Origin of the sequence: Paenibacillus sp. GM2, assembly GCF_900069005.2 — a bacterium.
GTDB lineage: Bacteria > Bacillota > Bacilli > Paenibacillales > Paenibacillaceae > Fontibacillus.
Map to the genome: position 1 here is coordinate 2,078,357 of NZ_LN831279.1, position 57,671 is coordinate 2,136,027.

General features: G+C 47.1%; 51 protein-coding genes and 1 pseudogene (2 of these 52 running past the window's edge). 10 read left to right on the top strand and 42 right to left on the bottom strand.

Annotated elements, in window-relative coordinates:
• The 6 genes from BN1360_RS26030 to BN1360_RS19100 form a co-directional block, all read right to left on the bottom strand.
• Positions 1 to 175: the 5' portion of a hypothetical protein gene (locus BN1360_RS26030; RefSeq protein WP_229521049.1), read on the bottom strand. The gene continues 110 nt to the left of window position 1, outside the view; 175 of the gene's 285 nt are visible here — the first part of the coding sequence; the start codon lies at positions 173 to 175; its stop codon lies off the left edge, out of view.
• A gap of 67 nt (positions 176 to 242) precedes the next feature.
• Positions 243 to 866, bottom strand: a complete 624-nt coding sequence (locus tag BN1360_RS26035) for a GNAT family N-acetyltransferase (RefSeq protein WP_229521050.1) — start codon at positions 864 to 866, stop codon at positions 243 to 245.
• An 80-nt stretch (positions 867 to 946) separates the two neighbouring features.
• A complete protein-coding gene (locus BN1360_RS19085; protein WP_068781405.1) occupies positions 947 to 1,396 on the bottom strand; it encodes a RidA family protein in 450 nt (149 codons plus the stop codon).
• Positions 1,384 to 2,190: an aminoglycoside adenylyltransferase domain-containing protein gene (locus BN1360_RS19090; RefSeq protein WP_068781406.1), complete on the bottom strand. Its 807-nt coding sequence runs from the start codon at positions 2,188 to 2,190 to the stop codon at positions 1,384 to 1,386. Before BN1360_RS19090 ends, BN1360_RS19085 begins: the two co-directional genes overlap by 13 nt.
• A 245-nt stretch (positions 2,191 to 2,435) precedes the next feature.
• Positions 2,436 to 2,612, bottom strand: a complete 177-nt coding sequence (locus BN1360_RS19095; RefSeq protein WP_157259356.1) for a hypothetical protein — start codon at positions 2,610 to 2,612, stop codon at positions 2,436 to 2,438.
• A 21-nt stretch (positions 2,613 to 2,633) separates the two neighbouring features.
• Positions 2,634 to 3,182, bottom strand: coding sequence for a nucleotidyltransferase family protein (locus tag BN1360_RS19100; protein ID WP_068781407.1), 549 nt, complete (start codon positions 3,180 to 3,182; stop codon positions 2,634 to 2,636).
• Positions 3,183 to 3,359: 177 nt separating this feature from the next.
• Between BN1360_RS19100 and BN1360_RS19105 the strand changes: the two are divergent.
• A pseudogene (locus tag BN1360_RS19105) lies at positions 3,360 to 5,139 on the top strand (sulfatase family protein).
• A 66-nt stretch (positions 5,140 to 5,205) separates the two neighbouring features.
• On the opposite strand, the gene BN1360_RS19110 reads toward BN1360_RS19105, so the two are convergent.
• From BN1360_RS19110 to BN1360_RS19135, 6 genes are all read right to left on the bottom strand, one after another.
• On the bottom strand, positions 5,206 to 6,330 hold the full coding sequence (locus tag BN1360_RS19110) for a glycoside hydrolase family 88 protein (protein ID WP_068781408.1): 1,125 nt from the start codon (positions 6,328 to 6,330) through the stop codon (positions 5,206 to 5,208).
• A gap of 25 nt (positions 6,331 to 6,355) precedes the next feature.
• Positions 6,356 to 7,960, bottom strand: a complete 1,605-nt coding sequence (locus BN1360_RS19115) for a response regulator transcription factor (protein WP_068781409.1) — start codon at positions 7,958 to 7,960, stop codon at positions 6,356 to 6,358.
• A gap of 5 nt (positions 7,961 to 7,965) precedes the next feature.
• Positions 7,966 to 9,759 (bottom strand): sensor histidine kinase, encoded by a 1,794-nt coding sequence (locus BN1360_RS19120; protein ID WP_068781410.1) that lies wholly within the window; start codon positions 9,757 to 9,759, stop codon positions 7,966 to 7,968.
• A gap of 155 nt (positions 9,760 to 9,914) precedes the next feature.
• Positions 9,915 to 11,264 carry an ABC transporter substrate-binding protein gene (locus BN1360_RS19125; protein ID WP_229521051.1) on the bottom strand — a complete coding sequence of 450 codons (1,350 nt, stop codon included), beginning with the start codon at positions 11,262 to 11,264 and terminating at the stop codon, positions 9,915 to 9,917.
• Positions 11,265 to 11,477: 213 nt separating this feature from the next.
• Entirely contained in the window at positions 11,478 to 12,287 is an 810-nt protein-coding gene (locus BN1360_RS19130; protein WP_068781521.1) for a carbohydrate ABC transporter permease, read from the bottom strand.
• 38 nt (positions 12,288 to 12,325) lie between these two features.
• Positions 12,326 to 13,234: a carbohydrate ABC transporter permease gene (locus tag BN1360_RS19135; RefSeq protein ID WP_068781412.1), complete on the bottom strand. Its 909-nt coding sequence runs from the start codon at positions 13,232 to 13,234 to the stop codon at positions 12,326 to 12,328.
• A 270-nt stretch (positions 13,235 to 13,504) separates the two neighbouring features.
• On the opposite strand from BN1360_RS19135, the gene BN1360_RS19140 reads away from it, so the two are divergent.
• Positions 13,505 to 15,331, top strand: coding sequence for an APC family permease (locus BN1360_RS19140; protein WP_068781413.1), 1,827 nt, complete (start codon positions 13,505 to 13,507; stop codon positions 15,329 to 15,331).
• 64 nt (positions 15,332 to 15,395) lie between these two features.
• Here BN1360_RS19140 and BN1360_RS19145 read toward each other — a convergent pair whose 3' ends face one another.
• From BN1360_RS19145 to BN1360_RS19155, 3 genes are all read right to left on the bottom strand, one after another.
• Positions 15,396 to 16,034: an NAD(P)-dependent oxidoreductase gene (locus tag BN1360_RS19145; RefSeq protein WP_420707911.1), complete on the bottom strand. Its 639-nt coding sequence runs from the start codon at positions 16,032 to 16,034 to the stop codon at positions 15,396 to 15,398.
• A gap of 56 nt (positions 16,035 to 16,090) precedes the next feature.
• Positions 16,091 to 16,957: a VOC family protein gene (locus tag BN1360_RS19150; protein WP_068781415.1), complete on the bottom strand. Its 867-nt coding sequence runs from the start codon at positions 16,955 to 16,957 to the stop codon at positions 16,091 to 16,093.
• 187 nt (positions 16,958 to 17,144) lie between these two features.
• Entirely contained in the window at positions 17,145 to 17,774 is a 630-nt protein-coding gene (locus tag BN1360_RS19155) for a sugar O-acetyltransferase (RefSeq protein WP_229521052.1), read from the bottom strand.
• 114 nt (positions 17,775 to 17,888) lie between these two features.
• On the opposite strand from BN1360_RS19155, the gene BN1360_RS19160 reads away from it, so the two are divergent.
• Complete coding sequence (locus tag BN1360_RS19160; protein WP_068781416.1) at positions 17,889 to 18,773, top strand: helix-turn-helix transcriptional regulator; 885 nt, start codon at positions 17,889 to 17,891, stop codon at positions 18,771 to 18,773.
• A 172-nt stretch (positions 18,774 to 18,945) separates the two neighbouring features.
• Here BN1360_RS19160 and BN1360_RS19165 read toward each other — a convergent pair whose 3' ends face one another.
• The 5 genes from BN1360_RS19165 to BN1360_RS19185 form a co-directional block, all read right to left on the bottom strand.
• A complete protein-coding gene (locus tag BN1360_RS19165) occupies positions 18,946 to 19,389 on the bottom strand; it encodes an Rrf2 family transcriptional regulator (RefSeq protein WP_068781417.1) in 444 nt (147 codons plus the stop codon).
• Positions 19,390 to 19,499: 110 nt separating this feature from the next.
• On the bottom strand, positions 19,500 to 20,012 hold the full coding sequence (locus BN1360_RS19170) for a hypothetical protein (protein ID WP_148466611.1): 513 nt from the start codon (positions 20,010 to 20,012) through the stop codon (positions 19,500 to 19,502).
• Positions 20,013 to 20,199: 187 nt separating this feature from the next.
• Entirely contained in the window at positions 20,200 to 20,718 is a 519-nt protein-coding gene (locus tag BN1360_RS19175) for a hypothetical protein (RefSeq protein WP_229521053.1), read from the bottom strand.
• Between the two features lie 102 nt (positions 20,719 to 20,820).
• Positions 20,821 to 21,885, bottom strand: a complete 1,065-nt coding sequence (locus BN1360_RS19180; RefSeq protein WP_068781419.1) for an AI-2E family transporter — start codon at positions 21,883 to 21,885, stop codon at positions 20,821 to 20,823.
• A 36-nt stretch (positions 21,886 to 21,921) separates the two neighbouring features.
• Positions 21,922 to 22,194: a hypothetical protein gene (locus BN1360_RS19185; RefSeq protein ID WP_068781420.1), complete on the bottom strand. Its 273-nt coding sequence runs from the start codon at positions 22,192 to 22,194 to the stop codon at positions 21,922 to 21,924.
• 146 nt (positions 22,195 to 22,340) lie between these two features.
• Between BN1360_RS19185 and BN1360_RS19190 the strand changes: the two genes are divergently transcribed.
• Together BN1360_RS19190 and BN1360_RS19195 are read left to right on the top strand one after the other, a co-directional pair.
• Positions 22,341 to 23,693 (top strand): TrkH family potassium uptake protein, encoded by a 1,353-nt coding sequence (locus BN1360_RS19190; protein WP_068781421.1) that lies wholly within the window; start codon positions 22,341 to 22,343, stop codon positions 23,691 to 23,693.
• An 87-nt stretch (positions 23,694 to 23,780) separates the two neighbouring features.
• Entirely contained in the window at positions 23,781 to 25,013 is a 1,233-nt protein-coding gene (locus tag BN1360_RS19195; protein WP_068781524.1) for an aminopeptidase, read from the top strand.
• A 2,160-nt stretch (positions 25,014 to 27,173) separates the two neighbouring features.
• Here the strand turns inward: BN1360_RS19195 and BN1360_RS19200 are convergent.
• The 9 genes from BN1360_RS19200 to BN1360_RS19240 form a co-directional block, all read right to left on the bottom strand.
• Positions 27,174 to 28,139 carry an ABC transporter ATP-binding protein gene (locus BN1360_RS19200; RefSeq protein ID WP_068781422.1) on the bottom strand — a complete coding sequence of 322 codons (966 nt, stop codon included), beginning with the start codon at positions 28,137 to 28,139 and terminating at the stop codon, positions 27,174 to 27,176.
• Positions 28,132 to 29,121, bottom strand: a complete 990-nt coding sequence (locus BN1360_RS19205; protein WP_068781423.1) for an ABC transporter ATP-binding protein — start codon at positions 29,119 to 29,121, stop codon at positions 28,132 to 28,134. Before BN1360_RS19205 ends, BN1360_RS19200 begins: the two co-directional genes overlap by 8 nt.
• A gap of 12 nt (positions 29,122 to 29,133) precedes the next feature.
• The gene (gene opp4C, locus BN1360_RS19210; RefSeq protein WP_068781424.1) at positions 29,134 to 30,069 is read right to left on the bottom strand and encodes an oligopeptide ABC transporter permease; all 936 of its coding nucleotides are present in this window, start codon (positions 30,067 to 30,069) and stop codon (positions 29,134 to 29,136) included.
• A 16-nt stretch (positions 30,070 to 30,085) separates the two neighbouring features.
• On the bottom strand, positions 30,086 to 31,039 hold the full coding sequence (locus BN1360_RS19215; RefSeq protein WP_068781525.1) for an ABC transporter permease: 954 nt from the start codon (positions 31,037 to 31,039) through the stop codon (positions 30,086 to 30,088).
• Between the two features lie 65 nt (positions 31,040 to 31,104).
• The gene (locus BN1360_RS19220; RefSeq protein WP_068781425.1) at positions 31,105 to 32,835 is read right to left on the bottom strand and encodes an ABC transporter substrate-binding protein; all 1,731 of its coding nucleotides are present in this window, start codon (positions 32,833 to 32,835) and stop codon (positions 31,105 to 31,107) included.
• Between the two features lie 241 nt (positions 32,836 to 33,076).
• A complete protein-coding gene (locus tag BN1360_RS19225; protein WP_229521054.1) occupies positions 33,077 to 33,832 on the bottom strand; it encodes an ArsR/SmtB family transcription factor in 756 nt (251 codons plus the stop codon).
• A 389-nt stretch (positions 33,833 to 34,221) separates the two neighbouring features.
• Positions 34,222 to 35,502, bottom strand: a complete 1,281-nt coding sequence (locus tag BN1360_RS19230) for a hemolysin family protein (RefSeq protein ID WP_179016275.1) — start codon at positions 35,500 to 35,502, stop codon at positions 34,222 to 34,224.
• 996 nt (positions 35,503 to 36,498) lie between these two features.
• The gene (gerQ, locus tag BN1360_RS19235) at positions 36,499 to 36,966 is read right to left on the bottom strand and encodes a spore coat protein GerQ (protein WP_068781428.1); all 468 of its coding nucleotides are present in this window, start codon (positions 36,964 to 36,966) and stop codon (positions 36,499 to 36,501) included.
• 39 nt (positions 36,967 to 37,005) lie between these two features.
• Positions 37,006 to 37,428 (bottom strand): cell wall hydrolase, encoded by a 423-nt coding sequence (locus BN1360_RS19240; RefSeq protein WP_068781429.1) that lies wholly within the window; start codon positions 37,426 to 37,428, stop codon positions 37,006 to 37,008.
• 275 nt (positions 37,429 to 37,703) lie between these two features.
• On the opposite strand from BN1360_RS19240, the gene BN1360_RS19245 reads away from it, so the two are divergent.
• On the top strand, positions 37,704 to 39,020 hold the full coding sequence (locus tag BN1360_RS19245; RefSeq protein WP_068781430.1) for an FAD-dependent oxidoreductase: 1,317 nt from the start codon (positions 37,704 to 37,706) through the stop codon (positions 39,018 to 39,020).
• An 82-nt stretch (positions 39,021 to 39,102) separates the two neighbouring features.
• Here BN1360_RS19245 and BN1360_RS19250 read toward each other — a convergent pair whose 3' ends face one another.
• From BN1360_RS19250 to BN1360_RS19265, 4 genes are all read right to left on the bottom strand, one after another.
• Positions 39,103 to 39,498, bottom strand: a complete 396-nt coding sequence (locus BN1360_RS19250) for a DUF2500 domain-containing protein (RefSeq protein WP_068781431.1) — start codon at positions 39,496 to 39,498, stop codon at positions 39,103 to 39,105.
• 202 nt (positions 39,499 to 39,700) lie between these two features.
• Positions 39,701 to 39,886: a hypothetical protein gene (locus BN1360_RS19255; RefSeq protein ID WP_068781432.1), complete on the bottom strand. Its 186-nt coding sequence runs from the start codon at positions 39,884 to 39,886 to the stop codon at positions 39,701 to 39,703.
• 188 nt (positions 39,887 to 40,074) lie between these two features.
• Complete coding sequence (locus BN1360_RS19260) at positions 40,075 to 41,364, bottom strand: WD40/YVTN/BNR-like repeat-containing protein (RefSeq protein WP_148466612.1); 1,290 nt, start codon at positions 41,362 to 41,364, stop codon at positions 40,075 to 40,077.
• Between the two features lie 121 nt (positions 41,365 to 41,485).
• Positions 41,486 to 42,556 (bottom strand): polysaccharide deacetylase family protein, encoded by a 1,071-nt coding sequence (locus tag BN1360_RS19265; protein WP_069188385.1) that lies wholly within the window; start codon positions 42,554 to 42,556, stop codon positions 41,486 to 41,488.
• Between the two features lie 389 nt (positions 42,557 to 42,945).
• Between BN1360_RS19265 and BN1360_RS19270 the strand changes: the two genes are divergently transcribed.
• On the top strand, positions 42,946 to 43,872 hold the full coding sequence (locus BN1360_RS19270; RefSeq protein ID WP_068781435.1) for an L-lactate dehydrogenase: 927 nt from the start codon (positions 42,946 to 42,948) through the stop codon (positions 43,870 to 43,872).
• 68 nt (positions 43,873 to 43,940) lie between these two features.
• Here the strand turns inward: BN1360_RS19270 and BN1360_RS19275 are convergent, their stop codons facing one another.
• The 7 genes from BN1360_RS19275 to BN1360_RS19305 all read right to left on the bottom strand — a co-directional run bounded on the left by BN1360_RS19275 (position 43,941) and on the right by BN1360_RS19305 (position 53,968).
• Positions 43,941 to 44,744 (bottom strand): class I SAM-dependent methyltransferase, encoded by an 804-nt coding sequence (locus BN1360_RS19275; protein ID WP_068781436.1) that lies wholly within the window; start codon positions 44,742 to 44,744, stop codon positions 43,941 to 43,943.
• 65 nt (positions 44,745 to 44,809) lie between these two features.
• Entirely contained in the window at positions 44,810 to 46,357 is a 1,548-nt protein-coding gene (locus BN1360_RS19280) for a 2-isopropylmalate synthase (protein WP_068781437.1), read from the bottom strand.
• Positions 46,358 to 47,224: 867 nt separating this feature from the next.
• On the bottom strand, positions 47,225 to 48,421 hold the full coding sequence (locus BN1360_RS19285) for a Ger(x)C family spore germination protein (protein ID WP_068781438.1): 1,197 nt from the start codon (positions 48,419 to 48,421) through the stop codon (positions 47,225 to 47,227).
• A gap of 1 nt (position 48,422) precedes the next feature.
• Positions 48,423 to 49,517, bottom strand: coding sequence for a GerAB/ArcD/ProY family transporter (locus tag BN1360_RS19290; protein ID WP_068781439.1), 1,095 nt, complete (start codon positions 49,515 to 49,517; stop codon positions 48,423 to 48,425).
• 22 nt (positions 49,518 to 49,539) lie between these two features.
• A complete protein-coding gene (locus tag BN1360_RS19295; RefSeq protein WP_068781440.1) occupies positions 49,540 to 51,201 on the bottom strand; it encodes a spore germination protein in 1,662 nt (553 codons plus the stop codon).
• A 196-nt stretch (positions 51,202 to 51,397) separates the two neighbouring features.
• Positions 51,398 to 52,495, bottom strand: coding sequence for a DUF3900 domain-containing protein (locus BN1360_RS19300; protein WP_068781441.1), 1,098 nt, complete (start codon positions 52,493 to 52,495; stop codon positions 51,398 to 51,400).
• 204 nt (positions 52,496 to 52,699) lie between these two features.
• Positions 52,700 to 53,968, bottom strand: coding sequence for an MFS transporter (locus BN1360_RS19305; RefSeq protein ID WP_068781442.1), 1,269 nt, complete (start codon positions 53,966 to 53,968; stop codon positions 52,700 to 52,702).
• A gap of 196 nt (positions 53,969 to 54,164) precedes the next feature.
• Between BN1360_RS19305 and BN1360_RS19310 the strand changes: the two genes are divergently transcribed.
• The 3 genes from BN1360_RS19310 to xerS all read left to right on the top strand — a co-directional run bounded on the left by BN1360_RS19310 (position 54,165) and on the right by xerS (position 56,656).
• On the top strand, positions 54,165 to 54,575 hold the full coding sequence (locus BN1360_RS19310; protein WP_068781443.1) for a MarR family winged helix-turn-helix transcriptional regulator: 411 nt from the start codon (positions 54,165 to 54,167) through the stop codon (positions 54,573 to 54,575).
• A gap of 326 nt (positions 54,576 to 54,901) precedes the next feature.
• Entirely contained in the window at positions 54,902 to 55,570 is a 669-nt protein-coding gene (locus tag BN1360_RS19315) for a spermine/spermidine synthase domain-containing protein (protein ID WP_068781444.1), read from the top strand.
• 6 nt (positions 55,571 to 55,576) lie between these two features.
• Positions 55,577 to 56,656, top strand: a complete 1,080-nt coding sequence (xerS, locus tag BN1360_RS19320) for a tyrosine recombinase XerS (RefSeq protein ID WP_068781445.1) — start codon at positions 55,577 to 55,579, stop codon at positions 56,654 to 56,656.
• Positions 56,657 to 56,665: 9 nt separating this feature from the next.
• Here the strand turns inward: xerS and mobB are convergent, their stop codons facing one another.
• Together mobB and BN1360_RS19330 are read right to left on the bottom strand one after the other, a co-directional pair.
• Complete coding sequence (gene mobB, locus BN1360_RS19325; RefSeq protein ID WP_068781446.1) at positions 56,666 to 57,286, bottom strand: molybdopterin-guanine dinucleotide biosynthesis protein B; 621 nt, start codon at positions 57,284 to 57,286, stop codon at positions 56,666 to 56,668.
• A 3-nt stretch (positions 57,287 to 57,289) separates the two neighbouring features.
• A protein-coding gene (locus BN1360_RS19330; protein WP_068781447.1) for a molybdopterin molybdotransferase MoeA crosses the window boundary here: on the bottom strand, positions 57,290 to 57,671 show its end. Its footprint extends 896 nt past the window's final position; only the last 382 of its 1,278 coding nucleotides appear in the window; its start codon lies beyond the right edge, outside the window; it ends in the stop codon at positions 57,290 to 57,292.

Consider the following 57,671-nt stretch of genomic DNA (forward strand, 5'->3'; position numbering starts at 1 on the left):
TGCGCATATATTCTACTCCCATGCTCACTGCAAGCTCTATAGCTTTTAGCTTAAGCGATAACCCGATCCTTTGGCCACGGTAATCTCGCCGAACACCTGTATACTCGTTATACATGCTATTCGCCGTCTCAAAGTGCAGCAAATGAGTAACTCCGATGAAATGACTCCCATCCATGGCTACCAGTATATTTTCAGGCCTGGATTCCGGCAGTTCCAGCGTCCACTTTCTCCATTCGAGAAAATCAAAATTCTCCGCTGATACCGGGGATATCCTGTGTCGTCTCTCTATAGAGCTCGTACAGCCTTTGTTCCCGGTCAGGATCATCGATGTCCGTCAAACGGAGAATGGGGTAACGGAGATTGATGCATTCGAACAGGCTCCTGTTGAATGAGTTCAGCTCCAGCACAGATTCGAAATGATGTCTCTCCTGTTCATAGCCATGCTCTCTGGCAAAAGCTATGGAGCTGTCCTGATTATCATGCACCTCATAATTCAGCTTGCTGGCGCCAACTTCATTAGCCCACTGTTCCAGCGCATTGTACAAAGCTGCGCCAATCCCTTGATGCCTATAATGAGGGTTCACAATAAGGCAATGATTCAGCTCGCCGGCTGCGGTCCATGGAGCCCTCCAGGATATACCGTATCCCATGATAGCTTCATCCTCATTCACAGCAACGATCCGCATACGATCATGACCGGTCAGCAGTCCCGATTCATTCTGCCCCAAAGTCCCCATTTCAGGAATCTTCGAATCCTCCGAGGCCAAATTGTCGGCATGAGTCTCCTCAGAGAGTAAGTAATTCAGCAAATCGGCAATCTCGGCATAATCGCCCGGGGGTTGCATTTTTCGAACGGTAAAGTTCATTCCTTCACTCCTTATAGGGTTATATAACCATTTTCAACCAGATACAGCAGAAAATCGAGGAAAAGAATGAATATAAACAACTAATCCACTTCAAAAATAGAATCCACAACGATAGGCAGATTATCTCTTACCGATACCGCCCCAAACACGGACCTGGCATGCTGTCCCCGCTCTTTAAACAATTCATACATCAGATCGGAAAATCCGTTAAGCACCTTATGATGCTCCTCGAAGGTCAGCGTCGCGTTGACAAAGCCCTGTACCTTCACTACTCTTTTCACCCGATCCAGGCTGCCTAGCGCTTCTTTTACCACGGCCAACACCTCAATTCCGGCCTCCCGGGCATACCGATAGCCTTCCTCCGTCGTAAAATCACTGCCCAGCTTGCCCTCCGGGCTCGAACCGGGACCCTTGCCGGACACGAACATAAGCCCATTTACGATCACGTAGTTGGCATATTTCGCAGCCGGATTACTTGCCTCCGGCAGTATAATTCCTAATTCATGTAACCTCTCATCTACAGCTCCGATATAAATCCCTCACCCTCCTGCTTCAAATTGCCTGCCTTCATGATTTCCCTCATCATGAACCCGGCAAATTCAGCTAACAGCCCTCGATCAGGCTTTAGCTTCAAGCTATCTTTGCCTTTATATTCAGCAAGGCATTTCCCGATCAAATCTCTGTATTGAGCCGGCAGCGCTTGAGCTCCCCATTCCCCGCCTTCCTGTTTGGAGGAGATCCTCCCCTCCTTCAAAAACAGCAAAACCCGGCATAAATTCAGCGTATAATACACCGGATTCTCTATGATGCCCCGCGGCGCGTCCTCAATGTCCGCTAGGATCGACTGAATATAATATCTGCTATCTATCGGTTTAAAGACTTCTTTGACCGGTTGGCCGAATAATGCAATTCCTCTGTAATAAGTAATCATGATATGAGCCGCTAAATCCGGATCTTCAAAGCCGCCGCATAAATAACTGCCATCCGATCGATATCTGTCCCTGTGAGCGGCGGAATAGTGAAATTCAAACGGTGTTGGATAAGTAAAGGGCGATAAGCAGGTTTGTAATATTACGCTAAGTTCAATTCCTGTGGCCCCATGGGGCAATGCGGATTCAATCTCAATCAGTCGCTTAGCTATTCTGCGGTAGTCATCAGCCGACTCGGGGTTGCGGAGCACCACCAGAAGATCCAGATCGCTCCTGTTCGGATTAAAGCATCCCATCGCCATAGATCCGTGTAAATACACACCAATTAGATTGCTCTCTGCTTCTTCCAGGAAAAGCTCAACGATTTGCTGCAATTCCATCTGCTTCATGTCCATCGAACAGCTCCTTCCTTACCTTGTAAGCACCCTTAGGAACCTATAAAGTATCGAATGATCTCCAAGTCTATCTCTTCTGCCTGCTCTTTGCCGAGCCTATCCTGATCACCGATTAAGAAACGCGATTTGTCCCGAATACTGGAGATTTGCTCATCGTTAAATATTTCAGCTTGTGCTGCGCCATGGACTTGTTATTGAAATATTTAAGCAGGTAATACCAATGGTTCATCAACTCGGCATGGCTCTCAAACACCATATAATGGGGACCACACAGCTTCCTTAGCAGTCTTTTGCAGCTGTTCTCGCTTGGGGAACAGCGCCTCCGGCAAAAAGGCTGTCCTCATCCTGCCCATCGCTTCAGCCTGACTGGCTGCGATGCCACCGGACATGCCTATGATCTTGATGACCTTCTCCGGTCTCATAATGGCATGATAGACTAATCACTAATCCTTCATAATGGTCAACAACGGCCACAATCTATCCCACTCTTTCCGCCCGACCCGTTCCAGATAATAAGCCTGATCCGCAAAAAACGGACTCCTTCTGACCACCATCTTGAACAAATCTTCCAGTCCATGTGGGGCACAAATTATGATTTGATCCTTCTCGTCAAGCATGGCTCCAACAGCTGTGGCCGTCTCAGGCCAGCGCTGTACCGCATCCAGCGTAGAAAGGTACGGAAGCTCACCATTACGAATGTGCATTCTGGCCTGGTTCTTCACCGACCATTTATCATTACCCGTGCTACACTTCAGTTCATCTTCTAACAGCTGGTCCCGTTCCTCTGATGTATTCTGTGGATCGAAATAGATCACATCGATGTCATTGTATGTAGCGCGGTTTCCGTATCCATGCAACCGATCCCAGACATAATTCCGAATGTACCCGGCCGCGATATAACTCTGAGGCAAATCCAGCCGCCGTATCAGCTTCAGATCTTTGATGATCTGTTCTTCCTCGCCTAAGAGCTGAATCAATCTCTTCTCTAGCATAGCGCTCCTCCTTGATTCATGATCACGAGTCTTCTTGTTCGATTCCATATATTGTAACATGGATGAACAGGTATGAGATACTGTGTAATGCCGGATTCATGAAGATCATAATCTAATATCAGCTGTCCTTTCCCGGGAGGCTTTCCCCTATCCAATAATGATCTGGAGATGTTAGATATGAATGATACCGTAGCTCGTTCTGAACGACGATTAAACCAACCCAATATCCTTGTTCTGTTGGTAGATGAAGAACGCTATCCTCCCCTTTACGAGAATCCGGAAATACGAGAGTGGAAAAGGCAGAATCTACTAGCCCAGCGATTTTTGAAACAACATAGTCTTGAGTTTCATCGGCATTATATCGGGAGTTCCGCATGCAGCCCGAGCCGCGCAACAATAATGACCGGCCATTATCCTTCTCTTCATGGGGTTACACAGACGAATGGTGTTGCCAAGAGTGCATTCGATGCAGATATGTTCTGGTTAGATCGAAATACCGTCCCAACGATGGGAGACTATTTTCGCGAGGCGGGGTATCAGACTTACTACAAAGGGAAATGGCATGTGTCTGACGAGGACATCACCGTTCCGGGAACTCATACAAGTGTGCCCAGCTATGATCCTGAAACAGGAGTACCTGATCCGCGAGGGGCACAATTGTATGAACGGGCGGAGCGGCTGAACGATTTCGGATTTCAGGTGGATTGGCCCTGAGCCCCATGGCAAAAATCCCCGGAACTCGGGCTCCTCTGCGGCAAATGGACTTAGCGGCCGCGACGTTGTCTACGCGGAGGAAGCGGTTCAATTAATTGAAACCTTGGACTGCCAGCAGAAAAGTGGTGTGAGTTCGCCACCCTGGCTGATTGTAACCTCATTTGTGAACCCCCATGATATCGTATTGTACGGTGCAATTACCGCCCATTTGCCTATGTTCCGCTTTGCGGTAGAAGAGACTCTGCCGGAAGTTGCCCCTTCACCCACTAATAATGAGCCGTTAAATACCAAGCCGCGCTGTCAGGCAAGCTACCGCGACATTTATCCGAAAGCCCTGCAACCGATCATTGATCAATCATTCTATCGAAGACTGTATTACCAACTTCAGAAAAATGCCGATCAGCAAATGCAAAAAGTGCTTGAAGTCCTTGTGCAATCGTCGTTCTATGACAATACGATCGTTATTTTCACCTCTGATCACGGGGATCTGCTGGGCTCGCATGGGCACCTCTATCAAAAATGGTATTGTGCCTATGAAGAATTTCTTCACGTTCCTCTGATGATACACAATAAGCATCTGTTCCCGCGGGCACAAGACAATCACTTTCTTACAAGCCATGTTGACCTTCTGCCCACCATGCTTGGCCTCATCGGAGCTGATGTTTCTGAAATACAACGGCGACTGCAAATCAGATTCAGCGAAGCCAAACCGCTAGCAGGACGCAATCTGGCTGGCCTCGTATTGAATCAGAACGGCGAAGTCATCGCAGATGAGCCGATCTACTTCATGACCGATGATGATGTCACGCGAGGGCAGCGACAGTTAAATCCGCTTGGCAAGCCTTATCCTGCTGTGGTACAGCCAAATCATATTGAAACCGTTATGATGACTTTGGAGAATAACGGCAAGAAGGAGCTTTGGAAGTTGTCGCATTATTTTGATAATGTCCAGTTCTGGAGTGATCCAGGGGTAAGGGACGTGATCTTGACTTCACAGCTAAGCGGCAATTTGGCCAAAGATTGTCCCTCGGAATGCAGTTTACAAGTCAAAACCGTGCCGGAGCAGGATGAATACGAGCTATACAATATTACTCAAGATCCATGGGAAGCGATAAACTGGGCGCATCCTGCATTTGCAACACCTTATAGCAAGCGCGTGCAGCTAACCATGATGCAGCTGCTGGATGAACAGCGTAGACTGAAGCGCCTTTATCCCTCCCAGTCGGGTGTATCCCGACAATAACAATGCTCCCACCATAAATAAAGTCCGGTCTCGGGACAGCTCCCGAAAACCGGACTTGGCGTTGCTTTATTTTACATACCAATAACCCTTAATCCCTTTCTCCAGCCGAACTAAAGCCTCCAAATAGAAGTAGTCGCCCCAGATCATATAATCATCAGGCGCACGATCCCCTCGTACATGATAGGAGCCATGCTTCAATAACCCTTCCGCCTCCGGAATATCCGTCGTCGCATAATTCTCTACCAGCGCTCTCATGGTACGACCCAGAGCTTCCTCGAAGCCTTGACGGCTGGAGTCCTCCTCCGCAATCCATTCCAGCAGCTCCAGCAAACCGCACGCGGTGATCGCCGAGGCCGAGCTGTCTCGCGGCGTGCCGGCTTCAACCGGAACATCAAAGTCCCAATACACCACATTATCCTCAGGCATATGCTCGATGAAGTATTTTGCGAGACGCTTCGACGTTTCCAAGAAAGGCTCGTGCTTCGTATAACGATAGGCCAAGGCAAAGCCGTAAATCCCCCAGGCTTGGCCACGCGTCCAGGTTGAACCATCCTCATAACCTTGATGTGTCCCCCCGCGAATCGCATTTCCGTTAGCCCGATCGAAATAAAAAGTATGATAGGATGAGCCATCACCACGAACGAGGAATTTCTGGCTGGCCAACGCATGCCGCATCGCGACATCATAATATTTCTGATTCTGGGTTTGCTCGTATGCCCAGAACAGCAGCGGAAGATTCAGCAGACAATCGATGATTATCCGCCCCCCATTTTCCGGATCATCCTCAAGACCCCAAGCCTGAATGATCCCGATTTGGGGCCGCCAGCGCTCCAATAATACATCCGCCGCTTGAAGCGCTACTTCCTTCGCTTCGCTGCTTCCCGTGACACGCCATTGCGCCACCGCCGACAAAGAATATAGAAATCCGATATCATGATGATCGAGAGCGACATGCCGCTCCAGCCGATCCTTGAAATTGGCCAGATAGGCTTCTGCCGATTCTTTGTAAAATGGATCCTGCCCATATTCATAGGCAAGCCACATCATACCGATGTAAAATCCCTCGATCCAATCATTATTTTCTCCCCATTCATAGCGTTGTCCCTCTATGATATGAGGCAGCACGCCCGGATGCTTGACGATATTTTGTCTCAGCTTAACCAGTGCGTCCGCAATTGCTGCGTTCCACATTGTTCCTCATCTCCCCAGATTTATTTTATCCATTCCAGGATGTGTATTCGCTCGGCGTCATGCCGATTTCCCGTTTAAATAATTTAATAAAATAGCTTTTATTCGCGTAGCCCAAATAGTCCGAGATCTCCTCGATCGTCTTGCTGGATTGCTCCAACAGCTGCTTCGCCTTCTGCAGCTTCACCATGTTGACGTATTCGATAAAGTTCTGATTGGTCTCGCGTTTGAATAAGCGACTGAAGTAACTGGAATTCAAATTCAGATAAGCGGCCATGTCCTCCAGCGTTAATTTCTCAGTCACATGCTGGATGACGTATTGCTGTGCGCGAATGACCTCCGTTCGTTTGGAACGGATCGACAGAATGCTTAATTTTCTGGACAGCTTCAGTAAATATTCCATAATCCAGCTCTTCAGATGCTCCATCGAGTGAATACTGTTAACGACATCGTACAGCTTATCTTCAGATAGACTCGGTTGAGCCCGAAGCGTCACCATCGTCTTCATCTGGAGCTCCATGAGCAGCTGCAGCACCCATTCCTTCACATTCGCCGGATGGAAGCGATGATCCTCAACCCATCGTGCCCATTCGTCGATAATGTTCTTCAATTGCTCCTGCAGATTCAGCGCCAGACTATCGTTTATTTTCGAGAAAAAGGCGGCGTACTCCCCATACATATCCTCCGTTGAGAATACAGCCTTCTCATACCGATGCAGCTCATTTTCCCTTAAATAGAAGCGCTGACTGCCATCATTCAGCATCGGCAGCAAGATGCGGCGCAGCTCTTCCGGCGTGTCTCCCTGGCGACCCAGCAGGCAAGTGACCGAGATCTTCACATACTGCTTGATCGCTTGAATCGCCTTGGGTATAGAGTAGTATAACAGCTGCTGCTCCTTGGTAGGATTTTCACAGCAGACGAGAATGACCAGTTCATGCTGACTATAGCGGAAAATAACACTGCGGTGCATCGCATCCAATACTTCCTGCAGGACATTTTCCACCGCAAACACCATCGTATGATCGTTCATTTGGCGGGTACGAATCATATCGGACATGCGATCCACGCTTATTACCAGCGGAACATAGTGCTTGGCATCGAGCATTAACCCGTTGAGCTTCGCTTGCTTGAGCCAGGCTTCCTTCGTCCAGGAAAGCTGATATAACGTATCCTTCAGGAAATTCTCCTTGAGGGCTGAGCGATTCATCGCTTCGATCTGCATATATCGCAGCGCCTCCGCGGTCTGTTTTCTCTCCTTGCTCAGATCTGCTGATATATGGCTGAGCAGCTGCTGCAGCTGTTCCACATTCAGGCTCTCCTTCAGGATATAATCGCTCGCTTTCAGCTTCATCGCTTGCTGAGCATAGGCGAATTCATTATGGCAGGACAGAATGACCGACCGAAGCTGCGGATTCACTGTACAGAACTTCTCCAGCATCTCAAGACCATTCATCTTGGGCATCCCGATATCGGTAATAACGATGTCCGGCCATCTCCTCTGCGATCCCTCCCAGGCCTCGAGGCCATTCGAATAACAGCCCATCAACTCGATATCAAGCTCTGCCCATGCCACATTCTCGGAAAGATAGCGCAGCACCGGATAGTCATCATCCACCAGAATCGCTGTCAACATGCGGCTCACCTCGCTTTAGTCTCATACGGAAATTGAATGACGATAACCGTCCCAACATCCTCTTCACTTTGCAGTTCCGTATATACCTTCCCGCCATAAATCAGGCGCAATCGCTGAAATACATTCAGTACCCCGATTCCGGAGAAGCCCTGTCCTGGCCCCTCCTTGACATCGCCTTGATCCTTATTCATTTTGGCGTGCAGCTCTTCCAGCCTCGACTTGCTCATGCCCGCCCCATTATCACGAACGGTAATTTTGATATCCCTGCTGCCTTGCTGCTCTATAAGTTCCGCCTCAATGAAAATATCCCCATCAAATTGCTCAAAACCATGGATGATTGCGTTTTCAATAAAAGGCTGAATCATAAATCTTGGCACGAGCGCCCGTTCACAGCCTGGATTCAAGCTCACATCCAGCCGGACCTGATTGGCATGACGGAAATTCATTAACCGGGTATAGTGCCCGATCGTATCGATCTCCTCCTGCAGCGTGATGAACTCATTATCACGGTTAATGGTCATGCGCAGCAGAGACGACAGCGATTCAATCAGTTCGGCATTCTCCCGATCCCCCCGGCTCAGAATATTAAAGCGGATGGAATTGAGCAGGTTGAACATAAAATGCGGGTTAATCTGGGCCTGCAGCATCTCAAGCTCTGCCTTGCGTTTTCCGGCCTGCTCGATCGTGATTTGATCCACCATGGACTCAATCCGATCCAGCATGTTATCAATCGTTCGGGCCAGCAAGGTTACTTCATTATGCCCACGGATTCCGGAGCGCATATCCAGTCTGCCCCGCCCGATATGAGTAATAAAGCGGCTTAAATCACGAATTGGCCTCGTAAAGGTTGCTATCAATACCGTCAATAAAATACAGAAAATAGTGAAAAACAAAGCCTGAAGAACAAAGCTGATCAATAAGATTTGTCTGTTCTTGGAAATGGCCGATGATAACGGAATGAGACTCACCAGCTTCCAGTCATTTGCATGAATAGACTGCTCGGCGTATACATATTTATCGCCATTAATATCAATTGTACGCTCATGCTCATCCTGGCTCCACCAGTCCATTCTGCTGCCGATAAGCGATCGGTCTGAATGGGACAGCACCGTCCCTTCTTCATTCAGCAGCATGATCTGTTGGTTTTGGCCCCTGTTTTTGGTGAGCAAGCTGTTGATTTTGCGCTCATTTACGCTAATCACAACATATCCGATGATACTATTGGATGAAGTTCGGATCGGACGGCCAATGGTGAGTACATAGGACTCCTTCTTCTCCACTCCATCATAATAATTGGGCTGCAGCCCCACCCAATAGGTGGAGAACGCCGGGGCATGATCCAATTTTTCAAACCATGGCTGACTAGATAGCTTATAAGGATTGTAATCGCTATACGAATAATTGGTATATGTAAAATCGTTCTTTCCCAGGATAGTCACATAAAAATCATCATACTGACGCAACAATTCATCCAGCATGCGGATCAGCCTGCTGTAATTTAGATGATAGTCGTCTTTCTCCTCCGGCGACCCCTTTTTCTTCTGGCCCCACTGAATCTGCTGCCTGATCTCCGAATTCATAAGAGCCACATTGGATATCTCCAGGGTCTGGTCCAATACGCTGTTTACTTCTGATTGAATGGCCCGCAATCCATCTTCGGAGCTGGCGACCGCACGCTCCAGAAGCAGATCCTTCGTCAAATAATTGGTCATCAGATAAATGCCGGCGAGCGGTAGAAGAAAACAAAGCAAGGCCGACCAAATCAATTTTCTGCGCAAAGAGAAATTAAACCTATTCATAATTTACAGGCCCCACATCTTAGATGAATTGGTATAAGGGAAAACATAACGTTTTCCCTTATACCATCATTGTATAGCCCTGCTATTAGGAGAACCAGAGTTATTATTGTACTTATCCGGTGCAAAAATTTTACTATTTTAATCGAAGAGGGAGTTTAATTGTTATTGACGACTTCAGTAATCTTCTGATCAATACTGTCGATCGTCTTATCGATGTCCTGCTTATTCATCAGATACAGTTCTGCTTCAGGGATTACCACATTTTTCGCTTCGTCCGCATATTTGGCAGGAACCGAAGCAGATCCAGGCATAGAATTCTTCATCGTGTATTTCAAAGATTCCACATTAATCTTCGAAGGATCCTTGGACGAATTTACGATCGTATCTACCAGCTTATCCGTATCGGATTTAGCCCAGCCGGAGAATACTCTTCCGCCAATCTCCAATCCCTGGGAGGTATACCATCTAACAAATTGATAGGCAGCTTCTTTATTTTTGGATTTTGACGCTACCGCCATATAAGTCGGTTGAACCGGAGAATAGTGCTGGCTTTCTCCTTCCAATTTAGGAAGCGGTGCAAATACCGTTTCAAAAGTAGCCGGGATGGCATCCGTACCTCCGGATTCCGCTACCATCCAGTCGCCGATTGGCAGCATGGCTGCAAGTCCGTTGAAATATTGGTTACGATAAGCTAGCTTCTGCGAAATAATGTCCTCATATGGATTTGCGCTCTTATCCTCATACATCATTCTTTTCATCATTTCAAGGTTTGACTTCAGGAGCGGGTCCTTGGCATTCGAGGTTCCATCGTTCTTCAGGAACGTATTGTCAGAAGGCTTGCTCATCAACTGCAATTGGAAATAATCCGGCCAGTTGTGAAGATAAGCACCAAATCGTTTCTCAGCGCCTTCCCCTTTGGTCAAGGTCTTCGCATATTGCTCGAAATCCTTCCAGGTCCAATCCGTTGGTACTGGCAAGCCTGCTTCATCCAGCATCGACTTGTTCAAAATAACAAACCAGCGTTGCATCGATGATGGAAGCGCATAAATCTTGCCGTTCACATGCGTATCTACCAAGTATTCATCCTCATATTTGTAGCCATCTTTCGCGATATAATCATCCAGCGGTTCGAACAAGCCGATATCCGCACGTTGAGTATAATTCGTATAAGGCAATTCCACGATATCCAGCTGATCATTTGATGCGGCCATCAGATCCAGCTTTTGCATCGAAGCTACCGAATCGCCCTTTTCATTCAGAAGATCCAGCTCTACTTTAATGTTCGGGTGCTCTTTCTCAAACTCAGGGATGATCTTGCTCCATTGTGCTTTTGCATCCGTCTGCCATGTGCTAAGCTTCAGCGTAACCTGCTCTGTCGCCGGCTTATCTCCGGAGTTGTTCGCACCATTCGCCTGTGGTTCCGTATTTTTTGCATTACCGCCACCGCAAGCTGTAACCGTTAGAGCAAGAGACAAGCTTAACAACAATACTGACCATCTTTTCATCCTCATATAGACCCTCCTCTAAATACTATAGCTACTTAAGCGACTTCTTAAAGCTGAACTTAAGAATCTGCAGGGAACATTTCACCCGAAGCATTCTTCTGTACAATCATCCGTTCAACTTTTCTTTAGTAATCGCTTACATCAACAGCCTACCATACTCAAATTGGTTTCGAAGTTTCCTATTTTTACGGAAGCGAAACTATTTTGACTTCCTTATCCCTTCACACCCCCCAGCGAGATTCCCTCAATAACCTGCTTCTGACCGATGGCAAAAATAATCAGCAACGGAAGAATAGCGGATACCGCCCCGGCCATCATCAAGGAATAGACATCTCCGTATTGATCCCCAAATAGTCTGATCCCAAGCTGAACCGTAAACAGCTCTTTTGATTTCAGGAAAATCAACGGGTATTGGTAATCATTCCAGGTCCAGATAAAACGAAGGATGGCATAGGTAGCCACGCCTGGGCGAATGAGCGGCAAAGCGATTTGCCAGAAGGTGCGGAAGTAACCCGCTCCGTCCATTTTCGCGGACTCAAGATACTCATTGTTAACGCCCATAAAGAACTGCTTCAACATGAAGGCTCCAATAATGCTGAAGCTGTTAAGCAAGATAAGACCCGTATGCGTGTTGATCAGATCGAACCAATTGAACAGTAAAAATTGCGGCACCAATGAAGCCTGAGGCGGTACCATGTACAGGGCAAGTACAAATACGAACATCGTATCCCTGCCCCAGAAGCGTAATTTGGAGAAGCCATAGGCCGCTAATGCGCAGACGATAACATTGATAACCGTCGTTGTGATGGTGATGTATATCGAGTTCCAGTAATAGCGCAGAAACTGACCGCTCCATACAGTTCTATAATTCTCTATAAGGTTCCAATGCTTCGGAATCCATTCAATCGGAAATTTAAATACATCCGTCTCGGGCTTAAAGGAAGTTGACAGCATCCAAATGAAAGGCAGTACGAATAAAATTCCGATCAGCGCCATGACGATCGTCCATATTAGTTTCGACATATTGATTTTCAATTTGAGTACCTCCTCTCGTTGAGTTATTAATAATTAACCCATTTTTTCTGGGCCAGCATTTGCAGGGTTGTAATGATGAGGCAGATGACAAACAGAACCAGCGCCATGCTCGAGGCGTAACCCGTCTTTAATTGGTTAAAGGCCGTATCATACAATTCATAGACGATAACCGTCGTAGAATTGGCCGGTCCCCCTTGTGTCAGCACCTGAATCAGATCGAAAATTTTGAACGTACCGATGATCCCTGTAACTAATAAGAAAAATGTCGTAGGCGATACGCAAGGCAATGTAATGCTGCGGAACTTCACCCATGCGTTTGCCCCATCAATCTCGGAAGCCTCATAGAGATCCTTAGGAATGGATTGCAATCCGGCTATGTAAATAATGATGTTGTAGCCGAGCATAATCCATAATTGAATCATCATCAGCGACGGCAGGGCATAATCGATATCGGCAAGCCACTTTGGCGGGTTATTTACGCCAAGCGAGATCAGCAAATTGTTGACCGGCCCCAGCGACGGATGGAACAACACCTGCCATACCATGGCTATAGCGACGATACTCGAAATATATGGAAGGAAATACACTACTTTAAAGAAACCCTTCATATAAATATGTTTATCGATCAGAATGGCTAGGAATAGTGCAACAATCATGGTAATTGGAACAATGATGACGAATATTAAATTGTTGACCAGGCTCTTCATGAACACGCTATCGTGAATCAGCTTTTCGAAATTGCCTAACCCGGCAAATTTCATAGCGCCGATTCCGGCAACAAAGTTCCAATTCGTGAAACTAAGCAGCAAGGAACCAATCACCGGAATCAAACTTAAAATGATCAGTCCCAGCATTAAGGGAGTGACAAATAAATACCCGGCGATCTGCTCCTTTATCCCCATGCTGAGCTGTAAGGATTTTTTGGACTGCTTCATTCTCTCTCCTCCTTGGCAGTTGTCTAGCAAATGTAGTATCTGTTGTACTTTCATTGTAAGAAAGCGCACTCTGCCTCATAAGAAATAGAAATGTGCATTTTGGAACGAATTTTACCTTTTGTTATTCAGAGCGGCATGATTTTAATAAAAAATATATTTTACAATCCCCAAAATTCGGAGTAGTATATGATCTTGGAAATTTTTAAATAGCCTAAAACAGCTTGTTTACGGGCAAAATGGAGTCACATTACATCGCTGGTGGTGCTTAACATGTTATCTGCAATTAAAAGGCTGCTTATTGGCCGACCTTTAAAATCCAATGAACTGGGGGAACAAAAGCTTAACAAGACAAAAGCCTTGGCGATTCTGTCTTCTGACGCCTTATCATCCATCGCTTATGGTCCGGAGCAAATTTTGCTCGTACTGATTACCATTAGTGCAGCAGCGCTCTGGTATTCCGTTCCAATCGCTATCGGGGTACTTATTCTGCTGCTGGCTCTTGTCTTATCGTATAGACAGATCATTTTCGCTTACCCGCACGGGGGCGGAGCGTACGTAGTTTCGAAGGATAATCTGGGGGTTAATCCTGGACTGCTTGCTGGAGGAGCTTTGCTCGTTGATTATATATTAACGGTTGCGGTTAGTATCTCAGCCGGAACGGATGCCATCACTTCCGCTTTTCCCGAGCTTCACCCTTACAATGTAGGTATTGCCTGCTCCCTGGTCCTCATCATTACGATTTTAAACCTGCGTGGAATTACGGAGTCGGCCTCTATCCTCGCATATCCTGTTTATATTTTTGTATTCGCCGTCTTTATCATGATCGGAACGGGAATTTTCAAGACATTATCCGGAAGCCTCGTACCGGAGCATCCTGCAGCTCTTGGCACTCCTGTGACCGGAATCAGCCTCTTCCTTCTGCTTCGGGCGTTTGCTTCAGGAAGCTCGGCCTTGACCGGGGTCGAAGCTATATCGAATGCGATTCCGAACTTTAAAGATCCCGCGCCCAGAAACGCAGCCAAGACGCTGGCCGCAATGGGAATACTGCTTGCCTTTTTGTTTAGCGGAATTATTTTCCTCGCTTATACTTATGGCATTGCTCCAAAGGGCCAAGAGACGGTCGTCTCGCAGATTGCCGCCATGACCTTTGGCAGAAACTTTATGTACTATTTCATTCAAGCGGCTACTGCGCTGATTCTAGTGCTCGCTGCCAATACCGGATATTCCGCTTTTCCGCTGCTCGCCGTCAATTTGGCGAAGGACAAATATATCGCCCGCATGTTCACCGTTCGGGGAGATCGCCTAGGCTACTCTAACGGGATTTTATTTTTAGCAGTAACTTCGATTCTGTTAATTGTCATGTTTAAGGGCGAAACTTCCCAACTTATCCCTCTGTATGCCGTAGGGGTATTTATTCCCTTTACACTAGCTCAGAGCGGAATGATGATGAAATGGATTCGTGAGAAGCCGGATGGATGGATTACAAAGCTAAGCATTAATGCAATTGGAGCTGTAATCAGCTTTACGGTCATGATGATCTTCTTCATTACCAAATTCCCGCAGGTCTGGCCTGTGTTCATTTTTCTGCCATTGATCGTTTTCATTTTCCACCGGATTCATAACCATTATGAGGCTGTCGGAGATCAATTAAGAATTACTTCTTATATGGAAGAGAATCCGATTAAAGGCAATGTCATTATCGTACCTGTCGCGGGGATTACCCATGTGGTAGAGAATTCATTGAATTATGCCAAATCCCTGAAACCGGATCAGATTTTTGCCGTCTACGTGGCCTTTGACAGAGAAACGGAGAAACAATTCGAGGCCAAATGGTGCCAGTTCCAACCGGATATTCGCTTGGTTACTTTGCATTCTCATTATCGGAGCATCATTAATCCGTTATCCAAATTCATCGATACGGTGGAGCATAAGGCCAGTGAGGACAATTACCGGGTAACTGTAGTGATTCCGCAATTTATTCCCAAGAAAAGCTGGCAGAACATTCTTCATAACCAGTCAAGCTTGTTGATACGCGCCTTCTTGCTCTACAGAAGGAACATCATTGTCACTACGGTTCCTTTCCATTTGAATAAATAACAAAAATTAATGCCCGCAACTTATCCCGTTGCGGGCATTTCAATGACATCTATCTATATATGAATCAAGCTTCCGACACAACGGTAAAGCGTTCGTTGATATGGGCAGGATGCTCGATCTCATCTACCACTGCGATTGCAAAATCCTCATAGCTGACATAACTGTCTCCTTTGGAGTTGACAAGCAGATGATCCTTCCCTGTCTGGTAAGCCCCAGTCCGTCTGCCGATTGCAAAGTTGGCCGATGGGCTCATGAAAGTCCATTTGATCAAATCGGTTGCTTGTAAAATCTCCAGATTCTTTCCTTGATTTGATGCCGTCGGAAGGAAGATATCCGGAAATCCCGGAGTATCCATCACTCGGGTTGTCTTCGCTTCGTCCACATACAGGCTGCCTGCTCCGCCAACTATGATCAGTCTCGTGTTCGGCGCTCCCTTCAGCGCTTCAATCAGCACGTTGCCGGCATCAACATGAAGATGCTCCTGGCCGGCCGGCGCCCCAAACGCATTGACTACAACATCAAAGCCCTTTACATCTGCTGCAGTTAACTCAAATACATCTTTCTCGATTACAGACACATTTTTATTGTCCAATTTGGAAGCATTACGCACGATTGCAGTTACCTCATGTCCGCGTTCCTGCGCTTCCTTCATAATACGACTGCCTGCTTTGCCTGTTGCTCCTACGATTGCGATCTTAGCCATTGTTATTACCTCCATTTATTGATGATATTTATATAGTAAGTTCTAACCAGCAATACTTAAGACCCTGACTGAACAACGAGACGAATACCGATTCCAAATGGATCAGTAAGTTCAATGAACCCGGCACCATGCTGATAGGTTACATCGGCATCATGCAGACGTCTCACTATATCTTGGGCAGCCTCCTGATCTGGAAGCGTTATGGTAAAATAGCGCAGCCCCGTGGCATCCTCCGGGTTCGGAGGCGCCCCGGCACCCGCCCATATATTTAATCCGATATGGTGATGATACCCACCGGCCGAAATGAATAGTGCATCATGTCCATAATGAGCAACAATATCGAAGCCCAGAACCTCCGTATAGAACTGTCTGGCCCGGTTCAGATCGCCAACATGGAAATGGACATGTCCGATCTTGGTTCCTGCCGGCAACCCACTCCACTCCGCCTGCTGTGACAGGTCCAGCAATCCTTCAATATCAACAGGGTCCGTAGTCATCTTATACTCACCCTGTTCATCTCTTAACCATGTCTCGCGCGGACGATCGGCATAAATCTCAATACCGTTACGGTCCGGATCATTCAGATACAGCGCTTCGCTGACGAGATGATCCCCTTGACCGACTGGAATTTGATGTTTAATCAGGTTGCGCAGGGCCAAGCCCAGAGAGACCCGATCCGGAACGAGAATGGCAAAATGATATAGACCGGATACACTTCTGCCTTGCAGCACATGATATTGTTCACTCTCTTCCAGAATAAGCAGAACCGTCTTGCCATCAGCGGTAAGCTCAGCCAGTTGACCCTCTCGGCGCAGCAATTGGAGCCCAATCACTTCCTGATAGAAACGCAGCGAACGTTCTAAATTCGTAATCTTCAAACTTACAATCCCGATCTCTGCTTTAGGATGAATCGTTGCCTTCATTTCTATCCCTCCTTCTATCTATAATTGTTTAATGTAATCATTTCGGTTACAACACCTGTAATCATTATAGTTACAACTGTTTTTGTTGTCAATCATTAATTTGAGCTTAAGCTATGCAAGCCTGCAAAAAAGGAACCCGATCGCATATAAATGCTCCCGGGTTCCTCTTGGATTAATGGATGTTATGTTATATATCAGAAAGACTAATATCTAACTCTCTATTTTTAAAATAGTATTTTTCGTCTTTCTCCCCAATTTCGCGCACAACCCGACATGGCACTCCAAATGCAACCACATTTGCAGGAATATCATTCGTCACAACACTTCCTGCCCCAATTACTGAATGATCGCCGATGGTTACCCCCGGCAGTATTTGAACGCCTGAACCAATCCAAACATTGCTTCCTATATGTACAGGAAGATTATATACGTAATTTTGTTCCCTCAATACCGGTAAAATAGGATGGCCTGACGTAGCAATGACAACATTCGGTGCAATCATGCAATGATCTCCTACATAAATATGCGCATCGTCCACAAGGGTTAAATTAAAATTACAATATATCCCGCTTCCGAAATGCACATGATGACCACCCCAATTGGCATGTAATGGGGGTTCTATATGACAACCCTCGCCGATTTCTGCAAACATCTCCTTTAGCAGCTGCTGTCTCCTCGTTTGCTCTAAAGGTCTGGTGCTATTGTAATCATAAAGCTTCTCCATAAATTTAAGCTGTTCTCCCATAATTGCAGGATCATCATAACGGTATACCCGTCCTTTTTCTTTTCTCTCTTTCTGGGTCATACTATGGGTCATCACATGCTCCTCCTTTTTAGCTAATATCAAAATTGTATTTTATTATGCTTGGAACTTCTACAAACATCGACTATATTTATATCAAAATCGTATTTATATAAAAGAGGTGCAACGATGTCTTCACCCTTGGAAGTGTTCTCGGATTTATCGGAGCGGCTGCATTATAATCGGCCCGATTTCCCTCTATATGTTCATAAAGATCAATTGCTTCGATACGGATACGCCGCCGCATGTCACTGGCACCCGGATTTAGAGTTTATTTATGTACTGGACGGAGCAATGGATTTTTTTGTGAATGGAAGAATAGTTCATTTAGAGGCTCATCAGGGTATTTTCGTGAACAGCAAACGCATGCACTACGGATTTTCCGCAGATAGAGCAGATTGCACTTTCATTGCCGTTGTGATTCATCCTGTGTTGCTTTCTGAAAATTCGCAGCCTGTCAAAGTATATCTGGACGAGAAGTTCGGATTGGAAACCGAGAACTTCATTCTGATGACTCCCCGAATCGATTGGCAGCAGGAAGCTTTGGTCCTACTTCGCCAGATTTATGATGAGATGTTTAGCGATACCTGCAATCCATTGCGCTTGCTTGCGCAAGCCGTACTCCTTTGTGCCAATGTGGGAGAGCATATTCAGCAAGCTGCCACGTATGGTGCGAATGATCAAGCACAGACTTTAGTCTGGAAAATGACCGGATTCATTCACCAGCATTATGACAGGAAGATTACGCTTGATGATATCGCAGCCTCCGGGGCTGTGTGCAGAAGCAGATGCTGTGAATTGTTCAATAAATACATCGGCCAAACCCCGAATACCTATTTAATGAATTATCGGATCGCCAAAAGTTATGATCTGTTATGTGAAACAAACCGAACGATTTGTGAGATAGCGTTAACATGCGGCTTTCAAACCGCCAGCTATTTTTCATATGTATTTCGTAGAGAGACAGGCTTAACGCCCCAAAATTACCGTAAGCAACTGCTCTCGGCCCTCTGAATGCCTCGAAGTATTTGAAGCATCCCGCCGCCTAAGAGTACCTTGCATTTCAAACATATGAAAATCACCGGCATAGCCAGAGCCATGCCGGTGATAATTTGATTTATTCCAATCCCCCTACTATCGCAGGAGGCTGAGTATTTATAATAATCGGATATTGTGGTTCCTTCATTTATGATTCACAGACATTAATTTCCTTGCCACCGATATCCTCAACAATATCCTGGAGCGTCACCTTCGCCAAGGCATCCTCCATCGCCTTCTGCGCTGCCGAGAAAATCGGCTCAATCGACGACTGGATATTCCTACCCACCGGACAGTCGGGATTCGGCTTCTCATGCACAGAGAACAGGCCATCCTCTTCCACAACATGCACGGCCCGGTATACATCAAGCAGGGTGATCTTCGAGATATCGCGGGCCAATTTAGCTCCGGCAACGCCCGGGCGAACATTGGCAAGACCGGCCTTGCTAAGCATGCTCATAATACGGCGAATAACGACTGGATTGGTGTTAACACTACCGGAAATATATTCTGAAGTAGAGACGCCATCTTTGTTCAGCTCGAGCAGTGACAATATATGAATAGCCACAGCAAATCTTGAACTGATCGTCATAGAGTATCTCCCCCTTTCGTCATCCATTGTAACAATGATAGTTACACTAACATGAAAATGTCAATAGTTTGTTGTAAAACGCAGCAATCATCCTTATAGATATTCGCCTATTATAGTCGATCCAGCAAGATCATCATATGCTCCAGCAAGGAAGCAAAGTCGTCCGCAATCTCCTCGCCGAATTTGCGGTGGAATTGCAGCGACACCTTCAACAGATGTGGAGCTTGCTTATCCCCGTAAGCCGTTCTGATCTCCAGTCTCGGCTGGTAGCAAGCGCCCCAGATCTCCTCGATCAATCGGATGATTTGCTTGCATTCTTCTTCAGGATCATGAATCGGGATAGAAAATACAGGCTGGATCGAGCAGCCCGGTTTATGGCCGTCCAGCTCCAGAATTTCGCTGGCTAAATCCGCTGTATCGGCCCACAGGCGAAGCTCTGCATGAATATGCTCCTTCTCCGGCAGACAAAATCGCAGGGAGTAATAGCGTGACATCGTAGACAATTCTATACGATCATGGCGGCCGATGACCAGAACCTGTCCGCTCAGGTCTAGATCATATACGGCCCCCTCCATCACAACCTTCAAATTTTCAAATATCGTCGGGTCAAACATGTTATACAACGACTCCCTCTCTAATCGGGATGTCCCTCCATCCCGTTAGTCTCCATCCTTTCTATTATACATTGTGCAGCAGCATTCTACATTAACCCGCTTGTCCGCAGAAAAAAAGAGCACATGGCCCCTTACAATAGGCGAAAGTACTCTTTAATCCGATCTATGCGCTTAGCTTCCATTGCTGAACTGACGATTATTCGTAGATAATCATATCGCGGAGTTGCTTGGCTAAATCAATGTACGGTCCCTCGGATAAATTATCAAATCCGAGATGGTTGGCCCGCATGCTTAATAACCGATCTCCTGGAGTAACGCCGAATTGCTTCCATGTTTCCTCCGGCAGGTGTATATACCGATCCTTGTCCAGATACGCCCAGCAGAAAAGCCGATGCTTAAACGTAACAGCCTCACCCGCAGGAACCGTAAAATTTTGTACCTGTGGCACATTATTAAAAATTGCGGCGAGCGGAGAGTTAGAAATCCTCTCCTTACAGAGAACGCTGAAGCCTTTCAGCGTATTCCGGCCAGACATTAGAATGACGTTGGATTCAGTAGTAATATAGTATTCCTGCAGGGCTTGATCCGACAGGCAGAAGGAGCCGTCAGGGAGTATTTTGCTCCAGGCGTAGAAATACTTCCCTGCTTTGGCGGTAACCGCCATAAATACCATCCCCCCGAGAGTTAATTCGATTAAGCGTTTGTTCAAAATCATGCGCTTTTGAACACCTACTATTTAGTAAATTAATCATCTCTTATGATGCCGGGATGGAGATATGATATTGATCACGGTTACATGATAAAAAGCTCACACCAATTATGATTTATGGATGTTGTATACTTTAAAGGCACGAATAGCAATTATTTTCATCATCATATATACCGGTATGGCCAACAGCATCCCCAGAATTCCGGCAAAATCACCGGCAATCAACAACAGAATAATCGTTGTTAATGGATGGATATTAATGGTCCTGCCATAGATATAGGGCGAGATCAAATTTGCCTCGATCTGATGCGATACTACTACGACTACAATGACCCATATCACCATAGCCGGAGAAATAGTAAAGGCAACAATAACGCTAGGTATGGCTCCCAATAATGTTCCAAAATAAGGGATAAAGCTGAACAGGCCCATAACTAACGAGAGCATTAGTGGATAAGGCAGGCCTATAATCCAGAAGCCAACCAGGCTCATCACGGTAAGAACAACAGCATCGATCATCCGTCCTGCAATAAAACCTCGCAGCATGCCATCAATTTCCTGCAGAACCTGATCCCCATCTTCATGGTATTTGCTCGGAAGCGCACTGACCAGCATCGGTCTGACCCGACGATCTTCCTTTAGCATGTAGTACAACATAATCGGTACCGTACCGACTACGATAACAAAGTCATTCAAAAAGCTAAAAACATGCGATATGTAGCCGCTGGCTGCTTGAATCGCTGAGTTGGCATACTCCATTAGCTTATTCGTAATCGACAGATCCGATTCATTGAACATGGAGAAATAGCGATTTTCCCGGATTTCATTCATCTGTGCTTGTAGTCCGTTAATCAGTTTCGGCACATTATTAATGAACTCGGTAATCTGATGCTCCAGCGGTGGCCAGACAACGACCAGAAAGACCGTAATTACGCCCGCAAACATGAGGTAGATCAGCAGAATCGACAGAACCCGATTCATCCGCTTCTCTTCCAAATAGATCACGATCGGACGCAGCAGGTAATACAGGAAAGCAGAAATTGTCAGCGGAACGATCAGTATTTGAACCAAGGTAACAATTGGATTAAAGATAAAGCTGACCTTGGATAATAAATAGATGATCGTTAACGCCATAATAATACCAAGACTTCTTCGGTAGTACGGTTTATCCATCAAGGGCTGTCACCTCAGTCCTTTCGCAGAATTACCCTATTCTTCTACTGAATATGTATTCCAGGCTGCGTCCAGCAGACCATCGAACCATTCGTCGTCCTGCTCGATCCGTTCATCTACCGCCAGAAGCTCTTCTTCGTCCCCTGATTCCTTGGCAAAATGAAGGCTGTAATCCCAGTCCCGACTGTTCTTGCTGAAAAATGTAATCTCATAATTCGCCTTATGTGAGTCAATCTGAAAAATCGTCTTGCCTACATAAGTCCCATCTTCATTTTTATACATCTCGGATTGTAGTACATTAAAATTCATTATGGTTTGCTCCTTTATTTCATGGATTCGATATTCCCATAGTTTTCAATTATAATCATTATTCGAGGTAGAAGCACCTCCTTACTGCAATATCGTAACATTTTTTTGATCAATAGCAATAACCACAATGATGAGGTGAAGATTGATTGTCACAGCGAAAAAAAGCACCGCGCTCTCTGACACCGGCCGAAATCTTATCCTACGGCTTCAGCATTATTATTATCATTGGCGCATTTCTGCTATCTCTGCCCATTTCCTCCGTGAACGGGCATAAGTTGAATTTGGTAGACGCCTTCTTCACAGCTACCTCGGCTACTTGTGTAACCGGACTGGCTGTTGTAGATACTGGCGTCCATTTTACATTGTTTGGTCAGATCGTTATCCTCTTACTTACTCAACTGGGCGGTCTGGGCTTCATGACCTTCGGAACGTTGATTGCTCTTGCTCTGAACCGACGGATTACACTCAAGGATCGTCTCGTACTGCAGGAAGCGATCAATTACAATTCCATGGACGGCCTGCTCGCACTGATACGCCGCGTCATCTACTATACGATTACGATTGAAGGCACCGGGGCTCTGCTGCTGGCTGCCCGCTGGGCTATGGAGATGCCGCTTGGCAAGGCCATGTATTTCGGTATTTTCCATAGTATATCGGTATTCAACAACGGTGGCTTTGATCTGTTCGGATCCTACTACAGTTCTAGCGGATTTGGTCATTTTCGCAATGATCTATACATAAATATCGTTGTTATGATGCTTATTTTCCTCGGCGGTATAGGGTTTATCGTCATTCATGATCTGCTGCAGTACCCTAAATCCAAAAAATTATCTCTGCATTCGAAGATTGTATTAACAATGTCGGGTTGTCTGATCCTGGTCGGTGCGCTCGTTATTTTCGCCATCGAAATATTCAATCCCGCTACCCTTGGAGAATTGCCGCTAGGTCAGCAAATATCGGCGGCTTTCTTCCATTCCATCAGTTCCAGATCCGGAGGGGTCAGTACGGTAGATGTCAGCAGCATGAGCCATTCCACCCAATTTTTCATCGTGCTGCTTATGTTTATCGGTGCGGCTCCCGGTTCGACTGGTGGAGGAATCAAAGTCACCGTCTTTGCGATTCTGCTCGGGGCAGTGTATTCCATGATCCGCGGCAGGCAGGATATCGTCTTCTTTAAAAAGCGACTGCCCCAGGAGTCGATTCTGCGTGCTATTACGCAGACGTTGATGGCCCTGTCTCTGGTCATCTCCGTATCGATGGTATTGTCGGCATTGGAGGATCGAGAGCTTCTTCCCCTTCTGTTCGAGACGACCTCCGCCTTCGCAACAACGGGGCTTAGTCTCGATTTGACGCCAAAGCTAACCATGATTAGCAAAATTATACTTTGCTTTGTGATGTTCATCGGACGGATTGGACCTTTGACACTAGCCTACGCGATAAGGCCAAAGCCCAAGAAGGACCTGTTGCGCTATCCGGAAGGAAAAATTACCATCGGTTAAATAAATCCTCGTTCTTGTTGGATAGTAACGGTAATTCGTAGTATGATAATAGAATAACCCTTTTTAATTGGAGGAGTAACTATGGCTATTGAGAATTTTCAAGAGAAACTGCAGAAGTATGCCGAACTAGCTGTCAAAATCGGTGTAAATGTGCAAAAGGGCCAGGCCCTGATCGTCAATGCTACTATTGATTCTGCAGAACTTGTGCGTATTATCGTGAAACAGGCCTATGAAGCAGGAGCCAGAACAGTCAAAGTGAACTGGAGCGATGATACGATCACTCGCCTTCGTTACGACATGGCCGCTGAAGAATCGTTCCTCGATGAGCCTAAATGGTACGCTGGTGAAATGCTTGAACTCGTTGAGAACGGCGCTGCTGTACTTCACGTCATCTCCTCTGATCCGGACCTTCTTAACGGTGTATCAACAACACGGATTACAAACCATCAGAAGACCTACGGAGCTGCCATGAGCAAGTACCGCGCATTACAGATGGCGGACAAGTTCAGTTGGTCCATCGTTGCTGTTCCTTCCCCATCCTGGGCCGCTAAGGTCTTCCCGAACTTGCCGGAGGACAAGCAGGTTGAAGCGCTATGGGAAGCCATTTTCCGCACGGTTCGCCTCGATCAGCCAGACCCTGTCGCTGCATGGCGCGAGCATATCAAGACATTGTCAGAGAAAGCTGATTATTTGAACAACAAGAAATACAAGAAATTGCATTATATCGCACCAGGAACCGACCTGACGATCGAGCTGCCAAAAGGACATCTGTGGGTTGCTGCCGAGAGCATCAACGCCCAGGGCAATACGTTCCTGGCTAACATGCCTACAGAGGAAGTATTCACCGCTCCGCAAAGAGATGGTGTTAACGGCACCGTATCAAGTACGAAACCGCTAAGCTACAATGGCAACATTATTGACGGCTTCAAATTAACCTTTGAGAACGGCCGTATCATCGACAGCTCTGCCCAAGTTGGCGAATCCGTTCTGAAGCATCTGATTGAACTGGACGAAGGCTCCCACTATCTTGGTGAAGTGGCGCTGGTTCCTCATGGTTCACCGATCTCCCAATCGGGTATCCTGTTCTACAACACGCTGTTCGACGAGAACGCCTCGAACCATCTGGCGATCGGCAACGCTTATGCCTTCAACCTGGAAGGCGGCAAAGCAATGAGCAAGGATGAGCTATTTGAAGCCGGATTGAACTCCAGCTTCGCCCATGAAGACTTCATGGTCGGCTCCGGCGAGATGGACATCTTCGGAGTAACCGAAGACGGCCAGGAAGAACCAATCTTCAAGCAAGGCGCTTGGGCGTTCTAAATAATGCTCTTGAGCCATGTGCATTCACACGGTCGTATGGGGTTGTCTCCCAAGTCGATTATCCGACTTGGGGACAGCCCCTTTTTTGCGTCAAAAGTGGGGGATTCACGGGACTTAAGATACCGTTTTTTGCGCCACAAAGGCGGGGGAATACACAGGGAATTGGGGCGCCGTTTTCGCGCCAATGACGTGGGCTGCACGGGGACTGGGACTCCGTTTTTTTCGCCAATGACGGAGATTCATGGGGACTGAGGACTCCGTTTCACCAAGGACAGGGATTCACGGGAACTGAGGACTCCGTTTTTCACCAAGGACAGGGATTCACGGGAACTGGGACTCCGTTTTTCGCCAAGGACAGGGATTCACGGGAACTGGGACTCCGTTTTTCACCAAGGACAGGGATTCACGGGAACTGGGACTCCGTTTTTCACCAAGGACAGGGATTCACGGGGACTGAGGACTCCGTTTTCGTGCCCTAAAGGCGGGGAATACACAAGGCTTGGTACTCCCCTTGTTGCGCCGGACCAATCGGACATGGTTGACCGTTAACATGCTTCCCCAATACGGTCGTCCCCCTATACCGGACAATAATGTCCATTACAGGGGCATTATGACGAATTGGGAGATCATCACGCCAATTTCTTTATACGGCTAACGGAAATTAGAGCCCTTATTTTCGTAAAATAAGGCCATTTGAATTTCTAACGGAACTGGGGTACGTTATTAGACCAAAAATAAGGGATATTACTCGGATCTAGCCCAAATAACGTCCCTCATTTCCGTTAGAATTTGTAACCTGCTGATTTCGGCCATTTAGCGGATCATATTTCCGTTAGCAGTGCGACTTAGTATGATTGAGTCGTTAGGGGCGATAAATGTAATAAGCGAATGAGGGCGATTGATGCGTTAGGAACAGTTGGTGGGTAAGTAGATAATGCGGTAAAGACGGTAAGTGCGGTAGGGGAGATTAGGGGAGATAAGTGCGGAGTGGCGTGAATAAGTACGATAAGAGTGATAAGTGTGTTGTGATAAGCGAATGAGGGCAATGTAGGAGATGGGAGCGTTGGAAGCTATCATGGTAACCCTAAAATTCCTGACGCATAAACTTGCTGAATTTCATTATACGGCTAACGGAAATCAGAGCCCTTATTTTCGTAAAATAAGGCCATTTGGATTTCTAACGGAACTGGGGTACGTTATTAGACCAAAAACGAGGGATATTACTCGGATCTAGCCCAAATAACGTCCCTCATTTCCGTTAGAATTTATAACCTGCTGATTTCGGCCATTTAGCGGATTACATTTCCGTTAGCACTGCGAACTTAGCTCTTAAGGCTCAGTTTTAACACTTTGGCTTTGCGCCTTGTTTTCAACACTATATTTCTATACTATATTTCTACACTTAGCTTCTACACTTTTGCTTCTACTCTAACCTCTGCACCCAGCTTCTGTAGTTCACTTTTACTCTAACATCTACATCTAGCTTCTGCTCATCATCTCCCACCCTACTCTCCGTACTCAGCTTCCACACTTTACTTTTGCTCTACTCCTACCCCCTGCTTCCAACTTCAAGTTTACTCTAACACCTACACCTAGCTTCTGCTCATCATCTCCCACCCTACTCTCCGTACTCAGCTTCCACACTTTACTTTTGCTCTACTTCTACCCCTGCTTTTACACTTCAATTTCACCCTAACACCTAAATCTAGCTTCTGCTCATCATCTCCCACCCTACTCTCCGTACTCAGCTTCCACACTTCACTTTCACTCTACCTCTACCCCCTGCTTCCAACTTCAAGTTTACTCTAACCACCTATACACTCTAGCTTCTGCACGTCATCTCCCACCCTACTCTCCGCACTCAGCTATCACACTTCATTTTTACTCTGCTTCTAAGCTACTGCATTTTATTTCTACTCTACTCTCCGCACCTAGCTTCTAACTTTGAAGCTCCACACTAAACTGCTATCCTAACTCCAGCGCCCTACATTTCACGCAGAACTCGCTCCTACCTGCCACCATATGCTACGGAATCAAACGAGTTTGAAGATGTTATCGTAGACGGTAGGCTTGATTTCCTACCGAGGGGTTCTGATAGAGCGTCAACCTATGATGACTCAGGGGCGCCGGAGTCAGGAGCCAATACCGCCGCTACTGATCTTAAACCAAATGGCAGGCTACATGATGATCGCTGCCCATATTGCGGAATTGCGGAGCCTCGGATTTGCAGCGTTCTACGGCGAACGGACAGCGGGTATGGAACTTGCAGCCTGCTGGCGGATTGGCTGGACTCGGTATATCCCCCTTCAACACGATTCTCTCTCGCTTCAGCTTCGGAATCGGAATAGGCACCGCTGACAGCAAGGCCTTCGTGTAGGGGTGCAGCGGGTTCTTGAACAGCTCGTCTCGCGGTGCTGTCTCCATCATCGTACCGAGGTACATCACGCCGATCCTCGTGCACAAATGCTCTACTACACTCAGATCATGCGAGATGAACAAATAAGTTAAGCCGCGTGTCTCCTGCAAATGGCGAAACAGATTAATGATCTGCGCCTGAATCGAGACATCCAGCGCCGATACAGGTTCATCAGCAATGATCAGATCCGGATTCAGCACAAGCGCGCGGGCGATCCCGATCCGCTGCCGCTGACCGCCGGAGAATTCATGCGGGAAACGATCGATATGATAAGATGACAGGCCGCAGGAGGCCAGCACCTCCTCCACCCGTTCCCTCACCTCCCCCGCCGGTACAAGGCCATGATCGATTAGCGCTTCGCCAATCGCATCGCCGACACGTACCCGCGGGTTCAGCGAGCTGTACGGGTCCTGGAAGATCAGCTGCAGCCGCGGGCGAATTTTGCGCAATTCCTGCGGGGATAAGCCATATAAGTCCTGGCCCTGGAAGATAACGTCCCCCGACGTCTTTTCCGTCAGGCGTACAATGCTCTTGCCAACCGTGCTCTTCCCGCTGCCGGATTCCCCGACCAATCCGAAGGTTTCGCCTGGATTAATTGCAATATTTATATCATCAACGGCCCGCACATGACCCACGGTACGGTTCAAAAGACCGGATTTGATTGGAAAGTACTTCTTCAAATTATTAACTTCTAATAACGGCTTAGACATGAACCGCCGCCTCCTTTTCGTACAGCCAGCAAGCGACCTTCTGCTCCGTACCAAGCTCCCTCAGCTCAGGTCTGCGAACTTTGCAAATCTCCATGCAATGCTCACAGCGATCATGGAAATAGCAGGATTCCGTCAGCTCCAGCGGATTTGGCACCTGCCCCGGAATCGAGTACAGCTCATCCTGCCGCTGATTCAGAATCGGCTTGGCCCGCAGCAAACCCTGGGTGTACGGATGTTTCGGATTCGCGAACAATTCGGTAACCTCGCCTTCCTCTACAACCTTGCCGGAATACATCACGATGACATAATCGGCCATCTCGGCAACAACGCCGAGATCATGCGTAATCAGCAGGATCGACATGCCTGTCTCTTCCCGGAAATTACGCAGGATGTCGAGAATTTGCGCTTGAATCGTAACATCCAGCGCCGTCGTTGGCTCATCAGCGATCAATAATTTCGGCTGACATGAGATCGCGATGGCGATCATAATCCGCTGCAGCATACCGCCGCTAAGCTCATGCGGATAAGAGTCCGCAATCTGTCCAGCGCGCGAAATGCCCACCTGCTCGATCAATTCGATCGCCCGCTTGCGCGCCTCTTTCTTGCTCATCCGCAGATGTTCGATCAGCGGCTCCATGATTTGCTGCCCGATGGTCAGCACCGGGTTCAGCGAAGACATCGGCTCCTGGAAGATCATCCCGATCTCTTTGCCACGGATAACCCGCCGCTCGTTCTTGTTCAATTGGAGCAAATCCGTTCCGTCCAGATCGATCCTGCCACCCACAACCTTCCCGTTCGGACCTTGAATCAGGCCCATGACCGACATCGCGGTTATGCTCTTTCCGCAGCCGGACTCACCTACGATACAAACCGTCTCTCCCTTACGTACTTGCAGGCTGACATCATCAACCGCCTTCACAGTACCTTCCTCTGTATAGAAATGAGTGCTTAAATGTTCGATATCGAGCAAATGCTTTGCCATGATGACAGCCACCTACCTTTTATTTTTGGGGTCCAACACATCTCGAAGTCCATCACCAAAAATATTGATAGCAATGACGGTGATGAAAATACACAGGCCTGGCGGAATCCATAGCCAAGGCCTCTCTTGGAAATCGATCAGATTGTTGGCTGAATCGATCATATTCCCCCAAGTGGGAGTTGGCTGAATGACACCCAATCCGAAAAAGCTCAGCACCGATTCCATCAGGATTGATCCCCCAATATTTAGCGTAGCAATAACGATTAGTAACGGTGTAATATTCGGCAGCAAATGATGAAATAGCTTGCGGCGATCCCGCAAACCAAGCACAATCGTCGCCTGCATATACTCGCGTTCACGCAAGCTAAGCATCTCGCCCCTGACCAACCTGGCCAGACCCGGCCAGCCTACGAAGCTGAGCATGATCATCACGATGTACATCCGATAGTCGGTCGGAACCTTCCAGGCGGACAACATCGCGCCGGCGATGAACAGCAGCGGCAGACTGGGAATCGTCAGCAGCAGATCGGCGATCCGCATAACAATTTGATCAACAACACCGCGGTAATACCCGGCGATCGCTCCCAGCAAAGAGCCGATAAATACCGACAGAACCATCGACGCGAATCCAACGGTCAAGGAAATACGGCCCGCTAGCATCACGCGAGTCAGAACATCGCGGCCAAGCTGATCTGTTCCCAGCCAGTGCTTGGCGCTAGGCGCCTTATTCATCATCGCCAGATTGTTATGATTGCCCGAATACGGCGAGAAGAGCGGGCCAATAAAGCAAAGCAGGATCATAAAAATAACAATGACAAACCCGCTAACCGCGAGCTTGTTCCTCAATAGACGTTTTAGGGACTGCCTCCACAGCGAAGACTTCACGGCCGTTGTCTTGACCGGTGCCTTCGCCCCTCCGGAGGCCAGATTACCACTCAGAGCTGACATAGGGTGTACGACCTCCTTATAGTTTCACTCGTGGATCAGCCAATTTGTAGAGCAGATCCGACAGCAATGTTCCGATCACGGTCAGAATAGCAATGAACATCGTGAAGCCCATCAGCAGCGGATAATCCCGCGATGAGAAGGAGGACATATAAAGCTGTCCGATCCCGGGCCAGTTGAATATTTTCTCGATGATCAAGGAACCGCCGAACAATGCTGGCAGCTCGAAGCCGACCAGCGTGATCGCCGGAAGCAAGGCGTTGCGCAAAGCGTGAGTGAACAGTACCTTACGCTCCTTAAGCCCTTTGGCGCGGGCCGTACGAATATAATCCTGCTTGATCACATCGATCATATTGCTGCGGAAGTAACGGGTTAAGGACCCGAGACTAAGCAGCGTCATAACTACGACCGGCAGCGTCATATGCTGAACGACTTCCTTCACATAAGCAAATCCGGTCGCATTGCTCCCAGTCGTCGTCATACCTCCCGGAGGCAGCCACTTCAAATCGACAGCGAAGCCCTTAATCAGCAGCAAACCGATGAAGAAGGACGGGATCGACATCGCGGCAAAAATGACAACCATAATGAGCGAATCAAACCAGGAATATTGCTTGTATGCTGCGATAACGCCAATGATGACCGAGATCAGCCAAGTAAAGAAAGTGGAGACGATCGCCAGCAGGAAGGAGTTCCATATATATTCATTAAAAAGCTGGAGAATCGGCTTCTGCTGTGCCAGAGAATAGCCGAAGTCTCCATGGAAGGCGTTCTTCATCCAAATCGCATATCGTTCAAGAACCGGTTTATTCAGCCCGTAAATTTGCCGAAGCTCCTCTTTACGCTCAGGACTAAGCTTCAGGTTGCCGCTGATAAAATCGCCAGGCGTAAAAGCGTACAAGCAAAAAATGAGCAGCGACGCGGCAAACAGAATGATAATCATATAAGTGAGACGTTTAACAAGATATGTGCTCATGATCGGCTCCTTATGATGCATCCCCCATACTGTCAGACAGTACAGGGGATGAGTGGATTAATAATTTATTTCAGAGACCAATGATTAACATCCTGGAATCCTGCGAACGGATTGTTGATCACCCCGTCCAGCCGGCCATTGTACGCATAATAGCTCTTTCTGTAGCTTGTAAAAATAACCGGCAGCTCGTCGTTCAAAATTTTGTACATTTCCGCATAATACTGCTTCCGCTGCTCCGTATCGCTTGTAGAGAGCGCTTCATAATACAGTTCCTTCACCTGCGGATTGTCATAACCCTTGATTTCTCCATTGATGAACTGCTGCACACCGTCGGAAGGATCGCTCAGAATTGGCGTGGAGAAGGATACGAGATCATAATCCCCGCTTTCATACTTAGCAACCAAGGCGTTGAAGTCCGCGAATACCTCAGGTTGGAAATCGATGCCGATCTCCTTGAAGTTCTCTGTAGCCACCGCAATAAAAATATCGGTAGCCGGGCTCTTGCTGCCCAGGAAGTGCAGAGTCAGCTTCTTGCCGTCCTTCTCGCGGATTCCATCCGAACCAACAGTCCAGCCGGCGTCATCCAGGGTTTGCTTCGCTTTTTCCGGATCATAAGCATAAGGATTGATTCCATCTTCGGTGTAAGACCAAGAGATTGGAGCTGTAGGAATATTCGCCACTTGCCCTGCTCCCTGGTTGGCATCGACATAAATCCCCTGACGATCCAATCCGTAGGCGAGCGCTTGACGCACATTTTTATCCTTATAAGCTTCATGCTCCAGATTGACGCCCAGATAGCCATATACACTCGGAGTGTAAGGAACGATATTCAAGTACCCCATATCTTTCAGCTTCTTCAGATTGTCCTGTGTGGCTGTAAAGGAACCATAATCTACTTCCCCGGTCTCCAGGTACTGCCAGGTATCCCCTTCAGAGGTTTTGTAAATGAAATGCTCCGTCTTCGGCTTGCCCAGGTAGAAGTATTCATTGGCTACCATGCGAACTTCCTGGCCCGGAATGAATTTCTCCAGCTTGTAAGGACCGTTGCCCACCGGATTTTCATGCAATTTCTTGATGTATTCCAGATCGCCGAATTTATAATCTTTGCCATAATACGCTTTGGACAGAACCTCGCCGCCGAGTACAATCGGTGCTGTGGCAATAGGCTTCTCCAAAGTAACGGACACGGTGAGCGGATCAACAACTTGAATTCCCTCGATAGTGGTGGTCTTGCCATCTTTGTAATCCTGCCCGCCTTTGATCCCGATCGAAGGAATGATCGAATCGCCATCATAAGCTTTGTCATATAGCAAAGTCCAGGTAAAAGCTACGTCATCCGCGGTCATCGGAGAACCGTCGCTAAATTTCAGATCTTTGCGCAGATGGAAGGTGTAAGTAAGCTGATCACCGGAAATATCCCAGCTTTCTGCAAGCTCCGGAACGGCCAGCCCCTTGTCATCCTGTGTGACGAGTCTGGAGTACAGTAGCGAAGATACATTGCCGTCATAGCCGCTTTGTTGAAAATAAGGTGTGAAGGCACCGCTTGGATTCGTCAGGCCAACAATAATTGTATCTGTACGCTTCTGGGCCAGCGCTGGCAACTTTGCCATATCGCTCGCGGCAATCGGCTGATTCGCATCGACAGCACTGTTCTCCGCATTTGAATTGCTGGAATTGCCGGATACGTTGCCGGTTCCGGTATTTGCCGTATTCCCCGCATTATCGCTCGAGCACGCGGACAATAGCAATGAACCCGCCAATATTAATGAAGTTAACAAAATTGCACTTTTTCTCATGAGACCTCTCCTGCCCCTCTTGAAAATATAATTTTGTAAATCCTTTAAATATTAAGCATATGTAGAATTTCGATTATTCCGACAAACTAACTATGCTTTGAAACTGTTAGTGTTTATTATAAGTACGTTCATCAGTTCTGTAAAGAGAGAACTGATAAAGAATTCTTATATTAACGAAACCTCAAGAAATATAAGTAAAAAAATAGCCTCTCCCTCGCATCTGCGAGAAAAAGGCCGTCTGCTATTTTTCAATATAATCGAGTAATTTGCTCTGAATTTCATTCAGCGCTTTGCGGCGCAAGCTATATTCCGTCACGGTCTCGCCCTGAAAATGCACATAAATAAGCCCGGCGCTGCGCAGTTTGGCAATATGATCATGGGTGATCCCTTTGGACAAATTCATTTCACGCACAATTTCGATGAAACTGCGAGGTCCATGATGCAAATAACGAAGTATTCTTAAGCGGCTCTTCTCCGATAGCGCCCGGATTGTACGAAAATCATGCGTTGGCATAAAATCCTCTTCTCCGATATCCGTCCTGGACGAATAGTGACAAAACAGCACATCTCCGTATTGCATGATGACATTCATCGGCTGGAAATGATATTGCGGGACGAGAAGCAGCTTGTCCACTCCGGAGACAGGTTCAAACACCAAGCCATTTGTCGTCTCATCAATAAATGCTTCCTGCCTAATATGTCCCATAGCCGTTCGTCTCTCTTGATCATGGGCGAGCAGGGCTTCGTGAATAGCCGGATCAGATCGTTCGAAGTATTGCCGGTTCCATTCGCTGAAAACCGTGATCATTCTCTGCTGGAAGTCCCCCATATTCGTTGGGAACTGATTGCCGTATGGCGCAAACAATTCATAGAGATCCCCGACAGACATATTCTGCAGCCAAGCGATTACCTCTTCGATCTCATTCATTCCCGTCGAGAGCAAAATGAGCAGGTATGAGAATTTCCAGTCTCCATTCACTTCTAACTCATCGAGCATCGCGGACAATTCGGGAGTAAGCTGTTGTTTAATTTTTTGAGCCCAGTTTGGTGTCAGATCAATTTTTTTGTGAGATTTTCGGCATATATAGCTATGTAGGCTGCTGATAAATTCAAATTTGCGACTATACTGCATGTCTAAATGGTATGACACCTTTTCACACTCCCTTAGAGGTTGCCCAAAAAGTTCCCTTCTCCGTCCCTAGCTCCATCCAATAAAGAAAGTACATTGGAAGTGTAACCCTGAGTACTGGAAGTCTGACTTATTGAACCTACTCTTATCAATAAATTCTAAATTCTGCTAGAAACTTCTAGTTTTTATGCTGTAATCGTTTTCTGTAAACGAAGGACACGATGAAATGATCACCGTGCCCTTCATTTATCTATGGTCTAAGCGCCTGCTTCTTCCAATGGAATAAATTCCTGCTTCAGCAATTTGACGCGTGAAATTCTCTTGTTGTCAGTTTCCTCTACGATGTATATACAACCATCATATTCCACAGTTTGACCGACCTGGGGCGGCAATACTTCAATTCTTGAATAAAGCCATCCGCCAATCGTATCATAATCATCAGAGTCCAGTTCTAATCCGAAGCGATCATTTACCGAATCAATCAGCATCAGACCGTCAATGGAATACACATCCTCTCCGATTTGTTCAATACCTGGTCGCTCCTCATCAAATTCATCCTGGATTTCCCCAATGATCTCCTCAATGATGTCTTCTAGCGTAACAAGACCGGAGGTTCCACCGTATTCATCAATCAGAATCGCGATTTGACATTTGCCGCGCTGCATCTGCTTCATCAGATTGCTAATCGGCATGGACTCTGGCACAGCCATAATCGGACGAATCAAATGATAATAATCATCTGTATTAGAGCGTATCAGATCTTTAATATGAATGAAACCAATAATATGGTCCTTATCTTGATTACATACAGGATAACGAGTGCGAGTACCCTCCAGAGCAATCTGTAAATTCTCATCCATAGAATTTTGGGTGTAGAGACAGATCATCTCGGTACGTGGGATCATAATCTCTCTTGCCGTTGTATCGGCAAATTCAAAAATATTGTCAACCAGCGACATTTCCGTGCTGTCAATCAGTCCGCTCTCGCTGCTCTCCTTCATCATCACACGGATCTCTTCCTCCGTATGCAATGATTCCAGTCCGGAGACCGGCGTAATGCCAAATAATCTCAACAGACCTGCAGACATCGAGTTAAGCAACCACACAGCCGGATACATAATTCTATAAAATATTTTCATCGGCGGCGCAAACAATAAGGTCACAGCTTCGGCCTTGCGCACCGCAAAGGTCTTCGGAGCAAGCTCTCCGAGCACAATATGAAACATAGCGATAAGCACAAAAGCCAGCGTTAATGAAGCCGCATGAACCGAGCTCTCACCCATTCCTGCCCATGCGAATACAGGCGTTAGAATCCGGGCTACAACCGGTTCACCAAGGAACCCAAGCCCCAGTGAGCATAAAGTAATTCCGAGCTGGCAGGCGGATAAATAACCTTCCAGATGATTTAATAAGTGCTTGGCAGTCATAGCACTCTTGCGTCCTTCTTCGACCAAAGCGTCAATCCGGCCGCTCTTGATTTTGACGATCGCAAACTCGGCCGATACGAAAAAACCGTTTAGCAAGACCAATAACAACATCAGTCCTAATGAAAAAAGACTCGGTAAGGGGTCAGTCAAGACGTATCCTATTCCCGCTTATTACGGAGAATAGGTGCACCTCCTTCGCGGTATAAAATAATATTGCTGTTTATTACGGTTATATATTGTCAACTCCCCAATGAACTCATCTCCTTTTAAAGTTGTTACATCAATGAACTAAATGAGTGTTCAAAAAGATCGGTTTTCCGCACCGAGAAGGTTGGACGAAGCTACGGGCAAAGACGTGGGCTCCACGATCTCATAGAAAACGAATTCGTGAGCCTGTGCTTGAAGCTGGTGTGTGAGCACCAAGCATGTTTCCGCAGGAAACATCGCTTCGTAAGCTCGCTTAACCCCGGCTGAATCCAAGACTTGCTGTCGGATAAGCGCTCCGTGTTTCTTCGTGTTAGATATAGAATGGATTCTCGTTATCCACGGAGTTGATGAAATTCTATATCGCAAGAAAACCTGCATTGAAATCGGTCGCTCATTCTTGGATGACTTCGATTGGTTTTCTTATCCAAAACGATCTTTTTGGAACTACATCTATAATTATATTATTATACACTACACAGTCAAACCATAGTGTATGACTGGGGTACAGGCGTTTTTTATGAAAAATATCCACTCTATTCTCACGATTCCACAATGTGTTAAATAACAGGAAAAAGGGACTGTCTCAAAAGTCGATTTACCGACTTGGAGATGCCCCTTTTGCGTTTAACCTGATCACCCGGACATTTTTGACCCTTAGCATTGCTGCTTTGTTACTTTGCCCTTGAAACGGACCGTACGATTGTGTCCATGGCAAGGGCAAAGGTTGCGTATAACCGCAATTTTTGCTTCTAAAGGTCAGAAATGTCCGTTAGAAACATGTAATTGTTTTTTCTGGCTCTACAAATGCTCACTCTTGACCGCCTGATAAGTTCGATGACGCTGGCTTTCCAGACAACTAGACGCTAGACAGCGGTTGCTTTCCTATTTCGCTTCTTGCTTTTAGCAGCAGCCTCTTGTAGGAGGTACACTGCCCGAAGCATATGGATATTGATATTTCAGCGGCTCGTCAAAGGTAGCATAGTCGAAGTTCACCATCAGGAGCATCGTTCTGACCCCGGTTTTCGGGTCGCTAATAATAATGTGGTCCCGACCGGCAGCTTCCAGCACACCCTTGAAAATTTTTGCGTTCCATTCCGAGTTGTTCTCATAAGTCATATAGAAGGTACCGATCTTCCCGAGATTGAGGCGCAAAATATTTTCAATATAGGATTGCTCGAAAACTGGCGTTTGGGTAGGCACAACGGTTCCCGCTGAAGTCATCGGGCTGCCTACTGGAACCTGCGGCGGCATGGTAGTAGTCTGGGGATGTCCTGTAGACATCGGTGAATAATTGCCTCCTGACGAATAACTGCGAGGAACCGCATATCCGGCATTATAACCGGCCGGGCGATAAGGTTGTGTGAACATGAATCAATTTCCTCCTTAAAATAAAATTACAGTCAAGCGCTAATATACACTTGGGCAATCTTCGCCGGAAGGAGCAAAGAAGCAGTGGGCTTTGAATCTTCCGGTATTCTGCTGGTTATACCAGGTAGCCGGACAATCTCCGGCTGGTCTGAAGAACCATAATGCGTTGCTGGCTGGCCAAGTCCTCTCACCGTTAATCGCTCTCTGGGCCAGACGGATATCCCGATCGCGCGCTCTTTGATAGAAGTAGCCTTTTTGCGTTGCCTCGAAGCCGCCAGGTGATTGAAACACCATATCGTCCATACTGCGGATATTTTTGAAATCAAGGCAATCGCCAAGAATCCGATTCACGCCTACGTTCCCTACCATGAGCATTCCGAGCTCGCCTTCGCCTTCGGCCTCAGCGCGAATCAATCTTGCCAGGAGACTGACATCTGAGGAGTTCGTTTTTATGACTGCCACGTACCGCCCCCCTTTCCTCACTTCTCAACGCTATATCGTATGTGCAGGAGCCTATATTGGTGCAACAATATAGAAGAATATGATGGCAAAGACATCGATCCACTAAAAATCATATTCGCGCTGTATGCGATTTCAATTTTGAATATTTCGTGTCTATTTCTATGGACGCGCTTACATGAATAGCATATACTGTAAATGAATATGGATAAAATACAGCACTTCATATGCGTACTCACCCAGAGCTCCTTCCATAACACCTTTTAGGAGGTTCTCACATGAAAATCGCGATCATTGGCGGTGGACTTGCCGGCTTAACTGCCGCCGCTTACTTATCCAACAGTCCAGACACCGAAGGTACGGTGTTCGAACGCAGCCCGCAAATCGGCGGACGAGCGTTCACTTATGAGAAATCGGGTTTTACATTGAATTTTGGGGCACATGCGGTTTACGGAATCGACAGACACACGCTGCATAATATGGAGAATGAGCTGGGTCTTCAGTTCCAGAGCAAGCAGGTCGATAAGCGCAAAGTAGTGTATGCCAAGCATGAGGCTCTCACGCCGGCTCCACTCGACTTTGTTAATATTATGAAGACTGATGTACTCAGCAAGCGGGAAAAAGTCAGGTTCATTACTGAAATTGCTGCCGTAATCGGGCATCTCCATCAATTGAAGAACCACCGCACATTGGGAGAGTATCTGGATCACACGAATGCATCCCAGGACGTCAAAGAACTATGGGAGCATCTGGTCTGCTCCAACTTCTTCATCAGTCCAGAGGATGCTCGCCAAGTATCCGGCGAAGTCATCGCTGATTATTATCACAATTTATTCCTCTCCGGCAGGCCGGTAAGCTACATCCTAGGCAGTTGGTCCTCCATTACCAATCAGCTTCGCGGTAAAGTCGAAGCGAATGAGAAGTGGAATATTGCTCTCAAGGAGCCTGTTGAATCCATTCGGATGGAGAATGGCAAGTACATTCTGAACACCAAGAGCCGGGAAGCACTTGAGTTCGACCGAGTTGTTATGGCGATGCCGGTTCAGCAAATCGCCAAGCTGCTTGAGACCACATCCTGGAATCAAGCATTCGAGCCGTACAAGAACAACACGCCAAATGAGGTACTAGTATATGATATAGGCCTCTCCACAGTGGTCTCGCGACCGTTCCATTATATTAGCGATATGGACAACAAGCTGTTCATCAGTGATGTGTCGGCCACCGACCATACCGTGGCTCCATCCGGTGGGCAGTTATTGCAAGGCATCGCTTATCTAAATGATGACTCCTTAAGCGAGGAAGAGAAGAAGCAGTACCTGGATAACAAGGTCCAGCAAATGGAGAAGCTGTTCGATACGTATTATCCGGGCTGGCGTGAGGTCACCGAAGTCAAGCGGATGTCGAAGAAAGCTATGGTATCCAGCGTCAAAAATATCGTTACGAATCGAATGTTGCCGCTTCAGCTTCCGGATGTGCCTTTCTTCTTCTGCGGTGACGGTTGCGAAGGCAAAGGGGAATTGGCGGAACGCGCCTTCTCCAGCGGCAGGTCGGTAGCCAAGCTGCTCCTGTCCCGGACCGAATCTTTAGCGCACTAATCAAGTCTTATCTATTATATATAGGCATACAACAAGAGCTGTCCGCCCAGGACAGCTCTTAGCATTCTTGTACTATGAGGCCTTAATACTCATGAAGTCCGCGATAGGTTCGACCAAGACGTTCAAATCCATAGTAACGACTGCCTTGGAACGTCAGCTTTCCTTCGTCTCCTTCTGAGCATTGGCCATATTCCTGCCCGCTTACTACAAATTCAAGACGGTCCCCGCTCTCAACCTCAAAAGTAACGAAATACTTCGTATCCGAGCGATTCACGGACGTCTCCGTATCATGCCTGTGAGATACCTCGGTCCGTTTGCCCACGATCACTGAAGTCACACTTAGTACAGGCTGTCGGTTATTAGCAAAATAACGTCTAATTCCACTCGCCGATGTCAGGAGAATCACCCCAAAGATGACGACGAGAAAGATCGGAAAAGCGGTATTCATTACCCCCAGCATTTCAGCCCATGATTCCATTCTTCTCCCTCCTAAGATCCAACTCGAGCGGTGTCTTCGCGAGCCCTTTGAAGCCCTGTCTTTTTTATGTATATGCCGTCTTACTTAAAACTTGATATTTGCAAATGTAGGAAAATATGAGATCTTGTCCTAAAATAACAGCAAAAGCCCCCGATTCCTTTTTGGAATCGGAGGCTATATTTCGATCGTTTGGCTTATAGAGTTATGCATAGTACATTTGCAGAAGTTGACGTGTTTCTTCGGCACCGTCATGTTCTGCTTCCAACATCCCTTTCTTGGCCCAGCAATCCTGGCAAGCTTCTTCTGTCGTACACAGATGAGCGTCTTCACAAGTATAGCAGAATTGCAGATAATTGCGGGTAGTTTGCTCTTGGTTCATGGTTTTCATGATTACTCACTCCTAAGTTTCATTTTCGTTAGAGTCTCTCTTGTTATTTCTGTTCCTCTTTACAAGTTAAATATATCACAAAGTTTCAGGTCAACATGTGATTATTTTCACAATATTAGAAATATCACAAATTCTTTTTATTCAATTTCTCCTCTACTTACTGGCCCTATAAAAAAAGCCGGCATGTGCTACAGCACGCGCCAGCTTCTTCCCCCATCCGAAGTCTGCATAAGCAGTGAGCGTTTCCCGTCACTCTTGGCCACAAGCAGCCAGCCGAACTTCGCCGTGAAAAATTGCAATTTTACCACTTGATTGTATGCTAAATCCGTCATCACATCATGCAGCTTCCCGTTAACCGGCAATGCGGTCCAGGTCATTCCTTGATTCGTTGTGTGGTATACCGCACCGTTACGAATATTCCAGCCTTCCAGGCTATTGAGGAAGAATGGGGCAGCTCCCTTATTCGTCTCCGTAATCCAATCGATATCAAATGGAGCATAGGTCCAGGTCTTCCCGCCATCCGTTGTAAAATATCCGTTATACTTCACAGCATCATCCCGTGAGCATCCCACCGGAATCCAGCCGATATCCGAATTATTGAAGAAAGTAGGCGCCCCCGTCAGAAAACCGGAACAATTCTTATACTTACTCATATCGAAGAATTGATCGCTCTTATTCCAGGAGGTTCCCCCGTTCCTCGTCACATAAAGCTCCGGATGTCCGAACTCCACCGCACTAATGTATCCCAGCTTGTCGTTTGAGAATGTCATGGATACGGAGTTGCTCTGAATTGGCGTTGAATTCGTGGCCTCAGGCCCTGTCGGGAACAATGGAGAACTCATTACCTTCTTCCAGCTTGCTCCGCCATTATTGGTTAAATACAGCGTTTTCGTTGTATCGTTCTTTTGACTGTTATCAATCGTTAAGATCCAGCCCCGGTCCTCACTAATAAAGAATACGGAAGCAACCTCATTTGCCTTGGGCAAAGAGGTCATCTTCCAGGTAATTCCCCCATCAATCGTCCGAAGCACAATGGCCTCGCCGGACTCGCTAAAATTACGGATAATCCAGCCGTGGGTCGGACTCACAAAATAAATGTCTTTCCCATATTGGGGATTGCTGGAGAATAACACCGACGTTGCTGGAGATATGTTGGTCCAAGTTTCACCGCTGTCATTTGTCATGTACAGACGAAGTTCACTGCGGGTTGTTCCCCAAGCAAGGCCCGTGGAATCCCCCAGCAGCTGAAAATCCGTCAACCTAGTCTGAATCTCATATTTTTGTGTCTCATTAGCAGGACTATTCGCAGCCGGTTTATTTCCTACGGAATCCATATTAATAACAGTCAAGGTTTGTCCTTCTTCAGAAAGCTCACCCGCTTGATCCTTAGGATCAACTGCAGGCGCTTGGGAAGAACAGGCAGTCAGCAGCATGCCCGCTACTGTGACAATCACGATTAACGTATACCACCTTCTCAAGAACTAAAACCTCGCTTTCACATCTCGTTCATTCCAATCATTATACTATATGATTTCTCTCCAGGACTCTTTCATTTCTCACTAAGCTTAATTATTGAGCTATTACGGCTTTACAAGCTAATTACAATCTATTGTCTTTGGCAAAATTCACCGAGAAATGTTGATCAGGCTTATAGACGGCAAAGGTATAACCTTTACTTTTCAAATAGGAGATCACATCCGGCAAAATCTTAACGGTCTGAGATCGTTCATGCATAAGAATGACTTCTCTGTCGCGATGAACCTGCTTCTTCACCTGCTGCAAAATTTTCTCAGGGTGTTTCGAATAACTCCAGTCCATGGAATCAACCGTCCAATCCCACATTTTGAAGCCAGCATCAACGATATCATCACGGAATTTCTTATCAATCATTGGCGCACTTCCGTAAGGAGCACGGATCAGCCATGGCGGCGTTCCAATAATCTCCTCCATCATTCCTTGTTCCTTCTGGAACTCCTTAATGAAGGGACCACTGCCATGATCATACAGCTTCTTCTTATCATGAGTCATACTATGCATACCGATATAATTGCCTGCCTCATACGCCTTCTTTACTGCTTTCTCATTGCCTGACAAATTCCCGCCGACCATAAAGAAAGTAGCATGAATCCCGTTATCATTAAGTATTTTGACAATCTGTGATGTAAACTTGCCGGGACCATCGTCAAACGTTAAGTAGATCACTTTCTTAGCGTTATTTTGATCATCCTTCTCCACCGGCTTCTTCGAAGCATCGTTGTTCTTATCTGCCGGAGTCTGGTTCTTGCCTTGATCCTTATCTGCCTGGGAGTCGTCCTTGCCGGAATCCTTAGGGTCTTGAGCCCCTTGACCTTGATCCTGTTCCTCCTGCTTGCCATGATCATCAGAATTCGTGTTAGAGGAAGGTTGGTCTGAATTTCCATCCTTATTTGAAGAATTATCAGCAGGGTTATCACCCTCTTGAACAGCTTCAGGTCCCGAGGAAGTGGAATTGTCCTTCTGACTTTCCAATTGAGGAGATACGACCGTAGCCGAGGAACCTGTCTTATCATTCATTAAACTCTTCGATGCAACTACAGATAAAATAATTGCAGCCGACGCCAAAATTATCGCGATAGTAACAATGGGCTTAATTCGACGTTTTCTCTTGTTTCTCGATTTTCTTGGTCTCATGATGACTGGATCTTGCGTGTTTCTGGAATTAGACATTCAATATCACCGCTGTTCCTATCTTTATTTATATTAACATTAATAGAATAATATATTTAACTTACGCCGTCCTTACAGAATGGTTACAATCTATTACGGCTAAGTAAGTATATCTGAATCACTAGCAGGCAGTCCTGCATAAAATGCGTCGTATTATGACATAAATAAACCATCACCAAGGATAACGAATCCATGTTGGCATATTTCTTTCGACAATATATATTAAAATTTTGTAGTTTAAATCATAACTTTTTGCTTCAAATTTAACCCATTTCATGTACAATGAATGAAGTACGATTTACCGGGTACATACATATATGTACTACTTATCGAGCCAATAAGGAGTGAAGATCATGGAACCTAAAGTTTCTTCAAGTAAAGTCGTTATTATCGGTACCGGTGCCGTTGGAGCAACCACCGCCTACACTTTATTGCTTCGGGAACGAGTATCAGAGCTGGTTCTGATTGACGCAAACAAAGAGAGAGCGTTAGGGGAAGCTCTTGATATGAACCACGGTCTGCCTTTTACAGGCGGCATGAAAATCTGGGCGGGCGATTACAGCGATTGCGCTGGCGCCGACATTATCGTCATTGCAGCCGGAGCGTCCCAGCAGCCCGGCGAGACAAGAATCGACCTGTTGAAGCGCAATGCCCGTATTTTTGACAGCATCATCCAGAACATAGTGAAGTACAATACCCATGGTATCATCCTTGTCGCTACGAACCCAGTGGATATTTTATCCTATGTATCCTTGAAGAAGAGCGGTTTCCCTTCCAACCGGGTCATTGGCTCCGGCACGCTGCTTGACAGCGCACGCTTCCGCTACCTGATCGGCGAGGCGAAGGAGATCAATCCGCGCAGTATTCATGCTCATATTATCGGGGAGCACGGGGATTCCGAATTGCCATTGTGGAGCCTAGCTAACGTAGCCGGGATCGATGTGGAATTCACAGATGAAGAGCGGGAAAGTATTTTCGAGAGCACCAAGAATGCCGCCTATGAGATCATTAATGCAAAAGGGGCAACCTTCTATGCCATTGCCCTGGCGCTCGATCGGATCATCGTCTCTATTCTGAAGAATGAAGCTTCCGTCCTGAACGTCTCTACCCTGTTGAATGACTACAACGGAGTATCGGATGTATATCTTGGAGTACCTTGTATTGTAGACAGTACAGGAGTGCGAGAAGTGCTCGATCTTGAACTTAATGATGAAGAACTTGAGAAATTCCAAGCTTCAGCCAACAAACTCAAGGCCGCTATTGCCGAACTTGAACTGTAAAATAAGAAAAGCAGCCAACATGCGGGTTAACCTGCGAATTGGCTGCTTTTTTTAGTAAAACATGATATTTATATTTTGGTTGCTTCGACGGATTGGAGATACATTTGCTGGTATTCACCCTGGCTCTGGACCCAAAGGCGGTAATCCCTCTCCGCTCTGGCCCGATCCTGCTCTGAGATATAACCATCCTGCACCATCTGCTTGCCTTTGAAATCAGCAACCTCAGCCCAGATCAGTGCTTTGTGGATAAAATCCGGATCTTGGCGTTGAGTGAATTCAAGTTGGGACAGAGATACGATATCGTTCAGTTCACCGGTCCTCTCCATCAGCTCGGCCAAATGGTCGGCCATTTCATTATCCATCCCGGCATCTGAGCGCCAACTCAGGAAAGCATTGTAAAAACTTTGCATCGACGACGGAATCGGTGGACTCCATTCTATTCTATGATGGTTATAATCAAGTATGAGCAATTTTCCACCGCTTCGAACCCTTTTGACCATCTGTTCAATTGCCGTGTAAGGGCGGCTCAACCATTGCAACACCCTGGCAGAAGTCACGATATCAAATTGCTGTTCCAACGGAAGATCATAGATATCTCCGACTTCAAAGGAGATCCCCGCTGTTCCCTGCATTTCTGCTCTCGCTTTGGCAATCCAATCCGGATTGTTATCGATGCCAATGACTAAACCTTCCGGGCCAGTGATCTCTGCAATTCCCCGCGTAATTGCTCCGGTTCCACAACCTATGTCCAGTACGCGCATTCCGGGTCTGATCAGCTCGGCCAGCCGCTTGTGTGAATCCGCCAGCGTACGTGCGTCAATCACACCAGAATGATTTAATACCGCTCTTCTCTTTGCCGCTTCATCACTCATGCATTCACCCACTTCCTCAGAAGTTGTTCAAAGTTCGCTTTGGAATAAGTAAACTGACCTTCTATTTAGTAAATCACAATATTTCCTTCACGTCGCTTCTCGCGGTCTTGGCGGCTGATGAGACGATTCATCGCTTCCAGATAAGCCTTCGCACTCGCCTCGATGATATCTGTGCTCACGCCGCGGCCGTTAGCAGATGCCTCCCCCTGCCTCAGCACCACATGAACCTCACCTTGCGCATCCGTTCCATGGGTTACCGAATGGATTGCGTAGTCTTCCAGTTCGGCAGCAATGCCGGTTGCTTTGGCAATCGCTTGGTACACAGCATCCACCGATCCGTTGCCCACCGCGGCCTCTTCTACCCTATCCCCGTTCTCCTTCATAATACGAACCGCTGCAGTAGGCATCGTCTTATTTCCATAAGACACTTGAATATTGTCCAGCGTAAGCGGCTTAGGTCCCTCTGCCAATTTCTCGTCCAGCAAAGCCCGGATATCTTCGGACAGAATATTCTTCTTGCGGTCCGCCAATACCTTGAACTTGGCAAAAGCGATATTAAGCTGCTCCTCGTTAAGCTCATAGCCCAGATCGATTAATTTCTCCTTGAACCCATGGCGGCCTGAATGCTTGCCAAGCACGAGCTTGCTTGAGCTTGCGCCAATCGTCTCCGGCGTAATGATCTCATAGGTGCTGCGATTCTTCAGCATACCGTCCTGATGAATGCCCGACTCATGAGCAAATGCGTTCGCGCCTACAATCGCCTTATTGCCAGGCACGCTCATCCCGGTTAATTTGCTGACCATACGGCTAGTACGGTAGATCTCACTCAAGTTCAAGGATGTTTTCGCCCCGTAATAATCACTTCTCGTCTCCAGGGCCAACGCGACTTCCTCCAGGCATGTATTCCCCGCTCTCTCGCCAATCCCGTTAATGGTTCCCTCAAACTGATCAACACCGTTTGCGATCGCGGCCAGCGTATTGGCCGTCGCCATCCCCAGATCATCATGGCAGTGCGTGCTTAGCTGAATCTTCTCAATACCCGGTACACTAGATTTGATCGTCTTGAACATATTGCCGAATTGCTCGGGAGTTGCAAAACCCACAGTATCCGGTAAATTAACAACACAAGCTCCGGCATCAATTGCCGTCTTGGTCACCTCGCAGAGGAAATCGATCTCGGTGCGGCTGGCATCCTCTGCGGAGAATTCAACCTTGCTGAAGAACTTCCGGCCATAGCGAATCGCTGATGCAGCCGTCTCCAAAATTTTTGCCTTATCCATATGAAGCTTATGCTCCCGGTGGATCGGCGATGTGGCCAACACGAGATGGAGGCAAGGATCTTCGGCCTCACGCAGCGCTTCTACAACTGCATCGATATCCTTCATGTGACAACGGGCCAGACTCAGCAGCGTTGCATTCTTGACCTGTCTTGATACCGCACGGATGCTCTCGATCTCTCCCGGAGAGGCTGCGGCGAAGCCCGCTTCAATCCGATCGATCCCCAGCTTCTGAAGCTGAATCGCAATCTCCACCTTTTCCTCCGTCGTCAGGCTTACTCCCGGCGATTGTTCCCCATCACGCAATGTCGTATCAAACACGTAAATTTTCCTCATTTTCTGTTCCATCCCTTCAAAATGATATTAAAAAAACCTCTCACGCCTCTGCTACAGGCCAAATAACCTGTGCAGGGGCGAAAGAGGTTCTCTTCCACGGTACCACCCTTGTTTTGCCGTCTACCTCAAGCCAGCAGGTTCCAGGCGGACCCTGAAACTGCCAAACTGTAATTTACGGCCTCAGATGAATCATAACCACTTTAGGGTCAGATCCAAAGATGCAATAACGGGCAAAACCCGGCATCTCTTAATTACTTCCATCCGCTATATACAGAAGCGTTCGGAGATGCAGCTCCAAGGCGAGTTGATACGCTGATTAAGGCGGCGATTTCAGCATGTTCGCCGTTCTCTGGACATAATCCCTCGTATCCGGTCCTTATCTTAGCTATTCCCTATTCGATTAGAGGTTGTTTAAAAAGCCCTCTTTTTAAACATGTACTTCCAGGCTTTTTTACGCCGGAACAATCAATAACAAATCAAAAAACCCCTCTCATCCCGCGCATCAAATGCGCCATGGGACGAAAGGGGTTAGCTTCCGTGGTACCACCCAGCTTCACTATACATTGCTTAATGTACAGCCTCAGGCAGAGCGAAAATATTCGCTATCTGCGCACGTTAACGGATGCAGACCGGCCATCCCTAACGCTAATCAGCGGTTCAGGACAGCAGCTCAGAGGCGAGTTGGTGCTCGGGATTAAGGCGGTGATTTCAGCAACTACACCGCTCTCTGGACATAAGCGCCCGTATGACCTGCTCCTCTTCATAGCCAATCTTTTCAAAAACTTGATCATATTATATTCACAAATTTAGATTTTAGTCAACCGTTATTTTTATTTTTTTGTATTGCCCCTGCTCCCGGGGAGCAAGTTACTTAACGGAAGAGCCTGTATCCTCAATGATCAAATCAACATCATACGTCACTTCCGACTTACTAAAGACACGATCCCAATCCTGCTCCACCTTCCTCCAAACCTTCGGATGCTGCATCCGAAGATGATCCCCGAATCTTCCAACATCGACCTGGTATACATCACGCATTTTATGAATGACATCCTTCATCATCGTATTCAGCTCTTGCTTGAAGGCTTCTTCCGCTTCGCTGATAAATTCCTCGTTGCCGGCGGACTCCTCCATATCCCAGTTCTCCATAAGCCTTCCCTTCGTCTCGATCTTTACATGAAACGAGATATTGTCCCCATTGACCTGCGATTTTGTGCTTGACTTGGCCGAGATCACTTCGTAGATCAGCACGTTGCCATCCTTGTCATAAGTCTTAAGCACCCCGCCATGGATCGACCCATGAATCCAGGACAGTGCCTGAGTCTCCCGCACGGATAACGATCCGATCCATTTCCTGTTCTTCCCTTGAATGATGGAGGATCCGGCAATAGCTACCTCATCCTTGGAGCTGGACAGATTCTGCAAAGTAAAGCTTGTGCCGGAATTTATGATTCCGTTCAGCTTGGTGAGATTTTTAGGAGGTAATACATTATTGGCTTTGCCCCCGTTCTCGGTCAGGCCGGTAAGCTCCAAGGAGGGGATTTCGCCGGAATTGTTGCTGACGAGCACCTCGCTCGCTTTGCTCTTGCTCATTAATACAAGGCAGCTTGGTCTGATCGCGTTATCCCTTAGCACGAATTTCAACAGCTTGTCAATTTCTATTCGCTGTGCAAGCTCCTCTGAAATAACAATCACTTTGACATGATGACCCATCATTGGCTTGGATCTCCGGGTGGCCATTTGACGGATCATTTGGAACAGAGAGTCCCCGGTTTCCTGAATATTCGAATATAAATCGCTGCTTGATTTATCCGCTTTGCCGGAAGTTGGTCTTTTTTGAAAAGGAATAATTTGAAAAGTGAGTGTAACCCGATCCTTCTTGGGGTAGGCATTCCCATTCATGGCCAGCTCCTTCTCTTCTTTCGATGGTTCGGCCACATCCATCCCCAGCCCCACAAGTACCGTCTGATCCTCGATTTCTTTAATTCCCCAGCACCCGGTAGTAAGAGTCAGCAAAAGCAAGAGCGGGAAGATAGCCAGTATATATCGTCTCAGTCGATCCATTTCACCTCGCATCCCCCTTTTTGAAAATAATGGCATATAGCAGCATTAATGGAGGCAGAATGATGAATATAGCAACCCCGACATTAGCAAAGAAGCCACCGAACTGAAAGAGCTCATTTACGTCTCGGGGAAACGAAGCAATGATAAATATGACCGGCATCGATAAATATAGAATCGGTTTCTTGCTTGTTCGGAAGGTTTGTGCAATCCCGGTTGTAGATATATATTGCAAAATAGAGAAGGTTGTTAGAATTTGCATGATCCAGACAACAAGCAGGAAGAAATCGAACCTCTCGAAGAAAAGCCCCTTAATCTCGAAGCTTCGCAATAAATCCACGATCGGCCAGGTACTGCTGACGGCCCCATGCACACTAATTCCGCCGATCACCATGATGAAAGCGATCAGATTCAGGAATAAAGGGACCGTTATCCCCATAACTAGCGCCGTCCCGGCCTTTCCGGGATGCTTCATTGAAGCGGTGAGGATGAACATAATTTCATGCCCCAGAAATACGAGCACGGTTGAACCGACACCTTGCAATGCTGGGAGAACTCCGTCACCAAGCACAGGGAGCAAATTGTCTATTTCGAACACTTTACTGCTCAGAATCATCGAAAAAACAAATACCACGATAGTGATTGGCAGTATGATCTCGTATAATCGGGCTATCGCCCCAAGCCCACCCAGGATTAGATATAAGCCAACCCAAATAAAGGACATCATAATCCCCCATCGGGGAACATCCTCAAGCAGGTAGAGCGTGGTTACTTCGAACATCACTCTCAGCTCAAAGGCAGCTATAAAAATATAAAAAGCCGCAATTCCAACATTGAACAAGCTTCCCAGCCACTTTCCCATAAGATCTCTGGAAAATTGAAAAAGTGTCTTGCCCGGAAATCGCTGGCATAGCTTAACGATGCAGGTTCCGGTCAGCACGACCAGAATGCCTCCGAGGATAATGGATATCCAGCCATCAGAGTTATTCATCTTGTCAGCAAGTACTCTTGGTAAAGTGAGTATCCCCGACCCAAGCATACAGTTGCTGATAATCACTGCGGTTTGTGAAGTCGTGATTTTCTTATCCTCGGTTAACATATAATCCTCCTCGATCACGCCCTCATTTACTTCTGCGGCTGGAATCCTTCGTCTTCATCAGGATGGGGCGCCGGTTCATCAGCTTGAATGGCATGCGAAATACAAAGTCCTTCCAGTCATTCAACCGGTATGGAGACATTGGGCTGACATATGGTACGCCAAAGCTCTTCAGCTTCGACAGATGGCTGCAGATCAAGATGAAAAACAGCACGGTTCCAAACAGCCCCAGAAACGCCGCAAAGAACATCGCCAGAAACCTCAGCATCCGTAGAGTAATCCCGGCACTGTAGGATGGAATAGCAAAGGATGATATAGCCGTTACCGCCACAACAATAACCAGGAAAGGACTGATAATCCCCGCATTTACCGCAGCATCGCCAATAATCAGACCTCCAACGATACCCATCGCAGGGCCGATTGGCTTGGGCAGCCGAATGCCGGCTTCTCTAAGGATTTCAATCGAAACTTCCATAATTAGCGCCTCAATTATCGAGGGAAACGGGACGGTCTGCCTGGCCTCTATAATCGTGACTACTAACTCAGTAGGAATCAGTCCCTGATTATAGGTAATAAAGGAGATATATATAGCGGGTGTAAATACGGCTAAAAAAGCGGTGAAAAATCGCAACAACCGCAGTAGTGTAGCTGGTATCCAGCGCTCGTAATAATCCTCCGGCGACTGGAGCAGCATGCTGAAGGTCACGGGAACAATTAATGCAAAGGGAGTTCCATCAAGTAAAATGGCTACCCTGCCTTCCATTAAAGCACCGATGACCCGGTCCGGCCGCTCGGTGTTCTGGACCTGCTGGAACAGGCTCATGCTGTTGTCCTCAATCAGCTGCTCCACATAACCTGATTCCGCCACATAGTCCATATTGATCGCTTCAACCCGGCGGATAACCTCTTCGACCAGTTCAGAATTGGCGATATCCCTCATGTAAGCGATGATCAGATCCTTTTGGGCGCGCGCTCCAACCTTGAATTTGGTCATCTGCAGGCTCTCGTTCCTGCCATGACGCCTTAATAAGGCGGTATTCTCGCTTAAGGTTTCTGTAAAGCCAGTGCGCGGGCCTCTTAACAGGCCTTCGGATACCGGTTCCTCTATAGGCCTGCTATTTCCGGCAGATCCGTTCATAAACACCACTTCTTCTACCCCTTCAACCAGCAGCGCTACAGAACCCGTTAATATGCTTTCTATTACCTGATCCAGATGGCGAGTATCGCTGACTTGGCTAATGGACAGAATCTGCTCCAACAGACTTTCCCTCGTAATGGGAATAGGGGGGTCATCCCCACAATGGTTCATCAATGATTCCAGCACCCGTGTATCCATCAGATTTTTATCATAAAGACCATCTGCATACAGAAGAGCGGCCTTTTTCTCTTCCCGGAGGATGAACTCCCGAATATGAACATCGCAATGACGAACGGATTGCTGCTTAAGCACCGCAAGATCACGGTCATAGTTCCCCGTTACCGGCTGTTCGCCGGGAGTCTCTCCCCCGTCATTATTACTTGCAGCTTTCGACGTACTTGCCCCCTTGCTCTTTGCAGAGCTGCGATTGTTCAATTGGGATTTCAACCAATTAGACAGAAAGTAGAAGACCACCGGCAGAACCAATGACATGACCGCTTGAAGAATAACGTCCCACCCCGGAAAATGGGATACTATGAATTTCCACATATTTATCATCCTAACGGCTCAAAAGCCATGAGATTACCGAAATTCGACGTAATATTCGCAACATGTAGTCTTTCCATAACTGTCCAAATCATGCAAAAGGAGCATGTGTCCACAAGAAAAAGCGCTTATCCGGCGGTAAACTATTCCGCAGCGAATAAGCGCTTGTTGCCTGTTGTATGATGATCAAAAATAAAACCTAAAAAGGAGGCAAATCATCGTCCTCTACCTCTACCTTCTTATCCATGATCCGCTGAGCGACAACCTCAAATGAATCCGGCTGCAGCAGCTCTACCGGAGAGAATGCCTTATCAAAAGAAATAGATTCACCTTCGAGGATCACCGCATAACGGCCATTCAACTTGGCGATATGAACCTCATTGCCGAAGTCAGCTAATTTTCCCTTAACGACCGTATCGCCGATTCTGAATTTCAGTTCAATCTCCGGCTTAATCTCTACAATACGCTCGGCGGCCTCAATAACCTCTGCCGGCTCCCATTTATCCTGGATCACCCGCTTCTCACTCGCCGCCCATAACTCAATTTCCTTCTCTACCTGCTGGCGCTCTTCCTCGTTCTCATCCGGCCATTTGTTCTCAACATAAGTCTGGACGAACTCCATAACCTGCTCATTGACGATCTCCGGGATCGACATCTCATACGTAACAAAGCGGAGGAAATCTTCAAAATATTTGGCATGGGAGGATTGATGAATCTTCAATTCCCATTCGTCAACCATCCCTTCCTCATACATATGCGGATATAGGATTGATTTCATATTACGCGCACTGATCGCCATCTCAACCGTGCTGATCAGGCTGCGTTCATCAGAAATCCGGGCGATCTTCGGTTCAAAGTCACATTTCAGTACGAAGATATACGGATCCTCCGAATATTTCTCCAGCTTCGCCTGTATAACGATCAAAGCTCCTCCGCGAACGGAGCTCGTATCCAGGTAGCTGCGAACCAGATCATCACAGGCATTCTTGTAATCTTCCTTATCCTCAGCTCCGCGCAGTCTCGCGAACATATTGAAGTTCGGATTGCTGTCCAGCTCATAGCCAGGTTCTACAATAAAACGCCCTATCTTCGTTGGAGCCTGCTCCACCGCAGGATTCTTCTCCACCTTGCGCTTGGCGATCCGTGAGAACTCCCCGTCCAGAAAAGAACGGATCTCACTGTCCACGTACTCGTAGCCGTCCATCGTCTGAAAATGCTTGTAATTCTTGACTGTCTGGCCTTCCTTGCCCTCAACCTGAATAACGAAGAATGATAAGTAATTAACCGTAAATTTCATGAAATAATAACCCCTTTACGCATCTGAAAAATCCGTAGCAGACAATAGCTCATTATATCACGAAATATGTCGCGAAGGTGTTGTGTCCATAAAATGAAAATACCCTGGAACGGATCCGGTTGCTGATCGATCGTTCCAGAGTATTGATTGGCCGGGATTAAAATTCATCCAAAAAATGAATCCCATCCAAAGCAGCTATTGGTATTAATGTCCGCTTGGAGCATCATCCACATGCTTGACATGGTGCTGGTTCATAAAGACGAACAGGACAGCGATGAGCACAAAGGCAGCTCCCACAATAAATGGCACATGAGAATTGAAGCTTTCGCCTAATTTCCCCGCCAAATAAGGGGCAATCGCTCCGCCGATAAAGCGCAGGAAGCTATAGGCAGCCGAGGCTGTAGAGCGCTCAACCGGAGCTGCATTCATAACGGCAGCTGTAATCAATGTGTTATTGTTGCCCAGCAACGCACCGGCAGCTATTACGGAGATAATGATAGCCAGCTTGGAATCTGTCCAGATCCCCATCGCAAGCAGGCAGAGAGAGAACAAGAACAACAACGCGCTCATCGACTTAATGGTGCCGAATTTTTCTTTCAAAATCGGGGCCACGAATACAGATGTGATCGCCAGCAAGATTCCCCAGCCCAAAAAGATATAACCGAGGCCATGCTCATCCACGCCCATCTCACCCAGTACTAGAGGCGCATAAGCCATCAGTGTAAAAAATCCAAAATTGTAGAAGCAGGCAGTTAATCCGAGAACAAGTAAAGAGCGATGCTTCAAAGCACGGAAGGGTGCTGAAATTGAGGTTTTGGAAGGTGTTCCGGAACTTTCGCCTGCCGAAGCTGAAACCTTAGACCGAGGCATAAATGCGCTAAGGCCGATGAAAGCTACAACCATTAATGAAGCTACGCCAAAGAAAGGGCCCTTCCAGCTGATGGCTCCGAGCCATCCGCCAAGCAATGGCCCGACAGAAATGCCTAAACCGACCGCGGCTTCATACAAAATGACCGCTTGCGTCGTGCCGCTGCCGGAGAGAGTAACAATCGCTGACAATGCGGTAGCTACGAACAACGCGTTACCGAGGCCCCAGCCTCCACGCATGCCGATGATCATCCATATATTGTCGAAGTAGCCGCCTAAAAATGAGAATATCGCAATAATAACGATGCCGAGCAATAAGGTTCTTTTTATTCCCAGTCTTGAAGATATCACGCCGGTAATCAGCATGGCAATCGCCATCACCGCGTTATAGCTTGTGAACAGCAAGGATACCTCACTGCTGCTGGCATTTAAATTTTTTGCAATCGCTGGCAGAATCGGATCGACCAGCCCCAGACCCATGAAGGCAACGATACTGGCAAAGAATACAGCCCATACCGCTCTTGGCTGCTTAAGCAAGCTCGTTGCGGTCTGTTCCGGCTCCAATAGACTTGATTCGGCAGATAGTGCCGCTGATTTTGAAGACATGTATCATTTCCCTCCATCTCTGTTTCTATAAAATGTAATTGTACAATACAACTACATCATTGTATTATACAACTACTTTCGATCTTGTCAATACAATTTCGATCAACTTGCTTTGAATTTATATTGCTATGCGCAATGTGTTACTATTAGTTGGTGGACATAATACAGCTTGTATAATTATTTGAGGTGAGTTGAAGTGGAACATTATAATCTGGATAAGATTGAGCTTGAGCTTGCAATCCTATACCGCAGAATGACTAATCGTAAGCACGAGGTGCTTGACCGCTCGGCCTATATCTTAATGCATCAAATAATGAGGCATGGAAAGGCTGGAATTAAGACTTTGGCCGATGAATTCCATCTTGATATATCGACCGTCAGCAGACAGGTATCTTCGTTAGAAGAGAAAGGTTATGTATTGCGCACCCCTGATCCGTCTGATGGCAGAGCTTTTTTTCTGGAGGTAACCGAATTAGGGCAGCATAAATTTCAGGAAGCGAGAACGGCGCGGCAGGAACGGATCAGCAATCTGCTGAAGGATTGGAGCGATGAGGAAGCTGAACAATTTGGCGCTCTCTTGAAGAAGCTCAACCGAACCTTTAATTGAAAGAGCTTTTTTCTGCTTTGGAGTTTTCAACTGCATCTTTTTGACGGTGGATGTTAGCGCTAAAAAATGTAAAATTTGCATTATTGTTCGAAGCAGCAAGATACGTTTTTGGGTCTTTCTATTATGAATTTTTCATATGATGTAATTTTATAATAAATGAGATTTGTTGATATTTTCAAGCCGCATTCGTGTACAATAGAAAGTAGGATTTAAGTCAGTTTTGCTAATAACCAATAAACTAGGGTTTATATTTAACATCCAAGCTTCCCGGTGCTGAAAACCGTCCTTTTCTGAACACTTATTTTAAGCAAAGGAGATGCGCTCTTATGAACTATAGCGACTATCCTGTGGAGATTATCGAGCGGGCGATGACCCCCCGAGGCGAAATCCAGCTTCAACGTAGGGGAAAAGATTACGAAATCATCAGCAATGGCACATTTCTCATGGCAACCTACAATGGGAAATCAGAGCGCCTGCTTGTGCGTTGTGCTTTACAATATGTCTCACAGCCTCATCATGTATTGATTGGCGGACTTGGCGTCGGGTTCTCCCTGCAGGAGGCCCTGATCCACCCTCGAGTAGAACAAGTGACCGTCGTAGAAATCGAGCAGAAGATTATTGCGTGGAATAAGCTGGAACTGGCGGATAAGTCCGGTCGGGCATTGGAGCATCCTAAAACCCGACTCATTCACGCAGATCTCATCGAATGGATGGAAGTGGCGGAGGAGCAATTTGACCTAATCTGTCTGGACATTGACAACGGCCCGGATTGGAAAGTGTTCGAGCAGAATCATTCCCTGTATCACGAGAACAGCTTCTGTAAATTGCATAAGCTGCTTCAGCCCGGTGGGTGCATTACCTTCTGGAGTGCCACTGCTTCTCCTGAATTTGCAGAACGAATGAAGCGATATTTTGGCCATGTCGAGGTGCTTACGGTTGAGCAATCCCGTGGGGAACCGGATTACATATTTCTCTCACGCAAGCTGGAGGTGTAATAACAAATGAATGTACAAAAGGTGATCGATCGCAAGAAGCTGGACGAACGGTTAGTTCACATGCCTTGGTTCGTACAGCAATTCATCGATTATAAGCTGCCGGATCTCTCCCCCTCCACACTGCTGGAATATATAAGAGATTATGAGCAATTTTTGGGCTGGCTTCGTGCCGAAGGATTATCTGCAGCTGTAAATAACGCAGGGGTGACTCTGCTGGAGCTGGAAACCTTGCGAATGGAGAGCATCGTTGGCTATCGCCTGCATTTAACGACTCGCACAGAGGGGACGAACTCCAAGATCACGGTTTCACGCAAAATGTCCTCCCTCCGCTCCCTGTTTCATTATCTAAGTCAAATCGCCGAGGACGAGAACTTCTACCCGCTGCTGAAACGCAATATTATGGCCAAGGTGGAAATTAAGCGCATCCATAAACCGAAGGATACGGCAGCCAAGCTGAAGGGAAAGATCCTTGAAGAGGATGAACTTATTGAGTTCATTAGCTACATTGCCGAAGGATATGGACATGATATCGAAAATAATAAGCAGGCGCTGTATGCGCACGAGCATAATAAAGAACGCGATGCCTGTATTGCCAGCCTTATTTTGAATTCCGGACTTCGCGTATCCGAGGTCGTTAATTTGAATGTGAATGATCTGGATCTAAACAATAAGCTGCTCTACGTATACCGTAAAGGGAACAATGACGAGACGTTCAAGACCCCGGTCTATTTCCGCGAGCAGTCCAAAGACGACCTCGTCCATTACTTAACGTTGCGGGAGACCAGATACCGCACCCCGAAACGGGAAAAAGCCCTCTTCGTCGCGCTTCCCAACGGCCAGGCCGAAGGCAAGCGAATGACAAAGAGAGCCATCCAAGCAATGATTATCAAATATGCCAAACGCTTTGGCAAACCTTATCTGACTGTCCATAAGCTTCGCCATTCGTTTGCTACCGATTACTATCTGCAAAATGACATTTATAAGACGAAGGAGCAGCTTGGCCATGCCTCGACCGAAACGACCGAGGTATACGCTCACTTGACCGACAAGACGATGTCCGAGGCGATCGAGCGGCGAGTTGAATAGTACATTATCCTATTCAGCAAGGGGCGTTAGCCCCGCTTCGCTTAGGACCCAGGCCGCTATCTTCTCAAGCTCATTTGCTGCAAAATGAGCGAAAGGCGCGGCGGTGACTTCCCCTCCCCGCAAGGCTTGTCCAGTCCCTGCCAATTGCGCAGGGCCGGACTGCGCTTTTGCAGTCCGGGGGATTTCATTCGCCGCTTTTCCATTCCCTGCCGTCTCTGTTTCCCTCACTACATAGGCCTTCACCTGATTTAGCTCCTGCAGCAGTACCCGATCTTCTTCGCTGCGAAGCATCACAATCTTCGGAAATGCCTCTCGCTTATAACCCTCCACCAGAATCAGATCGTAACCGCCGAATCGCGCGATTAATTCCATCAAGGAAGTCTCCTGCTCTTCTATCAAGGCCGTCCGGTAAGGAGATGTGATAGCGATCGCTGCTGCGCCATGACGGCGAAAAGCATACGTATCCGTCCCATCATGATCGATCTCAAAGCCATGAGCATCATGCTTGATCACGGCTACTCGCAGCTTCATATGGCTGAACAAGGGCAGCAGCCTGCTGATCAGCGTTGTCTTCCCGCTGTCCTTATAACCGACGATTTGCATAACAGCGGGCGGCGCAGGCCTACTCATCTCTCACCAGCCCCCGCCAGGCAGCCTCAGCGCTTTAACCTGCTCACCGGCCTGAAGCCCTGTGGTCGTTGGGGGTATGACGATCAGCACGTCGCTGTCCTTGATCGTGACCATGACAGACGATTCATCAAGCGCTGCCGGATAAGCGATTGCCTTCCCGGAGGAAAAATCCAGCCTTCCTCTTACGAACCGGGTGAAGTTGTTGATTTTCTTGTAATCGCTGCCCAGTTCCGCAGGGATCTCCGTCAGAAACGGCTTCTCCCGGCCAAGCATCCCGCCAAGCAGCGGACGTACAAACAGCTCGAAGCCGACGAAGCAAGCGCCGGGATTACCGGAAAGCGCAAACAGCATCTTCCCGTTCTTCACCGCTGCTGTCGTCACACTG

Coding starts and splice junctions, on each gene's coding strand:
- BN1360_RS26035 (WP_229521050.1), bottom strand. CDS start 866: ATGAACTTTACCGTTCGAAAAATGCAACCCCCGGGCGATTATGCCGAG.
- BN1360_RS19090 (WP_068781406.1), bottom strand. CDS start 2,190: ATGGACATGAAGCAGATGGAATTGCAGCAAATCGTTGAGCTTTTCCTG.
- BN1360_RS19095 (WP_157259356.1), bottom strand. CDS start 2,612: ATGAGACCGGAGAAGGTCATCAAGATCATAGGCATGTCCGGTGGCATC.
- BN1360_RS19100 (WP_068781407.1), bottom strand. CDS start 3,182: ATGCTAGAGAAGAGATTGATTCAGCTCTTAGGCGAGGAAGAACAGATC.
- BN1360_RS19110 (WP_068781408.1), bottom strand. CDS start 6,330: ATGTGGAACGCAGCAATTGCGGACGCACTGGTTAAGCTGAGACAAAAT.
- BN1360_RS19115 (WP_068781409.1), bottom strand. CDS start 7,960: ATGTTGACAGCGATTCTGGTGGATGATGACTATCCGGTGCTGCGCTAT.
- BN1360_RS19120 (WP_068781410.1), bottom strand. CDS start 9,759: ATGAATAGGTTTAATTTCTCTTTGCGCAGAAAATTGATTTGGTCGGCC.
- BN1360_RS19125 (WP_229521051.1), bottom strand. CDS start 11,264: ATGAAAAGATGGTCAGTATTGTTGTTAAGCTTGTCTCTTGCTCTAACG.
- BN1360_RS19130 (WP_068781521.1), bottom strand. CDS start 12,287: ATGTCGAAACTAATATGGACGATCGTCATGGCGCTGATCGGAATTTTA.
- BN1360_RS19135 (WP_068781412.1), bottom strand. CDS start 13,234: ATGAAGCAGTCCAAAAAATCCTTACAGCTCAGCATGGGGATAAAGGAG.
- BN1360_RS19140 (WP_068781413.1), top strand. CDS start 13,505: ATGTTATCTGCAATTAAAAGGCTGCTTATTGGCCGACCTTTAAAATCC.
- BN1360_RS19145 (WP_420707911.1), bottom strand. CDS start 16,034: ATGGCTAAGATCGCAATCGTAGGAGCAACAGGCAAAGCAGGCAGTCGT.
- BN1360_RS19150 (WP_068781415.1), bottom strand. CDS start 16,957: ATGAAGGCAACGATTCATCCTAAAGCAGAGATCGGGATTGTAAGTTTG.
- BN1360_RS19155 (WP_229521052.1), bottom strand. CDS start 17,774: ATGACCCATAGTATGACCCAGAAAGAGAGAAAAGAAAAAGGACGGGTA.
- BN1360_RS19160 (WP_068781416.1), top strand. CDS start 17,889: ATGTCTTCACCCTTGGAAGTGTTCTCGGATTTATCGGAGCGGCTGCAT.
- BN1360_RS19165 (WP_068781417.1), bottom strand. CDS start 19,389: ATGACGATCAGTTCAAGATTTGCTGTGGCTATTCATATATTGTCACTG.
- BN1360_RS19175 (WP_229521053.1), bottom strand. CDS start 20,718: ATGATTTTGAACAAACGCTTAATCGAATTAACTCTCGGGGGGATGGTA.
- BN1360_RS19180 (WP_068781419.1), bottom strand. CDS start 21,885: ATGGATAAACCGTACTACCGAAGAAGTCTTGGTATTATTATGGCGTTA.
- BN1360_RS19185 (WP_068781420.1), bottom strand. CDS start 22,194: ATGAATTTTAATGTACTACAATCCGAGATGTATAAAAATGAAGATGGG.
- BN1360_RS19200 (WP_068781422.1), bottom strand. CDS start 28,139: ATGTCTAAGCCGTTATTAGAAGTTAATAATTTGAAGAAGTACTTTCCA.
- BN1360_RS19205 (WP_068781423.1), bottom strand. CDS start 29,121: ATGGCAAAGCATTTGCTCGATATCGAACATTTAAGCACTCATTTCTAT.
- opp4C (WP_068781424.1), bottom strand. CDS start 30,069: ATGTCAGCTCTGAGTGGTAATCTGGCCTCCGGAGGGGCGAAGGCACCG.
- BN1360_RS19215 (WP_068781525.1), bottom strand. CDS start 31,039: ATGAGCACATATCTTGTTAAACGTCTCACTTATATGATTATCATTCTG.
- BN1360_RS19220 (WP_068781425.1), bottom strand. CDS start 32,835: ATGAGAAAAAGTGCAATTTTGTTAACTTCATTAATATTGGCGGGTTCA.
- BN1360_RS19225 (WP_229521054.1), bottom strand. CDS start 33,832: ATGCTCGATGAGTTAGAAGTGAATGGAGACTGGAAATTCTCATACCTG.
- BN1360_RS19230 (WP_179016275.1), bottom strand. CDS start 35,502: ATGTTGTTATTGGTCTTGCTAAACGGTTTTTTCGTATCGGCCGAGTTT.
- gerQ (WP_068781428.1), bottom strand. CDS start 36,966: ATGTTCACACAACCTTATCGCCCGGCCGGTTATAATGCCGGATATGCG.
- BN1360_RS19245 (WP_068781430.1), top strand. CDS start 37,704: ATGAAAATCGCGATCATTGGCGGTGGACTTGCCGGCTTAACTGCCGCC.
- BN1360_RS19250 (WP_068781431.1), bottom strand. CDS start 39,498: ATGGAATCATGGGCTGAAATGCTGGGGGTAATGAATACCGCTTTTCCG.
- BN1360_RS19255 (WP_068781432.1), bottom strand. CDS start 39,886: ATGAAAACCATGAACCAAGAGCAAACTACCCGCAATTATCTGCAATTC.
- BN1360_RS19265 (WP_069188385.1), bottom strand. CDS start 42,556: ATGAGACCAAGAAAATCGAGAAACAAGAGAAAACGTCGAATTAAGCCC.
- BN1360_RS19270 (WP_068781435.1), top strand. CDS start 42,946: ATGGAACCTAAAGTTTCTTCAAGTAAAGTCGTTATTATCGGTACCGGT.
- BN1360_RS19275 (WP_068781436.1), bottom strand. CDS start 44,744: ATGAGTGATGAAGCGGCAAAGAGAAGAGCGGTATTAAATCATTCTGGT.
- BN1360_RS19280 (WP_068781437.1), bottom strand. CDS start 46,357: ATGAGGAAAATTTACGTGTTTGATACGACATTGCGTGATGGGGAACAA.
- BN1360_RS19285 (WP_068781438.1), bottom strand. CDS start 48,421: ATGGATCGACTGAGACGATATATACTGGCTATCTTCCCGCTCTTGCTT.
- BN1360_RS19290 (WP_068781439.1), bottom strand. CDS start 49,517: ATGTTAACCGAGGATAAGAAAATCACGACTTCACAAACCGCAGTGATT.
- BN1360_RS19295 (WP_068781440.1), bottom strand. CDS start 51,201: ATGTGGAAATTCATAGTATCCCATTTTCCGGGGTGGGACGTTATTCTT.
- BN1360_RS19300 (WP_068781441.1), bottom strand. CDS start 52,495: ATGAAATTTACGGTTAATTACTTATCATTCTTCGTTATTCAGGTTGAG.
- BN1360_RS19305 (WP_068781442.1), bottom strand. CDS start 53,968: ATGTCTTCAAAATCAGCGGCACTATCTGCCGAATCAAGTCTATTGGAG.
- BN1360_RS19315 (WP_068781444.1), top strand. CDS start 54,902: ATGAACTATAGCGACTATCCTGTGGAGATTATCGAGCGGGCGATGACC.
- xerS (WP_068781445.1), top strand. CDS start 55,577: ATGAATGTACAAAAGGTGATCGATCGCAAGAAGCTGGACGAACGGTTA.
- mobB (WP_068781446.1), bottom strand. CDS start 57,286: ATGAGTAGGCCTGCGCCGCCCGCTGTTATGCAAATCGTCGGTTATAAG.